48 protein-coding genes and 2 tRNA genes are annotated in these 53241 nt (G+C 65.3%); 13 read left to right on the top strand and 37 right to left on the bottom strand.

Going from position 1 to position 53241, the window contains the following annotated elements; genetic code table 11:
* The 4 genes from ACT6S0_RS06610 to ACT6S0_RS06625 all read left to right on the top strand — a co-directional run.
* Positions 1–141, top strand: a 141-nt coding sequence (locus ACT6S0_RS06610; RefSeq protein ID WP_444763142.1) for an integrase core domain-containing protein, incomplete at its 5' end; no start/stop codon positions are given.
* A 195-nt stretch (positions 142–336) separates the two neighbouring features.
* On the top strand, positions 337–1890 hold the full coding sequence (locus ACT6S0_RS06615; RefSeq protein ID WP_444763098.1) for an ArnT family glycosyltransferase: 1554 nt from the start codon (positions 337–339) through the stop codon (positions 1888–1890).
* A 10-nt stretch (positions 1891–1900) separates the two neighbouring features.
* Entirely contained in the window at positions 1901–2875 is a 975-nt protein-coding gene (locus ACT6S0_RS06620) for a glycosyltransferase family 2 protein (protein ID WP_444763099.1), read from the top strand.
* A 7-nt stretch (positions 2876–2882) separates the two neighbouring features.
* The gene (locus ACT6S0_RS06625; protein ID WP_444763100.1) at positions 2883–3272 is read left to right on the top strand and encodes a GtrA family protein; all 390 of its coding nucleotides are present in this window, start codon (positions 2883–2885) and stop codon (positions 3270–3272) included.
* On the opposite strand, the gene ACT6S0_RS06630 is transcribed toward ACT6S0_RS06625, so the two are convergent.
* From ACT6S0_RS06630 to ACT6S0_RS06685, 12 genes are all read right to left on the bottom strand, one after another.
* Positions 3230–4375, bottom strand: a complete 1146-nt coding sequence (locus tag ACT6S0_RS06630; RefSeq protein WP_444763101.1) for a TIGR03088 family PEP-CTERM/XrtA system glycosyltransferase — start codon at positions 4373–4375, stop codon at positions 3230–3232. The genes ACT6S0_RS06625 and ACT6S0_RS06630 overlap by 43 nt on opposite strands.
* A 5-nt stretch (positions 4376–4380) precedes the next feature.
* Positions 4381–5661: a nucleotide sugar dehydrogenase gene (locus ACT6S0_RS06635; RefSeq protein ID WP_444763102.1), complete on the bottom strand. Its 1281-nt coding sequence runs from the start codon at positions 5659–5661 to the stop codon at positions 4381–4383.
* Positions 5662–5705: 44 nt separating this feature from the next.
* The gene (gene xrtA / locus ACT6S0_RS06640) at positions 5706–7262 is read right to left on the bottom strand and encodes an exosortase A (RefSeq protein WP_444763103.1); all 1557 of its coding nucleotides are present in this window, start codon (positions 7260–7262) and stop codon (positions 5706–5708) included.
* Positions 7259–8452: a TIGR03087 family PEP-CTERM/XrtA system glycosyltransferase gene (locus ACT6S0_RS06645; protein WP_444763104.1), complete on the bottom strand. Its 1194-nt coding sequence runs from the start codon at positions 8450–8452 to the stop codon at positions 7259–7261. Before ACT6S0_RS06645 ends, xrtA begins: the two co-directional genes overlap by 4 nt.
* A 7-nt stretch (positions 8453–8459) precedes the next feature.
* A complete protein-coding gene (locus tag ACT6S0_RS06650) occupies positions 8460–9509 on the bottom strand; it encodes a FemAB family XrtA/PEP-CTERM system-associated protein (protein ID WP_444763105.1) in 1050 nt (349 codons plus the stop codon).
* Positions 9510–10397 (bottom strand): XrtA system polysaccharide deacetylase, encoded by an 888-nt coding sequence (locus ACT6S0_RS06655; RefSeq protein ID WP_444763106.1) that lies wholly within the window; start codon positions 10395–10397, stop codon positions 9510–9512.
* A 19-nt stretch (positions 10398–10416) separates the two neighbouring features.
* Positions 10417–11514: an XrtA/PEP-CTERM system-associated ATPase gene (locus tag ACT6S0_RS06660; protein WP_444763143.1), complete on the bottom strand. Its 1098-nt coding sequence runs from the start codon at positions 11512–11514 to the stop codon at positions 10417–10419.
* An 84-nt stretch (positions 11515–11598) separates the two neighbouring features.
* Positions 11599–13149, bottom strand: a complete 1551-nt coding sequence (locus ACT6S0_RS06665) for a TIGR03016 family PEP-CTERM system-associated outer membrane protein (protein ID WP_444763107.1) — start codon at positions 13147–13149, stop codon at positions 11599–11601.
* On the bottom strand, positions 13130–14113 hold the full coding sequence (locus ACT6S0_RS06670) for an XrtA-associated tyrosine autokinase (protein WP_444763108.1): 984 nt from the start codon (positions 14111–14113) through the stop codon (positions 13130–13132). Before ACT6S0_RS06670 ends, ACT6S0_RS06665 begins: the two co-directional genes overlap by 20 nt.
* A gap of 1 nt (position 14114) precedes the next feature.
* Positions 14115–15704, bottom strand: coding sequence for an XrtA system polysaccharide chain length determinant (locus ACT6S0_RS06675; protein ID WP_444763109.1), 1590 nt, complete (start codon positions 15702–15704; stop codon positions 14115–14117).
* 63 nt (positions 15705–15767) lie between these two features.
* On the bottom strand, positions 15768–16343 hold the full coding sequence (locus ACT6S0_RS06680) for an XrtA/PEP-CTERM system exopolysaccharide export protein (RefSeq protein ID WP_444763144.1): 576 nt from the start codon (positions 16341–16343) through the stop codon (positions 15768–15770).
* A 269-nt stretch (positions 16344–16612) separates the two neighbouring features.
* A complete protein-coding gene (locus ACT6S0_RS06685; RefSeq protein WP_444763110.1) occupies positions 16613–18190 on the bottom strand; it encodes an FAD-binding oxidoreductase in 1578 nt (525 codons plus the stop codon).
* Between the two features lie 205 nt (positions 18191–18395).
* Between ACT6S0_RS06685 and ACT6S0_RS06690 the strand changes: the two genes are divergently transcribed.
* Positions 18396–19169 (top strand): PEP-CTERM sorting domain-containing protein, encoded by a 774-nt coding sequence (locus tag ACT6S0_RS06690; protein WP_444763111.1) that lies wholly within the window; start codon positions 18396–18398, stop codon positions 19167–19169.
* Between the two features lie 181 nt (positions 19170–19350).
* Here the strand turns inward: ACT6S0_RS06690 and ACT6S0_RS06695 are convergent, their stop codons facing one another.
* The 9 genes from ACT6S0_RS06695 to ACT6S0_RS06735 form a co-directional block, all read right to left on the bottom strand.
* Entirely contained in the window at positions 19351–20124 is a 774-nt protein-coding gene (locus ACT6S0_RS06695; protein ID WP_444763112.1) for a S1C family serine protease, read from the bottom strand.
* Entirely contained in the window at positions 20121–21404 is a 1284-nt protein-coding gene (locus tag ACT6S0_RS06700; RefSeq protein WP_444763113.1) for a GNAT family N-acetyltransferase, read from the bottom strand. Before ACT6S0_RS06700 ends, ACT6S0_RS06695 begins: the two co-directional genes overlap by 4 nt.
* Before the next feature lie 47 nt (positions 21405–21451).
* Positions 21452–24241 carry an XrtA/PEP-CTERM system TPR-repeat protein PrsT gene (prsT, locus tag ACT6S0_RS06705; RefSeq protein WP_444763114.1) on the bottom strand — a complete coding sequence of 930 codons (2790 nt, stop codon included), beginning with the start codon at positions 24239–24241 and terminating at the stop codon, positions 21452–21454.
* Complete coding sequence (gene prsR / locus ACT6S0_RS06710) at positions 24238–25599, bottom strand: PEP-CTERM-box response regulator transcription factor (protein ID WP_444763115.1); 1362 nt, start codon at positions 25597–25599, stop codon at positions 24238–24240. Before prsR ends, prsT begins: the two co-directional genes overlap by 4 nt.
* Positions 25596–27749, bottom strand: a complete 2154-nt coding sequence (gene prsK / locus ACT6S0_RS06715; protein ID WP_444763116.1) for an XrtA/PEP-CTERM system histidine kinase PrsK — start codon at positions 27747–27749, stop codon at positions 25596–25598. Before prsK ends, prsR begins: the two co-directional genes overlap by 4 nt.
* A gap of 60 nt (positions 27750–27809) precedes the next feature.
* Positions 27810–29192, bottom strand: a complete 1383-nt coding sequence (locus tag ACT6S0_RS06720; protein ID WP_444763117.1) for a TIGR03013 family XrtA/PEP-CTERM system glycosyltransferase — start codon at positions 29190–29192, stop codon at positions 27810–27812.
* Positions 29193–29827: 635 nt separating this feature from the next.
* Complete coding sequence (locus ACT6S0_RS06725; protein ID WP_444763118.1) at positions 29828–30970, bottom strand: branched-chain amino acid ABC transporter substrate-binding protein; 1143 nt, start codon at positions 30968–30970, stop codon at positions 29828–29830.
* Between the two features lie 119 nt (positions 30971–31089).
* Positions 31090–31512 carry a DNA polymerase III subunit chi gene (locus tag ACT6S0_RS06730; protein ID WP_444763119.1) on the bottom strand — a complete coding sequence of 141 codons (423 nt, stop codon included), beginning with the start codon at positions 31510–31512 and terminating at the stop codon, positions 31090–31092.
* The gene (locus ACT6S0_RS06735) at positions 31512–32975 is read right to left on the bottom strand and encodes a leucyl aminopeptidase (RefSeq protein WP_444763120.1); all 1464 of its coding nucleotides are present in this window, start codon (positions 32973–32975) and stop codon (positions 31512–31514) included. Before ACT6S0_RS06735 ends, ACT6S0_RS06730 begins: the two co-directional genes overlap by 1 nt.
* 29 nt (positions 32976–33004) lie before the next feature.
* On the opposite strand from ACT6S0_RS06735, the gene lptF reads away from it, so the two are divergent.
* The 4 genes from lptF (at position 33005) to ACT6S0_RS06755 (ending at position 36617) form a co-directional block, all read left to right on the top strand.
* Positions 33005–34102 carry an LPS export ABC transporter permease LptF gene (gene lptF / locus ACT6S0_RS06740; RefSeq protein ID WP_444763121.1) on the top strand — a complete coding sequence of 366 codons (1098 nt, stop codon included), beginning with the start codon at positions 33005–33007 and terminating at the stop codon, positions 34100–34102.
* The gene (gene lptG, locus ACT6S0_RS06745) at positions 34099–35226 is read left to right on the top strand and encodes an LPS export ABC transporter permease LptG (RefSeq protein ID WP_444763122.1); all 1128 of its coding nucleotides are present in this window, start codon (positions 34099–34101) and stop codon (positions 35224–35226) included. The genes lptF and lptG overlap by 4 nt, the downstream gene beginning before the upstream one ends.
* Positions 35223–35594: a sirohydrochlorin chelatase gene (locus tag ACT6S0_RS06750; protein WP_444763123.1), complete on the top strand. Its 372-nt coding sequence runs from the start codon at positions 35223–35225 to the stop codon at positions 35592–35594. The genes lptG and ACT6S0_RS06750 overlap by 4 nt, the downstream gene beginning before the upstream one ends.
* A gap of 78 nt (positions 35595–35672) precedes the next feature.
* A complete protein-coding gene (locus tag ACT6S0_RS06755) occupies positions 35673–36617 on the top strand; it encodes a CysB family HTH-type transcriptional regulator (RefSeq protein WP_444763124.1) in 945 nt (314 codons plus the stop codon).
* 48 nt (positions 36618–36665) lie between these two features.
* Here the strand turns inward: ACT6S0_RS06755 and ACT6S0_RS06760 are convergent, their stop codons facing one another.
* The gene (locus ACT6S0_RS06760) at positions 36666–38333 is read right to left on the bottom strand and encodes a FimV/HubP-related protein (RefSeq protein WP_444763125.1); all 1668 of its coding nucleotides are present in this window, start codon (positions 38331–38333) and stop codon (positions 36666–36668) included.
* 135 nt (positions 38334–38468) lie between these two features.
* Between ACT6S0_RS06760 and ACT6S0_RS06765 the strand changes: the two genes are divergently transcribed.
* Together ACT6S0_RS06765 and ACT6S0_RS06770 are read left to right on the top strand one after the other, a co-directional pair.
* Complete coding sequence (locus tag ACT6S0_RS06765) at positions 38469–39173, top strand: Crp/Fnr family transcriptional regulator (RefSeq protein ID WP_444763126.1); 705 nt, start codon at positions 38469–38471, stop codon at positions 39171–39173.
* Positions 39174–39295: 122 nt separating this feature from the next.
* A complete protein-coding gene (locus ACT6S0_RS06770) occupies positions 39296–40378 on the top strand; it encodes a phosphotransferase (RefSeq protein ID WP_444763145.1) in 1083 nt (360 codons plus the stop codon).
* Positions 40379–40382: 4 nt separating this feature from the next.
* On the opposite strand, the gene ACT6S0_RS06775 is transcribed toward ACT6S0_RS06770, so the two are convergent.
* The gene (locus tag ACT6S0_RS06775; protein WP_444763127.1) at positions 40383–41120 is read right to left on the bottom strand and encodes a hypothetical protein; all 738 of its coding nucleotides are present in this window, start codon (positions 41118–41120) and stop codon (positions 40383–40385) included.
* A gap of 58 nt (positions 41121–41178) precedes the next feature.
* On the opposite strand from ACT6S0_RS06775, the gene ACT6S0_RS06780 reads away from it, so the two are divergent.
* Positions 41179–41871 carry a glutathione S-transferase C-terminal domain-containing protein gene (locus tag ACT6S0_RS06780; RefSeq protein ID WP_444763128.1) on the top strand — a complete coding sequence of 231 codons (693 nt, stop codon included), beginning with the start codon at positions 41179–41181 and terminating at the stop codon, positions 41869–41871.
* Between the two features lie 7 nt (positions 41872–41878).
* Here ACT6S0_RS06780 and ACT6S0_RS06785 read toward each other — a convergent pair whose 3' ends face one another.
* The 8 genes from ACT6S0_RS06785 to ACT6S0_RS06820 all read right to left on the bottom strand — a co-directional run bounded on the left by ACT6S0_RS06785 (position 41879) and on the right by ACT6S0_RS06820 (position 48729).
* On the bottom strand, positions 41879–43726 hold the full coding sequence (locus ACT6S0_RS06785; protein ID WP_444763129.1) for a phage tail sheath family protein: 1848 nt from the start codon (positions 43724–43726) through the stop codon (positions 41879–41881).
* Positions 43727–43755: 29 nt separating this feature from the next.
* Complete coding sequence (soxA, locus tag ACT6S0_RS06790; RefSeq protein WP_444763130.1) at positions 43756–44487, bottom strand: sulfur oxidation c-type cytochrome SoxA; 732 nt, start codon at positions 44485–44487, stop codon at positions 43756–43758.
* Positions 44484–44807: a thiosulfate oxidation carrier complex protein SoxZ gene (locus ACT6S0_RS06795; protein ID WP_444763131.1), complete on the bottom strand. Its 324-nt coding sequence runs from the start codon at positions 44805–44807 to the stop codon at positions 44484–44486. Before ACT6S0_RS06795 ends, soxA begins: the two co-directional genes overlap by 4 nt.
* On the bottom strand, positions 44804–45217 hold the full coding sequence (locus ACT6S0_RS06800; protein ID WP_444763132.1) for a thiosulfate oxidation carrier protein SoxY: 414 nt from the start codon (positions 45215–45217) through the stop codon (positions 44804–44806). The genes ACT6S0_RS06795 and ACT6S0_RS06800 overlap by 4 nt, the downstream gene beginning before the upstream one ends.
* Positions 45214–45591, bottom strand: a complete 378-nt coding sequence (gene soxX, locus ACT6S0_RS06805) for a sulfur oxidation c-type cytochrome SoxX (RefSeq protein WP_444763133.1) — start codon at positions 45589–45591, stop codon at positions 45214–45216. Before soxX ends, ACT6S0_RS06800 begins: the two co-directional genes overlap by 4 nt.
* A 161-nt stretch (positions 45592–45752) precedes the next feature.
* Positions 45753–47912 carry a molybdopterin cofactor-binding domain-containing protein gene (locus ACT6S0_RS06810; RefSeq protein ID WP_444763134.1) on the bottom strand — a complete coding sequence of 720 codons (2160 nt, stop codon included), beginning with the start codon at positions 47910–47912 and terminating at the stop codon, positions 45753–45755.
* Positions 47909–48403, bottom strand: a complete 495-nt coding sequence (locus ACT6S0_RS06815) for a (2Fe-2S)-binding protein (protein ID WP_444763135.1) — start codon at positions 48401–48403, stop codon at positions 47909–47911. Before ACT6S0_RS06815 ends, ACT6S0_RS06810 begins: the two co-directional genes overlap by 4 nt.
* Before the next feature lie 119 nt (positions 48404–48522).
* On the bottom strand, positions 48523–48729 hold the full coding sequence (locus tag ACT6S0_RS06820) for a hypothetical protein (RefSeq protein ID WP_444763136.1): 207 nt from the start codon (positions 48727–48729) through the stop codon (positions 48523–48525).
* Positions 48730–49102: 373 nt separating this feature from the next.
* Here ACT6S0_RS06820 and ACT6S0_RS06825 point away from each other — a divergent pair, with 373 nt between their 5' ends.
* Positions 49103–49792 carry an N-acyl amino acid synthase FeeM domain-containing protein gene (locus ACT6S0_RS06825; RefSeq protein ID WP_444763137.1) on the top strand — a complete coding sequence of 230 codons (690 nt, stop codon included), beginning with the start codon at positions 49103–49105 and terminating at the stop codon, positions 49790–49792.
* 13 nt (positions 49793–49805) lie between these two features.
* On the opposite strand, the gene ACT6S0_RS06830 is transcribed toward ACT6S0_RS06825, so the two are convergent.
* The 6 genes from ACT6S0_RS06830 to ACT6S0_RS06855 all read right to left on the bottom strand — a co-directional run.
* The gene (locus ACT6S0_RS06830) at positions 49806–50036 is read right to left on the bottom strand and encodes a hypothetical protein (protein ID WP_444763138.1); all 231 of its coding nucleotides are present in this window, start codon (positions 50034–50036) and stop codon (positions 49806–49808) included.
* Entirely contained in the window at positions 50033–50221 is a 189-nt protein-coding gene (locus tag ACT6S0_RS06835) for a hypothetical protein (RefSeq protein WP_444763139.1), read from the bottom strand. The genes ACT6S0_RS06830 and ACT6S0_RS06835 overlap by 4 nt, the downstream gene beginning before the upstream one ends.
* A gap of 216 nt (positions 50222–50437) precedes the next feature.
* Positions 50438–50514 (bottom strand) — tRNA-Arg (locus ACT6S0_RS06840).
* 10 nt (positions 50515–50524) lie between these two features.
* On the bottom strand, positions 50525–52510 hold the full coding sequence (locus ACT6S0_RS06845) for an OPT family oligopeptide transporter (protein ID WP_444763140.1): 1986 nt from the start codon (positions 52508–52510) through the stop codon (positions 50525–50527).
* A 177-nt stretch (positions 52511–52687) separates the two neighbouring features.
* Positions 52688–52764 (bottom strand) — tRNA-Pro (locus tag ACT6S0_RS06850).
* A gap of 15 nt (positions 52765–52779) precedes the next feature.
* A partial coding sequence (locus tag ACT6S0_RS06855) for a PD-(D/E)XK nuclease family protein (protein ID WP_444763141.1) occupies positions 52780–53241 on the bottom strand: 462 nt, incomplete at its 5' end.

Here is a 53241-nt window from a genome sequence, read left to right on the forward strand (position 1 = left end):
AGCTCCGACGTCCGCGCCGCTGAGCTTGCGCCCTGGATGCAGCACTACAACTTCCATCGCCCTCACTCCGCCACCGGCCACAAACCTCCCGCCTCACGGCTGGGGTTTGAGGTGAACAACGTCCTGAGAAACTACATCTAGCGCACCCCCAGATCACGGGGGGCGCCGCGTTCCGGTGACAACGTCGCGCCGGTGAATGATGCCCAATGCACCTGGCGCCACAGCGCCGCAAGTCGACTGACTCGGCGCAGCGTACCCGGCTCTTTCTGTCCGGCGGAAGTCTCCGACGCCCCGGCACGCATCGCAAGCGTCGCACCACCCGCACGCATGAATCCAATGCCATCGCACACCGTCGTTTCAGCCAAAGCCGCGGCGGTCTTCAGTCTTATGTTGGCTGCCCTGTTGCTGCTCCAGAGCCTGGTATTCGTCGGCTTCCAGGCCAGCGACGACGCCAACTACCTAAGCGGTGCCTTCGGCTGGCTCAAGCACACGTTCTATATCGGCAACAGCCACTGGACGTTGCGTCACACGCTGACGCTGCCGACCGCGCTGAGCGTGAGCAGTTTAGGACTGACGCCGCTCAGCGTCAGTCTGCCTGCCCTGCTCTATTTCATCGGTTTCCTGGCTGTCCAGGTCTGGGCTCTGCATCGCTATTTCGGGCTTGCGGTGGCAGCGGCGTTCGGGATGCTGGTCATTTTCATGCCCGGCATGGTCGTCAACTCGACCTATCTCGCGCCGGACGTGTCGGAGCTGTTTTTCGTCGGCTCGACGTTCTGGCTGGTCGTGAGTCTGTGCGAGAAGGCAGCTTCGGGCGGACGCACACTGCGTTGGGGTTGGCTGGCGGTGGGCCTCCTCGCAGGCCTTGCATGGCTCAACCGCCAGACCTCCATCGCGCCAGTGCTGGCTTGCGCACTGTTTGCGTGGTCAACCAGCCGCGGTCGCAGTCGGGCCGGGGTGGCGTGGGCCTTGCTCGGATTCTTGGCGGTGGTGGGCGGCGAATGGGCCTACCTGACGGCGATGACGGGCGAGCCGCTGTACCGGTTGCGCACCGACTTCCACCATGACCCGGTGGACCGGTTTGCCGAAGTGTCCCGACTGCGCCAGATGGGCGGCTGGATCGACAAGGAGGGCAACCTCAGCGTCAATGTCTTCGTCGACCCGATTCTCGCTTTGGTCATTTCGCAGAAGTACGGCCTGATTTTCTGGACGGCGGTGGCCGCCTCCTGGCGACTGCTGCGCGTGGGCGCCGGTGCACATGGCAAGCTGCTGAAAGGGCTACTGTTGCTGGGCGCGCTGTCGTATGTGTTCGTGGCCGCCAACCCTAAGCTCTACCTCGTCCCTCGCTACTTGATCGTCGCGGCATGGGTGGCGGCAGCCCTGACGGCCTGGTGGATCGTCGAGTTGTGGCGCCAGGGTCGCACGCGGGTCGCGGCAGTCGTGGTGGCAGTGCTGCTGCTCGCGCAGTGGGCTGGGTTGGCGCTAGAGAACACCCGCCCGCGCGCTGTCGAGCAAGCCCTCGTCGAGTGGGTTCGGACTCATCACAACCAGACCGTCTACACCGATATCGAAACGGCGGCACGCGCCAGCTACTTCTTCGCGTTTGCCGGCGTATCGAACGACAAGGTGATGAGCGAAGCGCCACCACCTGGCGCCCTGTTCTTTCACAGCGCTGACCGGGTGGAGCAATGCGCGCGTCAGCCGCGGTGCCGCGCGCAGGCGGCTGCCTTTCGTCCCACGCCGGCCTGGGCGGCGATCGAGCGGATCGAAGGGCCGCTCAAGCCTCTGGGTCATCTGCTGGAACGGCTGCCCATCAGCGGATGGGCGCCGCCCGACATCCATCGCAGGATGGTTTCACCGTCGTTTGTTGTGACTGTCTACCGAGTCAATTGAGGAAGCCCCGATGAACAACGCCACGCCGGCGACGGCCACCGCCGCAAAAGCTTTCGCACTCTCCGGCCTGCGCGTCGCCGTCCTCGTCCCTTGCTACAACGAGGAAGCAGCGATCTCCCAGGTAATCGCTGATTTCCGCTCGGCGCTGCCGCAAGCTCGCATCTATGTCTACGACAACAATTCAAAAGACGGCACCCAAGCCGTGGCGGCGCAGGCGGGCGCCAACGTACGGGTCGAACGGCGGCAGGGCAAGGGCAATGTCGTGCGCCGCATGTTTGCCGACATCGAGGCGGACGCCTACATCCTCGTCGACGGTGACGCCACCTACGACGCCGCCAGCGCGCCCCGCATGCTGCAAACACTGCTCGACGAAGAGCTCGACATGGTGGTTGGCTGCCGCGTACACAGCCAGACGGAGGCGTATCGCCCAGGACATGTCTTCGGCAACGCCATGCTGACCGGCTTCGTGGCCAAGCTCTTTGGCCGCAGCTTCACCGACATCCTGTCGGGCTACCGGGTGTTCTCGCGTCGCTTCGTCAAGACCTTCCCGGCGCTGTCGGCGGGCTTCGAAACCGAAACCGAACTCACCGTGCACGCGCTTGAGTTGCGCATGCCGGTCACCGAAATTTCCACGCCGTACGGCGCCCGCCCGGAGGGCTCGGTGAGCAAACTGTCAACTTATCGAGACGGCTGGCGCATCCTGCGCCTGATCCTGCAGCTCTACAAACACGAAAGACCGCTGGCGTTCTTCTCGGCACTGGCGGGAATGCTGGCATTGCTCTCGATGTTGTTGGCCATCCCTGTGGTGCTGGACTGGCTGGCCACAGGTCTGGTGCCGCGTTTCCCGACGGCGATCCTGTCTACTGGCATCATGATCCTCGCGTCGCTCTTTCTGGTTGCCGGCTTCATTCTGCAAACAGTGACGCGCGGCCGCCAAGAGACCAAGCGGCTGCTTTATTTGCAGATTCCGCGCTGGGGCGCTTGAGACTCACATGAGCGCCGGACCGCAGTTCTTCCGCTTTTGCCTCACTGGCGCGCTGGGCTTCGTGACCGATGCGGGCGTGACGCTGGCGTTGACGAGCTGGGCCGGCCTTCACGTCGCGCCGGCACGCATCCTGGCATTCCTGATCGCCGGCACGGTGACCTGGTGGCTCAACCACCATTTCACCTTCCGCACAAGCGGCGGGTCAGGCAACTGGCTGCAATACCTGCTGACCACCGCCTTGGGCGCCGGCATCAATTTCGTGATCTATCTCGGCGTCATCCGCCTGCTGGGCTCAAGCCCGCTCCAACTGCTCGCCGCCGTGGCTGCCGGCTCCGCCTTCGCCTTGTTCTTCAACTACTTCGTGTCGCGGCGCTGGATATTCCGCGCTTCTGCATAGAGCGAGCCATAGGCCGTGACCATCCCGGCTAGGCTGAACTCCGCCCTCGCCCGGGCGAGGGAGCGCTGCGCCAGCTTGTTTCGCAGCGACACATCCGAGACGGCCCGGGACAGCGCGAGCGCCAAAGCCGCACTGTCGCGCGAGGGCACGAGTAAGCCGTTGACGCCGTCCTCTACTAACTCCGGATTGCCGCCCACAGCGGTGGCAACCGGTGCGCAGCAACAGGCCATGGCTTCGAGCAAGGTGTTGCTGATGCCTTCGGCCTGGGAGGGCAGCGCGAAGATGTCGAAATGCGGCAGCAGTTCGGCAACGTCGCTCCGGTCACCCGGCAGCCATGATTGGGAGGCCGCGCCCGCCTCGATGAGACGCTCGCGCGCAGCGTCCAGCAGCGGGCCGCCGCCCAGCATGGTCAGGCGCAGCCGAGGCCAGTCGGCTGGGCAGAGCTCGCGCAAGCCCAGGAAGGCGTCTACAAGATTCAGCGGGTCCTTGACGGCTTGCATGCGGCCCACCGCGCCGATGACCAGGTGCTCGCCGCGGCGAAAGGGCCACGCCTCGGGCGCACTTGAAGCCGGCGCAAAGCGCTGCGTGTCGACGCCATTGCAGATGCGCTGCACGCGTGCCGGTGCCAAGCCGACCGGCCCCGTCAGATAGGTCTCGATGGCCTTGGACAGGGCCACGAAGCGATGCGTGCCCATGCCATAGAAACGCCGCAGACGCTGATTGGCGCGACTGACGCCGCCGAGGTCATTGGTGTCCCAGCCATGCTCGCTATGCACACGCAAGGGTACGCGCGCCGCCCAGGCGGGAAGCTGGAATTCCATCGCGCCAAGGTTGCGCGTGTGGACGACGGCCGGGCGCAGCTGGCGCAGCAGCCTGTAGACACGCGGATAGAGCCAGAAACCCTGCCCCGGCGGCTTGTTCAGCGCGATGAACTGCGTGCCTGGCGCCTTGACGCGGTCCTTGAAAGCGGTGATCTCGGTCACCGCGACCACCGCATGCCGGAAGGCCGGCAGGTGGTTGATCAGGTTGACGACCCCATTCTCCAGCCCGCCGGTGTCGAAGCGGTGCAGCAGGTGGACGACCAGCGGGCGCGGGTCGGTCACAGCGATCAGAGGCGCCAGAGGCGGAAGCCCGCGTCGACCAGCACCTTGGCGTCAAAGGCCGCCTTGACGTCGATGAAAGCGCCACCCTTGACGAGCTTCTTGCCGATGTCGGCCGTGCTGAGGCTGGCGTACTCGCGGTGCGACACGGCGGCCACGATGGCGTCCGCCTGCGGCAGGTCATCGAAAGCCATTAGGCGCACGCCGTATTCGTGCATCGCTTCTTCGGCCTCGGCCTGCGCATCGGTCACGAAGATCTCGACCCCGTAGGTCTGGAGTTCCTTGATGATGTCGATGACCTTGGAGTTGCGCAGGTCGCCGCAGTTCTCCTTGAAGGTCAACCCCAGCACGTTGACCTTGGCGCCCTTGATCGGGCTGCCGCTGGCGATCATTTGCTTGATGGTCTGCTCGGCGATGAACTTGCCCATGCCGTCGTTGATGCGACGGCCCGCCAGGATGACCTGCGGGTGGTAGCCCAGCATGTCGGCCTTGTGGGTCAGGTAGTAGGGGTCGACGCCGATGCAGTGGCCGCCCACCAGGCCCGGCTTGAACTTCAGGAAGTTCCATTTCGTGCCGGCGGCCTCCAGCACCTCGGAGGTGTCGATGCCCATCTTGTCGAAGATGATGGACAGCTCGTTCATCAGCGCGATGTTGAGGTCGCGCTGGGTGTTCTCGATGACCTTGGCAGCCTCGGCGGCCTTGATGCTGGAGGCGCGGTGCACGCCCGGCTCGACGATCATTTCGTAGACCTTGGCGACCGTGTCGAGCGTCTCGGGCGTGTCGCCGGAAACGATCTTCAGGATCTTGGTCAGCGTGTGTTCCTTGTCGCCCGGGTTGATGCGCTCGGGGCTGTAGCCGACGAAGAAGTCCTGCTTCCACTTCATGCCGGACTCGCGCTCCAGCACGGGGATGCAGACCTCTTCGGTCGCGCCGGGATAGACGGTGCTCTCGTAGACGACGATGGCGCCCTTCTTCATGTGGCGGCCGACGCTGGTGGACGAGCCGATCAGCGGGCGGAAGTCGGGAATATGGGCATCGTCCACCGGCGTGGGCACCGCGACGATGATGACGTCGGCCTCCGCCAGCATGCTGGGGTCGTCGGTGTAGACGGCGTGCCTGGCGGCCCGAACTTCCTCGTCGGTCAGCTCGCGGCTGGGGTCGGAGCCCCGCTGGCAGGCTTCGACCTTGTGCTTGGCGATGTCAAACCCGATGGTGCGAACCTGCTTGCCAAACTCCACCACCAGAGGCAGGCCGACGTAACCGAGGCCGATGACTGCGAGCGTATTCATGGGTCGTTTCTCGTTGCTTTGAGGTCTTGGAAGGCGCGTGATTGTCACCGCTGAAGGGCTGCATCCCGGTCGCGGACGCCCCGCAAAGTGGTGTCCAGCGTCGCCCAATGCTTGTGAACAAAGTCGCGCAGCAGCGCATCGTCGGCACCGGCGCCGGCCTTGTCGGCATAGACGATGACGACGGCGGCGTCGTCGCCCTGCCCGAGCAGGCTCTGCCAGGCGCCGTAGAGCTTGGCCTGCCAGTCGCGGGTGAAGGGACGGCCATTGATCCAGTAGGTCTGCCAGACGCGCAGCCGCGGTGCCTGGCTGCCGCCGCCGCTGACCTGATTGAGTGCCTGGCCGCGCAGCTCCGCGCTGCGCCATGGCAGGGCGCCCACGTCGGCCCGGCCGGCGGCGGTGCGGGACCATTCCTTGTGGTCATCGTTGACCAGCACGTTGACCGATGTCACCAGTTGGCGGCCATAGCGCTGGTCGCGGTAGTAGCCGACGTAGAGGCCGACCGGCGCGCCACCCGCCACGGGCTCGTAGCGACCATGCAAAGTGCCAGCCGAATTCTTGAAGTCGGGCTGCCAGCTGCTGAGCGGCTCGGCCACCCAGGTCAACCCCGGCAGGGCCGGCGCGGTCAGCTGCGGCTGACTATGGACCGCAGTGCGCGCTGCCTGCGCGCGCAAGCCGATAGGCAAGGCAACAAGCAGCAGTGATGCCAACAGCACGGTGGCAAAACGGCTCGACGAGGGCGGGGCGGCGGCGTCCTGGGGTGACGCCAGCACCGGTTCCGCGTCGGGCTCGGCCCAGCGCGCCCCGATCATGAACATCGCCAGCATGATGACGCCGAAGAACACCCAGCCGTAGATGAGGTGGTCGACGCCGACCGCCAAGGTGTTGCCGGACAGATGCCCGACGATGACGATCATGTAGGCGCGCAGCCAGTTGGCCACCAGCGGCGTGACGATGGCCACACCGACGAAGGCCCAGCGCTTGCCGTTGCCACGGTAGTTCAGGTACGCGAACAGCGTGCCGACCATGACGGAGGCCATCAGGTAGCGAATGCCGCTGCAGGCCTCCACCACCGACCATGAACCGGAGGGGATGACGAACTGCAGCGCCTCGCGGAACACCGGGATGCCGGTGGCGCGCAGCGCGATGACGGTGAAGTCGGCCGTGCGCTCCATCAGCCAGGGCGTCATGAAGTCGCCGAAAGGCACGGCAAAGAACAGGAAGCCCAACGGGAAGGCAATGCGCGCCGCAGCCGCGGTGCCGATCAGGGCCGGCACGAGGACCACGCCCATGCCCAGCAGGGCGAACTGCGTCGCCGCATTCGCAGCGGCCAGGTCGCCCATCAGCCACAGCAGTCCCAGCGGCAGCAGCAGCAGCAGCCACAGCGGCGCCGGGCGCGGCGTCATCGACGCCAGCTCGGCACGGCGCCGCCAGATCAGCCAGGCCGAGATCGGCGGCACTACCCAGGCGTGGGCGAAGGTCTCCGAGCGGTTCCAGATCTCGACCATGGCCGCGCCGGTCGCGTAGTACAGCGCGATGAGCAGCGCCAGAGCCAGCGTCAGGCCGAGCAGAGGCAGTCGCCAGGGTTTGGGCAGATGGCTCACGCGGCCTCCAGGTGATGGTCAAGGCCGGCGAGATGAGCCTCCCAGCTGTAGGCGCCCAGCACGAAGTCGCGCGCGCTGCGCCCGGCGGCATCGGCCGCGTCGCGGTCAGCCAGCAGTGCGCTCAGCCCTTCGACATAGGCAGCCACGTCCTCGGCCGGTTGCAGGCCGGCCTGCGCGGTCGCGGTGATCGCCCGCACGCAGCTGCCGGCAGCAACGACCGGCCTGGCCATGGCCATCGCTTCGAGCACCTTGTTCTGGATGCCACGTGCAAGACGCAGGGGCGCGACGACCGCCGCGGCATGCTGCAGATAGGGGCGCACATCCGGCACGGTACCGGTCACGTTGATGTGCTCGCCGGCCAGTGCCAGCACGGCCGGCGCCGGGCTGCGGCCGACGATGTGAAAGCGCAGCGCCGGCAAGCGCTCGCGCAGCGCGGGCAGGATGTCGCTGGCGAACCAGGTTACCGCGTCGACGTTGGGCCAATAGTCCATCGCGCCAGTGAACACCAGCGGCAGCTCATCCACCGCAAAGGGACTGACCCGGGCCGGGTCCGGCGTGAAGAAGTCGGCATCGACACCGTTGCCCAGAGCCGCCAGGCGCAGGTCGCGGCCCGGGCTGAGTTCGCGGAACAAGGCCACCTCGTTGTCCGTCACGAAGAAGCTGCAGGCAGCGCCATCGGCGACACGCTGCTCGAAGCCAAGCAGCTTGGCGAACTCGCGGCGGTAGAGCCAGGACATCGGCCAGGCATGCTCGGGCGCGTAGTCGCGCCACTTGGCGGAGTCGACGTCGACGAAATCGACCAGCGTCTTCACGCCCTTGAGGCCGCGGGTGTACTGCGCCATGACACCGCTGAAGACGACGACGGCATCAAAGCCGACGCGCGCAGCCGTCCGGTCCACCCAGGCCTGCAGGCCGGCGTCGCGGTAATAGGGCAGGCTCAGCGCCTCGCCGCGCAGGAGACCACGCAAGCTGAGCAGCTTGGCGGACCGCGGGTTCAGGCGTGCGATGTGCAAGCTGGCGCAGAGCTCCCGCACGCGCGGCAGATGTTGCTCGTCGTCCGCGTCGTCCAGGAAGCTGCCGAGGTGGACCTCGTGCCGCGCCGCCAGATGCTTGAGCAAATGGTAGGAGCGGACCTTGTCGCCCTTGTTGGGCGGGTAAGGCAGGCGGTGGACGAGGTAGAGGACCTTCATGGCCGCACTACCCGAGGTTCTTCACGATGAAGGGCCCGAGCCAGTTCGCCACGCCGATGGGCAGCTTGCGCCAGGCCTTGATCATCAGCTGGTACTTGGGGTTGTTCGGGTTGTTCTGGGGGATCGCGTCGCGCTTGAAGAGGCGGTACTCATAGCTCAGCGGCTGCGGCTCGAAACCCCAGTTCTTCTTGAAGGCATAGGGCCCGGTGCCCTGCTTGCTGCGGCCGTAGTCGAAGACCTTGAGCCCGCGCGCGCAGGCGCGCCGCATCAGCTCCCAGTACTTGAAGTCATTGGCCGCCAGGTCGCGCGCCGCTTCGTCGTCGCCAGCGTAGTAGGGCAGCACCTCGTCGCGGAAGTAGAAGCTCAGCACGGTGGACAGCGGCTTGCCGCCCGGCGCCGTGACGGTCAGCACCTCGGCGTCGGCGCCGAACTCGTCGAGCAGTGCCTGGAAGTATTTCTTCGGCATCGCCGGCGTGCCGTGGCGGTGCACGTTGTCGGCGTAGAGGTCGAAGAAGCGGTCGACGTTGGCGTCGATCTCGGCACGGAGTTCGTTCTTGATGCCCTTGCGCACCATCGCTCGCTGCTTGCGCGGAATGGCGAGCAGGTTCGCCTCCTCGTCGGGCAGGATCTCCTTGCGAAAGGTCACATAGAGGTCCTGGCGCGGCCAATCGGCATGGCGGGTAGGCCCGAGGTGGCGGTATTCAAGGTGCTCAGCGCCCTGCCCTCTGGCAATCTTCTCGGCCTCGGCCTCAAGCGCCGCGGCGGCCTCGTCGTTCAGCGCCGCGACGCCGCCGTAGACGGCAAAGGGCAGGCTGGTGACCGCATGGCCGAAAAGCCGGCTCTTGACCTCGGCCAGCGGCAGCACGCCTTCGATGACACCGCCGCGCTCGGCGTAGAGGAAAAAGCCGCGATGGCCGAACACCGACTCGATGACTTGCAGCCAGCCGCTGCGGTGGAAGAAAGTGGCCTGCGGGTGGGCGAAGACGAAGGCGTCCCAGCGCGCAGACAAGGGCTTGTCCTGCGCGGCGAGCCGCGCAATGCGGAGGGGCGCGTTCATTCAGGCGGGGCTCAGCGAGGGCGCCGGCGTGCGCGGGCTGGCCTCACGGCCCAAGAAGATCTCGTCCATCCGACCCCAGCGGAAATCGCCCAACAGGCGGGCGATGCGGTCATGGGTGCGGGGGATGTTGACGTAGTGGCGGAAGCGCGTCTTGGCGTTGATGCCGGCAACGCGCGGCTGCTCGCTGTCGATCTCCCAAGGATGGAAATAGAAGACCGCTGGCTCGCCGTCGATCTCGTTGACACGGCGGATCATCCAGCGCGACAGCGCATAGGGCAGCAGGCGGAAATAGCCGCCACCACTGCTGGGCAGATTGCGCGAGCCCATGCGCAGCGTCGTCACCGGGATCTCTTGCAGGCCGTCGCGCACCGGGTAGGCAAAGCGCGGCGAGTCAGGCATGCCGTAATGGTCGTGGGCGATCGGGTAGACGCTGCTGGAGTAGCGGTAGCCCGCGTCGCGCAGCACGTCGAAGGCCCAGAGATTGGACTTGCCAATGGAGAAGCTCGGTGCCCGGTAGCCGACGACGGGCACGCCACCCAGGTCTTCGAGCAACTTCTTCGCGCTGGTGATGTCTTCGAGAAAGGCGGCCGGGCTCAGGTCGCTGGCACGCTCATGGCCATACCCGTGGCTGGCCAGCTCATGGCCGCCGGCGACGATGGACTTGACGACCTGCGGGTAGCGTTCGGCGATCCAGCCCAGCGTGAAGAAGGTGGCGTGCACCTGCTTGTGGGCCAGCAGAGCCAGAATGCGCTCGATGTTGCGCTCGACGCGGCACTCCAGGCCATTCCAGTCCTCGCGGCGGATATAGGGCGCAAAGGCCGAGACCTGGAAGTAGTCCTCCACGTCGATGCTCATCGCATTGCGCAGGGCCGGGGTCGGGGTGGGCATCAGCATGATCCTGACTCCGTCAGTGCTGCTTCACGGCATCGACCAGCTTCTGCAGCAGGGCCAACGTTTGCAGGTTGATGCGCTCCAGCCGCATCATGCTGCGCTCCAAGCGCTGCAGGCGGTCGGCGTGATGGTCGGCGCTGAGTGCGGCGATCTCGCTGGACAGGCCTTCGACTTCGGCCGCGCTCATCTTCAGTCGATTGATGTCCAGAGCGCCAGGCGCACTGTCGAAGGCGCCGGGGCGGCTGTCCGGCAGCTTGGACGGCCTGCTGTCGAGCGGGCTGGCGTCGCTGTTACGCGGCACTTCGCTTTCCTGAGCGATGTCTCGTAGCACCTCCTTCACATCGCCCAGCGTCAGGTGGCTGCGACCCTGCATGAAGCCCAGCAGCAGCAGGCGATCACACAGGCGATTGATGCGTCGCGGGATGCCATTGCTGGCCTTGTGGATGGCCGGGAAGGCATCGTGGTCGAAGGTCGGCTTTCCCGAGGACCCCGCGCACTTCAGACGGTGCTCCATGTAGCGTTGGGTCTCGTCCTCATCCATCGGGCCGATGTGACAGGTGGCCGCAACCCGCTGACGGAACTGCTCCATCTCGGGCTTTTGCAGGATGCCGCGGAACTCAGGCTGGCCGACGAGGAAGGTCTGCAGCAGCGACTGGTTGCTGAACTGGAAGTTGGACAGCATGCGCAACTCCTCGACCGCGCGGGCGGTGAGGTTCTGCGCCTCGTCGACGATCAGCAGGCAGCGCTTGCCCTGGGTGACCTGGTTGACGAAGAAGGCCTCCAGCGTCATCAGGAGTTCGGACTTGGGCGCGTCTTTCACGCGCACACCGAAGGCGGCACCCACCATGCGCAGCGTGTCTTCGGCATCGAGCTGGGTCGTGACGACATTGCCGATGACGACATTGCTGCGATTCAGGCTGTCCAGCAGCCCCCGCAGCAGCGTGGTCTTGCCAGCGCCGATCTCGCCCGTGATGACGATGAAGCCGTCATTGCGGAGCACACCATAGTCCAGGTAAGCCTTCGCCCGGCGATGCTGCTTGCTGCCGTAATAGAAGTTCGGATCCGGGCTGAGCTGGAATGGCTTGCTGCTCAGGCCATAGAAGGCTTCATACATGTCAGTGGTGCCCGGCCGCACGACGCCGCTGCCGCCGGCCATCGGGGGGCAGTGCGGACCGCGGACTCGCGTGCAGTTTCATCTTTAGAACTGTTGGGTCAAGTTGGCGTACACCGCATTCTCGGAATAGGGCGTGACACCTTCGAAACGGCTGTGGCGGGCACCGAGATGCACGCTGAGTCGCGAGCCCAGGCGGCTGTTCCAGTTCGCCATCAGGCTGGTCAACTGCGTGCGGCGACTGCTCGACTCGCCGATGGATTCCTGCCGCGCAGCAGTCAGCGAAAGGCCGGATACGGGGGTGAGCTGGTAGCTGGCCGACAGCGAATAGGAGCGCTGTTCGATGCGCGCGTCATTGGCCAGGTCACCCCGGTTCAAGTTGTCGCCCAACCGGCTGGTGATGGACCGGCTGACGCTGGCCGTGACGTTGCTGCGCACGCCTTGCAGCGTGAAGCTGAACATCTGGTTGCGCAGCTCGCTGGGCCCATCGGACAGGAAGCCCACGGCCGCTTGAGCGTCGGGCGACAAGCCCAGCGCCAGCAGTTCGGCACGCACCAGCGTGTCGCGCCTGACCGGATCGGGTTCACGCGATGCGTACAGCAGGAAGAACAGGTCGTAATAGGTGCGCACGCCACCTGACGCCCCGGCATTGCCCAGCGTGGCGGTGCGTGAGTCCGACAGGCGCCAGACCGAGTTCCGCATGCGGTGCTCGAAGCTCAGGCCGTGGCTGTCGCCGTAGCCATGGCGCTGCCAGTTGCCGTTGACGCGCGTGCGCGGCGTCGGCGTCCAGTCGGCGGTCAGCCCCCCCGTGAAGCCGTCTTCGTCGCTGCCACTGCGGCTGAGGTAGTCGTTGCGCTCCTGGCCCACGTTGGCGCTGAGCAACCAGTCCGGGTTGGGGCGATAGTTCAGGCCGACCGTTGCCGAGCTGTTGCGGTTGGACGACGCACCCTTGGACCGGAGCTGCTGTGTGTTGGCTTGCATGTACCAGCCCAACACGCCCGCGTTCAGCTGCGTGATGCGCAACGATCCGCCGTTGCCGCGGCTGTCACCCAGCCCACTGCCTCGCACCTCGGTGATCGACAAATTGCCGCGCAGGTCAACGCTGGCCAGACCGCCAACTTGGCCGCGCAGCAGCGGCGAAACGGTCAGCGAGCCGGTCTCGCGACGGTTGGGGTTGTCGAGCGCGGCCACCGCGCCTTGCGAACCCAGCGTTGGTGCCGCCTGCAGGCCGAAAGCCGATGCGTTCTGCTGGCCGATACTGGCCTGCGCGTCGATGAGGAAAGTGCGTGGAACGACCTCGGCCTGCAGGTTCGCCGACAACGCGTTCTGCAGTTGGGAGCCGTAGCCGGTCTTCAGGTAGGTGATGCCGTTGAGCGAGTAGTCCAGGCTGCCACGGACCGCGCCGGTGTTGCGCACGATGCTGATGCCGGGCGATACCGTCGTGATCAGCGCGGCATCCTTGTCACGGTCGCTCAGGCGCAGGTTGTCGGTCCAACTCTGCGACAGGCCGATGCGTGGGCGGAAGGTACCGCCGCCGCTGCCGGCACCGGCCGCATCGCCTTGCTGGGCATGGGCCGCTATCGCACAAAGGGCGAGGGCCAGGGGCAGATGGCGCGACTCAGGTCGGAGCCGAGTCATTGCTGCCATAGCCGTAGCCGTACCCATATCCGTAGCCGTAGCCGTACCCGTAGCCATAGCCGCCCGCAGCATTCGGGCTGGCCTGGTTGAGCAGCATCATCTTGACCGGACAGGTCTCGATGGCGGCCAGGGCCTGCTGGACGGCGCTCTGCGCGGTCTTCTCGGCGTGGACGACGATGATGATCTGGCCCATGTGCGAGGCCAACACGCGGGATTCCGTCGTCAGCAGCAACGGCGGCGAATCGAAAATGATGATGCGGTCAGGATAGCGCTTGGCCATGTGGTCCAGCAGCTGGCTCATCGCATCGCTGGCAAGCAGCTCGGTCGCGCGCGGATGCGGTGTGCCGCTCGGCAGGATGGTCAGCTTCTCGACGTTGGTGCGCAGCAGCACCTCGGACATGTCAACGCGTTCTTCCAGCACATCGAGCAGGCCCGGGCCTTGCGGCAGGCCCAGCATGCGCAGCACCGACGGCCGTGCGACGTCGGCGTCGACCAGCATGACGGTGTTGTCCAGTTCAGCAGCGATGCTTAGCGCGAGGTTGATAGACGTGAAGCTCTTGCCCTCGCCTGCCAGCGCACTGGTCACCATCAGCAGATTGGCGTGATTGATCGTCGCCGCACCCTTGCCCATCGCGTTCTTGATCAAGGGGCGCTTGATGACTCGGTACTGATCGCCCGTCTGTGAGCGCGGCGTGTGCGGCATCAGAAAGCCTTGCGCCGCCAACGCCACGACATCGAGTTCAACCCGTTTGGACGATGGGTGATGACCATCGTCGAGGATGGAGATACCGACATGAGGCGCGGGCGCCGTCAGCGCCGGAGAAACGGCGGGCGAGGCTGGCGCAGCGACCGGCGCAAAACCGGGTTCAACTGCAGGCTGGGCTTGGTCGTCTCCCGGCAGCACGACACCGGCTTGGCGAAGTTGCTCGAGCCGCTGGGCGGCTTGTTCTATCAGGCTCGTCATGTCAAACCACCTGCCGGCTCAGTTGTATCGCCAGGACCGTCAAGGCGACGGCAAACATCACCAGCAAACCTCCAGCTCCTGCGGAGAAACGGACCAGATCGACGCGCTGGCGTGCGCGATCTGCATCGGTAACAAGCCGCGTGACCACACCCAGGATCGGCAATTCCACGCGGGCCCGCAGGTCGTTTGCGTCATGAAAGACCGGGCGCAACTGGCTGGCGGCAAATGCCGTAAACACTCCAATGCCGAGGGCGGCCGCCATTGCACCGGCCAGCAGCAGTAGACGATTGGGCGCGACGGGCTTGGGGTTGGCCCGCGGGGGATCGATGACCCGGAAGTCGGCGACGCCTGATGCGACATCGAGTTCCCCGGAAATGGACGCTTGCTCGCGACGCTGCACCAAGTCCTCGTAATTGCGCTTGTGGATCGCATAGTCACGATTCAATTGAGCCGCCTCGGCCTCGACCTGAGGTGCCGTCTTCATGGCCGTGAGCGCCTGGGCATAGCGACCGGAATATTCGTCGACCCGGGCGCGCAGCGAGGCGACCTGGACTTCCGTCGTGGCAAGGATCCGCACCATTTCCTGCGCAGCGAGGCTGCCACTGGACTGGCCCACCGACGCCGTCGGCATATTCATTGCCGCCTTGCGCAACTCGGCAATCTCACGCTTGCGTTGCTCCTCGAGATCCTTGATGAGCTTACGGGTGGCAATGATGTCGGGGTGCTGATCGGTATAGCGCTGCAGCAGCGCGTCAAGGCTGCGGCGGTGATCGGCCAGGCGGGAATCCAGCTCTGGCGTGCTGATGTTGGCGTTGGACTCCTGCAGCAGGCTCTGCGCCGTCGTCTGCGCCCCCCCCCGAGCCCTCTCGGCTTCGAGCTGCGCTCGGGCGGCATCGCGTGCGTTCGTCGCCTCGCGCAACTCAAGACGGGCACGTTCCAACTGGGCGCTGAGTTCGGAGAGCTGAGTCGCCGCGTCCTTGCCGTCGCCCGACATGCTCGACAGATTTTTCAGACGGAACTCCTTCAATCGAGTTTCAGCCTCTTCCAGCTTGGCCTCATAGGACTTGATCTGCTCGTTGATGAAGGTGGTCGCCGTTGACGTACCTTGTCGCGTCTGGCCCAGGCTGGATTCGACGAATATCGACACGAGCGCCTGAACGACACGCTTGGCGGTGTCGGGGTCGCTGTCACGGTAGCCCAGGATGTACAGGTTGTCGCGGCCGATGCTTTGGATGGACAGATTGGTAGTGACCGCTTCGATCGTCGCTTCCTGTTGGGCCTTGGACTGGTTCTTCAAATCCAGATCGGCCATGCGCACCAGCTTTTCGACGTTTGGCCGACTGATCAGGGTTCGGCTCAACATCGTCACCTGTTGTTCGACGTTAGGCTGTACCGCCAGGCCCGACATCAACGGCTTCAAGATGGACTGCGTGTCGACATAGATGCGCGCGCTGGCCTCGTAACGATCCGGCAGCACGAACACCACCACGGCGCCGACCATGCCCGTCACCCAGGCCACGACCAGGCCCACCCAGCGGTATTTCCACATCCGCCGGACGATGATCAGCAGCTGGGCAATCAGCAATTCCATCAGGAAAAATCTCGGTTAAATCGACAGCGGGAGGCGCAACGCCGAGCTTGCGCGCCTAAATCGTCAGAACAAGCTTTGCGGAATGATCAGGATGTCGCCCGGACGCATCTCGACGTTGGCGGACACGTCGCCACTCTTGATCAGGTCCTTTAAGCGCACCGAATACTGCTTGTTGCCTTCGGCCGTGCGAAGGATGGTGGCACTGTTGCCGGAGGCAAAGTCGGTCAGACCGCCGACTGCGATCATCACATCCAGCACCGTCATCTTTTGCTTGTAGGGCAGAAACTGCGGCTTCGCCGCTTCGCCGACCACACGGATCTGCTCGCTGTAAGGACCGACGAAGCTCGTGACGATGACGGTCACGACTGGGTCGCGGACATATTTGCCAAGTTGCTTCTCGACCTCGCGCGCCACTTGGACCGACGTCTTGCCCTGCACGACCATTTCATCGACCAACGGCGCTGCAATCTTGCCGTCCGGGCGAACCGGCACGGCCATCGACAGCTCGGGATTGCGCCAGACCTGGATGCTGAGACTGTCGCCGGCACCGATGATGTAGCTGTAGTCGTCGTTGGCGACGGACGCCGGCGCCGGAGGATGGCTGGTGCTCGCGCAACCGGACAGCAATACAAACGCCATACCGGCAACTGCCTGACCCAACCAGACGCGCACGGCAGTCCCAGACGTCAATTGCTCACAGCGGTTTTTCGAAGCGTGAAGGGTGTTCAAGGCGAGTCCTCTGTGGGTCTGTTCATCGAAAGCCCCGAATCAGGGCGGCACCGCCCCGCATGGCGAGGACCAAAGCCGCGGAATGATGCCATAGCCCTCCAGTGTTGCCGGCAACCTGAATCGGGGGCAGCGCCATTGGCGCGCGGACTTTCGCACAGCAAAGCGCCGTGAGGACCAGCCTAGGCTTGGGGGGCCCGCGGCAGGTTGTAGCGGCCTGGCGCAATCACGTTATCCGGGTCAAACACCGACTTCAATTCCCAGACCGTGCGCCAAAAAGGGTCGGCGGGGTCAACCAGCTCCTCCATCATGTCGGCCCGCGCCCGATACACCTCGAGGCCTTGCGACCGTAAATAGTGCCAAAGCGCGCGCGCGCAGGCATGCGCACCCTTGACGGCCGCCTCATCGCTGCGATCAAACAGCAAATTGGCAACCGCCACAAATGACGTGGTGGTTTCAATGTTCAGCGTGACATAGAGATCGTGACCGAACTCAGCGGCCATCGATGTCATGCGGGCCATGATGGTCACGACGGCTTCACCGTCCATCGGCAAGGCCGGGTTGATGAATACCAATCCGCAGTTGGATGCATCCAGGTTTCTAGCGGCCGCCTGCGGCTGGCCGTACCGCCACAACAGATTCGTGATCGCCGCATCGGTGGGGCGTCCATCAGCCAGACCTTGAAGAGGCTGGATGGCCGCAATGGCCGCGGCATTGGCGCGAGCCCATGGCCAAATCTTGCGCATCGGATGCAGGAGGCGAAAGCCAAGCGCCAGCTTTTCGTCGTCCACGACCGTCACCCGCGCAATGCGGCCCAGCACGCGCCTGACCTCCGCGACCGCCGCCTTCACCTGCCCCGAACTACCCGCCAGACCGCCCAGGCTGGTCCATTCAAAAGGCGCCACCGTGGCCAAAGCTCGCTCCGCCTCTGCGGCGAGGTCCGAGGCGCCGATTCCGCAGGATGCCTGCAGGTATTCGCTGATGCCTGACATCATGCTGGCTTGGGTGCGCGCCTGATTGCCCACATGCGTGACGCCAGCCATCACGCCCAGCCGCTTCAACGCTGCCAAACCGTCAAGGAACTCTGCAAGGCGTGTTGAATCGCGCAAGGCGAGCGATACAGCGACGGACCGTTGCGGTCGCGGCACCAGCTTGAGACAGGCACTGGTCACGATACCGAAATTGCTCTGAAAAAATAGGCCGTCCAGCATCGGTCCCAATCCATAGGGATGGGTGTGTGCAAGGGGAGACCGCTCGCCGAGCCGGCGAAAACCTGTTCGCAGCACATCGCCCCGCCCCGTGACGATCTCCAGTCCGAATACGTCTTCGCGACGCGGACCCAGATAACCCACACCTCGGTCCAAGGCGTTGCCGAGAATGCTGGTGTCGACAGAAGACCCGGTCACGTTGAAGCTCAAGCCAGGATGCGACTCTCGCAAAAACTCGTGGAGTTGACGCTGTGTCACGCCGGGCTCGATGACGGCCACAGGCTGCCGCTGGGAAATCTGCGCAGCGTTGCGAATCCGGTTCATGCCGCTCAAGTCGAGCAACACTGAGTCCAAGTTGGGCGGCGCCGCCGAGCCATAGCCCCAATTGAAGCCGGTAGAGACGGGGTACAGGGCTATGGACTCCCGACGGGCGCGCTCGACACATGCCCTCACCTCATCGGTGGTTGTCGGTTGCCAGCATTCCAGATCACCACCGCCCCAACCGGTCACATTCGTCGTGTTTCGACTTTCCGACGATTTCAGCACGCCCACCCCCTGAGTTCCCTACTGTCGGCGGACTTTACAGCTCAGCCCCCTAAACCACTGAACCAGCGGCGCTCCCCCTTGCGAGCATTGGCTAAGGCCTTGATGCAGCAAGGAAACTCCAAGCTCGAAGAGCAGTTGGCACGCTCCCTGCTTGATACCCACCGTCCGGGGCCGCGCCCCAACTTCTAGCAAGTGAATCAAGGAGATTCAAATGAGCAAGACCCTGAAGACGCTGGTTGCCGCAGCGGCCCTCGCAGCGACGAGCTTCGCTTCCGCAACGCCCATTGTCGGCATTAACAACCTGACGTTCGGCCAAGTGCAGATTTCGTTGGGCAATATCGACTGGAACAACGACCCGCTGAACCTGAACCCCCCGCCGAACGGCGCAGCCACGACCATGGGTTCTTTCGTGTCGCAAAACCTGCGCACGGGTTCCTTCCTGGGCGTTCCTGTCGGCAGCGCCGGCACGATCCGTGACATGGCAGACCCGACGATTCTGCCCGGCGAAACCGGCAATGCCTTCGTGATGGGCGCGCCGACTTTTGTCAGCAAGTTCCTGACCTTCGCTGCCCAGCCCAACTGGATCTTTGACGCGAACTTCCTGGTGGCTGGCACGACCGTGGTTGGCATCCCCACCCCGTTCCTGCTGGGTCAGAACGGCGCCAACGTTTCGGCCACGATGACGGTCAACGGCATGGCTTGCGATGACCTGAACCTGAACGGCGTCTGCGATCCGGGCGACGACATCACGAAGTGGACCGGCATCTTCTCTGCCCAGTTCACCAACACGACGATCGCTGGCCTGGCTGCCACGCTGGTTGGCGCTGATGGCATCCCGTTCACGGCCGACGACGGTGCACTGGACAACAACACTTGGTCCGGCACCATCGAAGCCACCCGTCTGCCTGAGCCCGCTTCGCTGGGCCTGGTGGGTCTGGCGCTCGCCGGTCTGGGTTTCGCCAGCCGTCGCCGCCAAGCTAAGTAATGTGAGTCAAGCGGCGTCGCTTGACGCCGCGTCGACAAACCCCGCCACGGCGGGGTTTTTTATTGGTCGACCTGTCACGGTCGGCGTTCAGCCGAACGGTGGTAGCCGGTGAGCCGTCTTGACCAAGCACTCGCGCAGCATGGGCCACTGGTTGACGAAGCAGCCTGCGCTGAGCCGCTCACTACCGCGTTCCGACGCTTCCCAGCATGTTGGACGCATTCCGAACCGGAATCGCATAGCTGATTCCGCTGGGTGCGCTGAGCGCGGCTTCACGGGTTCCCTTGACCAGCACCATGTTGACAACACCGACTACCTCGCCGGTTTCGACGTCCAGCACCGGGCCGCCGCTATTGCCGGGATAGGCCGTCGCATCGAGTTGCATAACTTCGAAGGCGCCCTGGCGCAATTGGTTCACAGCTCGCTCGCTAAGCCCTGGGGCGCCGGTGGCCGGCGGCGCGATGGCAGTCCTCGCCGAAACAATGCCGCGGTGGGTCACGTGGGAATAGCCCAGCGCTCCGCCGAGCGGGAAGCCAATCAGTGCAATGGCCGTGCCCTCGCGCGCCTCCTCCCGCGCAAGTCGCAGCGCCGGCACGGCTGGCGCTTCAATCTGAAGCAGCGCAAGATCGTGCCGCACATCCGTGCCGACCAGCCTGGCACTACGCATCACCCATTGAGACTCTGGCGTCCAGACTTGGATGGCAATGCTGCGGTCGATCCGACCTGGAATTTCAGGTGGCAGCACATGGGCATTGGTCAAAACATGAAGCCCGTCACCGACAACAAAACCGGTGCCCCTGAAGCCGAAGCGAGGACTGTCCAACAGCCCGTAACTGCCGACAAGAACGACAGAACGTTTGGCCTTCGCCACCAGCTCCGGCAGTTGCGCGTGCGCCCCGACACAGCCGCAAGCCAAAACGGCCATTGCCGCAAGCAGGCGGCGACGATCAGCGTTCATAGGTCGCCCGCGACATGCTCGGTCTCGAGCGCGCTGACAGCGCGCCGCCAGACATCGTCTGATTCTTCGAGCCTGAAGCCGTAGAACTCACCGGTTTCTCCGTGGTGATGACGTATGACCTTAACGTCGAGCATTGCCTTGTCTTGAGTACCAAGTTCGACCCATGCCGATCCCTCGGCGCCGACCGGGATGCTCAGCTTGGATTGGGCCTGAAAGCCCGAAAGCGAGATCTCGATCACCGTGATCACGATGGCGCACTCGCTGCCCCCGACCCGCAGACGCAACTCGGCAGGGCAGCGCAGCGAGAAGCGATGGTGTCGGCGCATGGGGTGAAACCCCGTCGCGGAACCGCTGAGCATCGGTAGCACGGCGCGAAATTCCGGCTGGTCATAGATGGACCACAGCAGCGCCTTGCGCCTATCGTCAAGCTCCGCGAACACCGCGCTTCGCTTGTTGAAGAAGTGGTCCAAGATGGCCGGCGTCAGCACCGGATCGTTGGTCGTGAAATAACGTCGCTTTGGCAGCTTGATGTTGGGCAGGCGGAGCTGAACAAAGTACTGGTAGAGGTTCTTGCGTTCCTTGCGCCTGCCATAGACGCGACGGAATATTTCCTTAGCCACGGGCAGATCAAGCGTCGCGCCCACGGCCGGCGCACCATTCGCGAAGTCGTACTTGTCGACGACGTTCTCTTGCAACCGCTCGAAGAACAGCAGTGACTCGTAAAGTTCGATTTTTTCAGGATTGACGGCGATGACGAGGTGGCGCGTATCAAAGTACTCCGTGCAGTACTCGTACATGAACTTCATCAAGGGAAACAGGATCGCCCCGCCCGTCTTGCGAAAATCTGGGTGCACGGCGAGTGCTGAGATTTCGGCGATCTGCCCTTGCTTAGCCCGTACCTCGCTGAGGTCAAAAACAGCTTGCAGTGGAAAGCCGAACACACCTTCACGGATCATCGACATGGTGCCGACGACGCGGCCGTCGTATTTCGCGCAGAGCGTCGTCGTCGTCGGTAGCGCGTGATAGATCGTGACGCGCAAGCCCGAGGGTGACGGCTTCATGAAGCCGCTGGCGACGTATGCGTCATGAAGAATGCGGAAGCAGTCTTCCAATTCTTCGGCGGTTTCGGCGACCTTGAGTTCCAGTCGCGGATCCGGCGCAGGATCGCAATCAATCATGCCGCGGTAGATGGCGTGGCGTGTGTCGCGAGGTACCCGCGCAAAGACCCACCGCATCAACTGGTGTATTCGCTTGCGAAGGCTCGCCTGCTTGATTTGCATTGCAGCTTATGAACCGTAGGTGCGTGCCGGTGGTCGTGACTTCTAGCTCAAAGCGAGGCGATGAGTTTCTGCACCTCGTCCTGCCCTGCAAAGGCGCTGCCCAACTGGGCAAGTCGCTGTAGTTCCACGCGGGCTTCGGCCTTCTGGTTGTTTTTCAACAAGTACTGCGCCAGATGCAGCCGATGCGTCGGTTGCTCGGGATCAAGCTCTACCGCGCGCTTCTGCAACGCCAATGCCTTGCTGAGTTGCCCGGCGCTCGCGTGAATTTCGGCCGCTGTATCCATGAAGGCCGTTGCGTTTGGGGCCAAGGCCAAGGCTTTCTCGGCAGCCTCCAGGGCCCCCGGCTTGCCGGCGCGTTGCAGCAACCAGGCGAGATTGTTCAAAGCAACAGGATGCCTCGGGTCGGCAGCGATCACTTTGAGATATTGCTGTTCGGCGCGCTCGAAGTCCTTGCGGCCCATCGCTAGGTCACCAAGATAGAAATTGAACCTGGGATCGTTCGGTTGCTTCGCCAACCAGTCGAACGCCAACTTGTCGGCATCAGCCGTCTGATTCGCGGCCAGCAGCGCTCGGTGGAGCTTCATGGCAGTCTCAACCACCGGCGCTTTCGTGAAACTGGTGCGCAATGCAGCAACCGCCGCGGGCTTGTTGCCTTTGGACGCCTGCAGGTCACCCTCATACGTCCAACCGTAAGCCTCGTTGGGCAGCAAGGTTTGAACGGCCTTGGCCTGGGCCAAGGCTTCTTCCATCTTGCCGGTCCGCGAAAGCAATGTCATCAGGCTGGCCTGCGCCTGCATGTAGTCCGGTTTTATCGCAATCACTTTGCGCAACTGGGCGATGGCAGCCGGTACGTCCTTGCGAGCGAGATGCACTTCGGAAACTCGCATGAGAGGCTCCACGGCATTCGGCTGGAGTGAGGCCATCTTGTTGAAGGCCTGCAACGCCTGGTTGTAGTTGCCGGACTTCAGCTCGGCCAGACCGACCATTTCGTGGAGCTTGCCGTTATCCGAGAAGCGCGTTACGCCTTCCACAGCAACTTGGAGAGCAGCCTTGGCCTCGCCTTCCTCAAGCAATGCGGTAGCCAGGGCGACCCTCGGTTCGTCAGCGTCCGGGAAGCGCTTGACGGCGGCCTCGAGTCGACTCTTGAGTTCCTCCGGCTTTGCTCCCGCACGTGCGCGCATCGACACCAGCCCCAAAGCCGCCGGAACGGACTGGGGATCAGCAGCGACGAGTTTCTCGTAACGAGCAACGGCAGCGTCGATCTTGCCGTCGTTTTGATCCATCAAGGCCAGCGCTGCGACAGCAGGGAGATAAGACGGTTGCCGCGATACCGCCAACTCAAACTGCTCCCTGGCCTTCACCGCATTTCCAAGCCGCTGTTCAATCTGGCCGCGGAAAAACGGAGCGACTGGCTTGGTCGGGTACTTGCGGTCTATCGAATCGATCACGCCCTGCGCATCGTCGAAGCGGTTGCCGCGAATATGCGCAACCACCATGACGACCTCGGCCTCCCCGGCACCCTCACCGGCGGCGATGGCCTTCAGCTCAGTCATAGCGCGCTCTGTGCGGCCTGCGGTCAACTCCGCCAGGGCCAGCGCGGTTCGACCACGCGAGTCCTGGGGGTTCACCTGGACCGTCTTCGCGAACATCTTCTTGGCTGCGTCGGCGTTGCCCATCTGGAGGTGAGAGTCCGCTGCAACGGAATAGACCTCAGCCGGCATGAGGGTGTCGGTGTCCAGCAACGGTTGCACAAATGACAGCGCCTTGCGAGGATCGCCCGCCCGCAGTTGTGCGCGTGCCAGCAGCACACGAACAGCGACAGGGTTCTGCGAATTCGGCAGCGCCTTGCCGAGGTGCGCGATGGCCTGCAGATAAGCACCGCGCTCATATTCGATCGCGCCGGCCAGATGCAGGAAGCGCGAATTTGACGGTAGGGCCTTCAACAACTGCTGCGACGTCTCGTGGGCCGCCTTCAAGTCCTTGCGCTCCATGGCCAAAAGCGCCGAGAAGTACCGTACCTGCAAGTTGTTGGGCTGCGCCTTGTCCAGCTCTGCGAGTTGTTTTTGCACGCTGTCAAAGTCGCGCTGCTGCATCAGCAGACCAATGATGCCCAGATGGGCGGCATTGCTGGCCTTGTCCCGTTTCAGAGCCTCGCGGTAGGTCGAAATGACGTCTGCTGGGTCTGCACCGCTGGCCTGAAGAATCTCGGCCTTCATGATCAGCGGGCGGGCCGACTGGGGGTCGGCTTTCAGCGCGCGCTCCACCTGCTCGAGCGCCGCGTTCTTGTCGCCGGCGATGTGCAGCAACTGCGCCACCGCAAGCTGGGCGACGATGTTGCCGGGATCGGCCTGCAAGGCCGCGTCGGCGGCGGCGCGAGCTTGAACATACTTGCCCCGCGAACCGTAGGCCGTGGCCAAAGCAGCTTTCAACTCCGCCTGACGCTTGGGACTGCTGAGCTGAACATCACCGTACTCCGCGATGAACTTGTCGGTCTCACCACGCAGGATCAGCGTGGCCGCCATCACCGGCACCAATTCGTCATTGCTGTAGGCGGCGTCACGGGCTTTCGACAATTCCAGCCAGGCCCCTTGCACATCGCCGCTTTCAAGCAGGGCCTTGCCCAACAAGAAGCGCGCTTCGACCAACGAACCGTCCTTCTGCAAGGCATTCTTGAACTCGATGGCAGCGGCTTTGTAGTCCTTCTTTTCCATCCGCGCCTTGCCGGAGTCGACGAGTTGCTTGGCGGACGGCTCCCAGCAACCCGTCAACATTGCCGAGGCTGCCATGACCGCAGCGGCGAGACACGCGGTGGCACGACGCTTTTTGCTGTGCTTCATTTGATCTGCAACCGGTTCATCATGTCGTAAAGAGTCGGGCGGCTGATGCCGAGCAGCTCGGACGCACGCACGATGTTGCCATCGGTGCGCGCCAATGCCGTGATAAGTGCCTGGCGCTCGGCGTTCTCGCGCACGGTGCGCAAGTCGAGCATTGAACTGTCGTCACCAGACGAAGGATCGGCACGCAAGCCGAGATCGAGCGCAGTGATGCGATCGTCCTCAGCCATGATGACGGCGCGTTTGAGCATGTTCTGCAGCTCGCGTACGTTGCCCGGCCAGCGATGCACCTCCAATGCACGGACGGCGTCGTCGGCCAGTGTGGGCACAGGGCGGCGCATCTCGGTGGCGAAACGGCGCACGAAAGCATGCGCAAGCAGCACCGGGTCGCCCATACGTTCACGCAGCGGCGGGATGTCAACGACGATTTCAGCCAAGCGGTAGTACAGGTCCTCCCGGAACCGGCCGTCGGCGATGCGTGATTTCAGATCCTGGTGAGTGGCGCCGACGACGCGCGCGTCGATCGGTATCTCCTGGCGGCCACCCACGCGCTCGATGACGCGCTCCTGCAAGAATCGCAGCAGCTTGGCCTGCAGGGACATGGGCAGGTCGCCGATCTCGTCGAGCATCAACGTGCCGCCGTTGGCAGTCTCAATCTTGCCGAGCGTCGACTTGGTCGCACCGGTGAAGGCGCCCTTCTCGTAGCCGAAAAGTTCGCTCTCGAGCAGCGTCTCGGGAATGGCGGCGCAGTTGATGGCAACGAAGCGCCCCTTGCGCTTGGATGCGTCGTGAAGGCCTTGAGCAAGGACCTCCTTGCCGGTACCGCTCTCCCCGAGCAGCAGTACGGTGGCGTCGCTTGGCGCAACCTTCTCGATCATGCGGCACACGCGCTGCATGCCGGGGTCACGCGTGATCAGGCCGGAGAAGACATCGCTGCTCTGCTGCATCTGCAAGCGGCGGTTCTCTTGCTGCAGTTCGTACAGTCGGTAGGCCCGCTCGACGGTGAGGCTCAGCACATCCGGGTCGACAGGTTTGGCCAGGAAGTCGTAGGCGCCCATTCGAATGGCGCGCAGCGCGTTGTGCTGGTCGTTCTGGCCGGTCAGCACGATGACCTTGGCGCCCGGGTCGAGTTCAAGCAACTTCTCAAGGCACTTGAACCCTTCAGACACGGCATCACGATCAGGCGGCAGGCCGAGGTCCATCGTGACAACGGCAGGACTATGGCGACGGAACTGCAGCACGGCGCTGGCAACATCATCGGCCGTCACCGACTCGAAGCGGTCCAGCGACCACTTGAGCTGCTTCTGCAAAGCCAGATCGTCCTCCACGATCAACAGCGGCGCGTGGCGGGGCGTGCTCATTGGACGTCGAGCGCCGCCAGAGGCGCGTCGGCCTGCGCATGGAACAAGGGGAGCAACAGGGTTACGGTCGTCCCCCGGTTCAATTCACTCTGCACGCTGATATTGCCTCCCAGTTCCTGCACGTATTGATAGCTCTCGTGGGCGCCAATGCCCATGCCGCTGGCCTTGGTGGTCTGGAACGGCTTGAAGAGGCGATTCTGTATGAAATCCTCGCTCATGCCGCAGCCACTGTCCTCCACTCGAACCCGGGCCTGGCTACCTTGAGCATCCAGGGTCAGGCAGACACGACCTGTGGCGGGTGTTGCATCGAACGCGTTCTGAACAACATGGCCCAGCACGCGTTCGACGCGCTCGGCGTGGCCACGGGTGCTAACACTGCCTTGCAGCGTCAACTCCAGCACCCTGCCCTTGCTCGATGCTGCCGCTGCCAGGCGCTTGGCGATCTGCTCCAGGTCAACGCCGCTGGTCACGCCATGCGGCTTGTCACCATCGCGCAACTGCAGCATCAGCTGCCGCATCTTCTCAAGTGAGTTCTCGACGGTGTCCAGCATGTCCTGCTGGAACTCCGGGTTGTCGCGCAGGCGCTTGGCATTCTTCATCATCAACGACAGCTGGGTGACGATGTTCTTCAGGTCATGGACGACAAAGGCTGACATGCGGTTGAAGGCGTCGAACTTGCGTGCCTCCAACAGGGCCTCGGTGGCTTGCGCCTGGTCAAGATAGCCCGATGCCTGGCTGGCGGCGGTTCGCAGCAGATCCCGCACTTCCCAGTTGAGTTCGACCATCGCGCGCGGTCGCCCAAGCACGACGAAGCCAATGAGCGCTTCGCGGACCAGCAGCGGCACCACCAACCAGCAGCGCGGCTCATCCGTCAGCCAGGCTGGCAATTCGAGGCCGGGATAGGCACCGCGCCGCGCGCGCCACTCGTCCACGTCGATGATCCAGGCACGCTCGCTCCAGAACTTCGCGAGCGCGCCGTCGCGCGCTTCGACACCGCTTTGGGCAGGCAAATTCCAACGCGCGGTCTGCATGAAGTCGCCGTTGGCAGCTCGCTGCATCCACAACATGCCGCTGGGACTTTCAACCAGATTGGCCAGTGCCCGCACCACCGTCTCAGCGGTGTGCTGCGGCTCCGCACTGCCAGACAACAGCTGCGTGAAGCGCAACCACTCTTCGCGGTAGTCGTAGCGGTAGCTGAAGAAGTTCTTGCTGATGTAGACCCGCAGGCGCGAGCGCATCGAACCGGACGCCACGAGCAAGGCCAAAGCGACCATCGCAACAAAAACCAGGGCGAGGGACAACGCGCGCCCCCAATGACCGCCGGTGTAGCGCACGTAATAACCGACGCCGGCCACGATCAGCAGATAGGCACCCACGAGCAGCAACGTCGCCGAGTGGAAGACAGCTGCACGCGATACATGCAACTTGCCCAGCCAATCGGCATGCCGCCGGGAAGCCACATACAGCAAGGGCACGGCTGCCGCATGAACCAGCGAGCGCACGCTGATCGCGTCACCGTCGAAGCGTTGGAACAGGGCCGCCTGCGAGCCGATGAACAGGTCGAAGATGAAGATGGCACCCAGCCCCAGGCAGACCGGCTTGGCATTCCAGCGCGCATCGCCCGTCGCGTTGCGCAACATCTGCTCGACGAGAACCAGCCCCAAGACCGCAACGCCAAGCGCCGCAAACGCACGGGGTCGGGCCAGAGCTTCCAGCGGCAGGCTCTCACCCAAGAGGATCAGCCCGAGCTGAACCACAAGCACAAGGCCAGTGGTCGGTCGCACCCACCCCAAACCACCGCCGCGCCGCGGCTTTGGCAGCAACATCAGCATGAAAGCGAACCACAAGCTGAAGCGCAGCAGATCCAGCGACGGGGCCAGCCAGGTCGGGAGCGGGTTGGACCAATGCCGGAAACCTCCCACCAGCCCAGCGCCTGCCCAGAAAGCACTGGCAGCCAATGCGGCAAGAAAGACCAACGCCAGCACGCTGACGGGCACGCCGCCGCGACGCAGCCGTTGCGCGAAGTAAAGCGCGAACAGCCCATAGGCCGCACAGCAGATCAGATCGCCAAGGCCGCTCAGCGAAAAGAACGAGAGGAACGCTTCGATCACGACGCCTGGGGCAGAGTCCAATTCAGCGGCGATAGGCATGCCTGATTCAAGCATGCCCCATGGCGGCAGGCATCGGCGCTTACGCCGAGGAAGCGGTGGTCAGCGCGCGCCCTTGCCGGTCAGCACCACGGCCACCGTCTCCAACATGATCAGCAGATCAAGGAAGAGTGAGTGGTTCTTGACGTAGTAGAGGTCGTACTGAAGCTTCTCTACCGAATCCTCGATCGTCGAGCCGTACTCGTAGCGCACCTGTGCCCATCCGGTGACGCCCGGCTTCACGCTGTGGCGGACGGCGTAGTAGGGAATCTTGGCGACCAGCTCATCGACGAAGAACTGGCGCTCCGGGCGTGGGCCGACCATGCTCATTTCGCCCCACAGCACGTTGAAGAGCTGCGGCAGTTCGTCGATACGGACCTTGCGGATGAAGCGGCCGACGCGTGTCACGCGATCATCGTTCTTGGTCGCCCAACGCGGCTTGCCATCTTTCTCAGCGTCTGTGCGCATGCTGCGGAACTTGATGACACTGAACGGCACGCCGTTCAGGCCGACGCGCTCCTGGCGATAGAGCATGGGACCGCGCGATTCGAAGCGGATGGCCAGCGCCGTGATCAACATGATCGGCCAGGTCACAGCCAGGATCAGCGTTGCGAAGACGATGTCGCAAACCCGCTTGATCGCAGCGCGCAACATGCCCTGGCTGAAGCCGTCTCCAAAAACCAGCCACCCTGCGTTGACGTGCTTGATGTTGATCTGGGCCAGCGTCTTCTCAAAATGAGTCGCTATGTCCACCACGCGCACGCCAGACAACTTGCAGTCCAGCAACTGGCGCAACGGCATGCTGCCGCCGCGGCGTTCGCTCAGCGCAACGACGATCTCGTCCACGTTGTGCTTCAGCGCGGCTTCGGTCAGATTGGCGCCGTCGTTGATGATCTCGGCGCTCGGCACCTCGGGCTGGTCCTCATTGGGTCCAGCGTAAAAGCCCACGATCTGAGCATGCGGATCTGAGGCACGCAGCGTGTTACCAACGGTTCGCGCCGCGATGCCCGTGCCGAATATCAGGATGCGGCTACGCAGGCGGGCCTGAGTACCCGAGTGGGCGGCATAGACGCGGTGAACCATCACCGCTGCCACGGCGACCATGGCCACCAGGGTCAGCAGGTCACGATGGCTTGTGGTCGAAGGCACCAAGCTGAAAATGACATAGGCCAGCGGCAAGCCAAACAGGAGACCAAACAGCGCGCGGGCGCAGGACTCGGTGACTGAGCGATTGTGTACGTGCTGATAAAAGCCCGTCGCTGAGTTGATGACGAACATGCAACCTGCGAGTGACAGGCTGTGTGACGCTGCAAAAGGCAGGACCGTCTGAGCAGACTCGCCCTGGCTGAGGACGACGGCGATGACGGCGAAAACAATCAGGCCAAGATCGAAAAAAACCTGGAGCAAGGTCTGCTTATGCAGGTAATGGCTGAATATTCGAATCATTTGCTTCCCCGATCTTTACTACCAGGCATTCTGCGTTCGCAATTCGATCAATGAAACTCGAATCAACCATCGATATTCATTCATCGCGCAAAAGCCAGCTGTCGCATCACTGCCGTTTGGCAAACCCGACAGCCGACCATTTCGAAGACCGCCCGACTGGCTCGGGATGTCCCGGGCTTGACGCCGCAATGGACATGTCCGACCAACCCTTGATCGCGCCGGCATCATGCCTCCGGCACCTATGCTTGAAAGCCCCCCGTTTAGAGGGGGCTTGACCCTTGAATCCGTGTCGTGTCGAAGTGGTCCGGTGGCATGCCGCAGCCGCTTCTACGACGCGCGGCAGTAGAACCGAAAGCGGGCGACAACACCATGACGACACTGGCGCGCCAGGGTCAAAGCGTGCGAAACGCACAGGCGACCTGCCGAAAGGTGAACCAGATCGATCCGGGTGCCACCCCAGGTTTAGGCAAATACCCGTGCGAAGTGCGATTGGCAGTATTCACGGCATATCCGTGACCAATTTAAACTAATGAGCATTGGCGGCGTCCGCTGCGATGCCAAATGAAAAGCCCGCGCACGGCGGGCCTTGGCAAGAAAAAACGCCCGCCAGGGCGGGCGTTCGTAGCGGCCGATGTTCAGCGAACGACAGCCAGCTGTTGGCGCGCGCCCCCCTTGTAGGTGTAGAGCGTCAGTGCGCCGTTCTTGATATCGCCCTTGTCGTCGAAGGCGATAGTGCCGGTCACACCCTTGTAGCCGGTGGTCTTGGCAAGCACCGGCAGGTATTTGGCCGGATCGGCCGAGCCGGCCTTGGCCATCGCAGCGGCCATCACGTTGACGGCGTCGTAGACGTAAGGCGCATAAATCTGCACGTCGACATTGAACTTGGACTTGAATTTGGCCTTGAAGTCGTCCATCGACTTCTTGGCTTCGCCCTCGACGCCGCCAGCTTCGGCGCACACGACCTGACCATCGCCCATGGTGCCCGCAGCTAGCTTGGGCAGCTCGCCGGAGCAGATGCCGTCGCCGCCCATGAACTTGGCTTCGATGCCCAATTGCTTCATCTGGCGCAGCATCGGGCCGGCCACAGCATCCATGCCGCCGAAGAAGACGATGTCGGGCTTCTTGCCCTTCAGGGAGGTCAGGATCGCGGTGAAGTCCGTCGCCTTGTCGTTCGTGAACTCGCGACCGACGACCTTGCCACCCGCACCCTTGACACCCTTCTCGAACTCGTCCGCAACACCCTGGCCGTAGGCCGTCCGGTCATCGATGACGGCGATGGACTTGCCCTTCAAGTCCTTCGCAGCGTAGCGGCCCAGCGTGCCGCCCAGGTGCACGTCATCGGCGACAACGCGGAAGGTGGTTTTGTAGCCATTGCGCGTGAACTTGGGGTTCGTGGCCGACGGCGAAATCTGCGGAATGCCCGCGTCGCTGTAGACCTTGGAAGCCGGGATGGAAGTACCGGAGTTCAAGTGACCCACGACGCCATTGACCTTGGAATCAACCAGCTTCTGCGCGGCGGCCGTGCCCTGCTTCGGGTCGCCGGCGTCGTCTTCGGCCAGCAGCTCAAACTTGGCCTTCTTGCCGCCAATCATGACGCCCTTGGCGTTCAGCTCTTCGATGGCCAGGCGCGCACCCAATTCGTTGTCCTTGCCCAGGTGGGCGATGGCGCCGCTGGTCGGGGCCACGTGACCGATCTTGACGACCAGGTCCTGCGACATTGCAGCGCCGCTCAGGAGTGCCGCCACTGCTCCCACCACGATATTCAGCTTGATTTGCATGGATCAACTCCAGTTTGAAAGAGAGAGAGGAACAAACAGAGAACCGTTGATTTTTCAACTAAATGAACATACCCCAAATCCGGGGGGCACTCATTCGGGAAAGCGTGGACGCAGCGCCGTCAACCTGCCGCTGAAAAGTGGTCCAGCTGGGCACCCGACTGCTGGTAGACGCGATAACGCGCACGCCCAGCTTGAACGCGCGCCGGGTCGGTTCCGATGACCTCCAGTACGCGTTCGAAACCAAGCGCGTCGCCTGGCATCTCGTCACCCAGATTCAGCAGCAGCCCGCGGTGCGGCAAACGAGCCGCATCTTCAACCAGCAACACTTCGCCCAGAGCAGGCGTCGTAGCCCCGTCCCAACGACGGTGAGGGATGAAATCGGTTGCGTCAAAGCTCCACAACAGCTCGTCCAGACGCGCGGCCACAGGCGCTGGCACGCAGACGCCGACGGGCTTGCCCGACGCCAGTGCGCGGCGAATCAAACGGCAGGCGTATTGAAGTGGCTCAGCCGCGTCACTGTAGAAGCTGACCTGAACGGCCACTACTTCGCCTGGCTCAGGACGAAGTGCGTCAACAGCCCCACCGGCCGGCCGGTTGCGCCCTTGACGGCCCCGCCCTTCCAGGCCGTCCCCGCGATGTCGAGATGGCCCCAGCGATATTTGCCGGCAAAGCGCTGCAGAAACTTGGCCGCCGTGATCGAGCCGCCTGCCCGGCCGGCGATGTTAGGGACGTCGGCAAAGTTGCTCTTCAGGCCTTCAGCGTACTCATCGTCAAGCGGCATGCGCCAGCAGGGGTCGAGGACTGCGTCGCCCGCAGCCGTCAGCGCGGCAGCCAGCTCGTCGTCGCTTGCGTACATGCCGCTGCGCACGCCGCCCAACGCAATGACGCAAGCGCCGGTCAGCGTCGCCACGTCAACGACGACCGCCGGCTTGAAGCGCTCCGCATAGGTCAGCGCATCACACAGGATGAGCCGACCTTCGGCGTCGGTGTTCAGGATCTCGATGGTCTGACCCGACATCGAAGTGACGACATCGCCCGGTTTGATGGCGCGGCCGCTGGGCATGTTCTCGCAGGCGGCGACGATCATCACCAGATTGAGTCTGGGCTTGAGTTCGGCCACCGCCCGCAGCGTGCCAATGACGCTGGCAGCGCCGCCCATGTCGAACTTCATCTCGTCCATCTCGGCACCCGGCTTCAGCGAGATGCCGCCAGTGTCGAAGGTGATGCCCTTGCCGACCAGCACGACCGGCGCCACCGTCTTGGCGGCGCCCTCGTAGCGGGCGACGATGAAGCGCAGCGGCTCGTCAGAACCTTGTGCCACGGCCAGGAAGCTGCCCATGCCCAGCTTCTCGACGGCCTTGCGATCCAGCACCTCGACCTTGAGACCATGCGTCTTGCCGAGGCTCTGTACCACCTCGCCCAGATAGGTCGGCGTCGCATGGTTGCCCGGGCGGTTTGCACACTCGCGCGCCAGCTCAACGCCGGCGGCGATGGCCTGGCCACGTGCCAGCCCCGCCTTCGCTGCCTTGGCGGCGGCCTTACTCACCACCAGGACGAGCTTGGCGAGCTTGGATGCTGGCGCCGCACTCGGCTTGGTGTGGCGGTAGACATAGACGGCCTCGGACCCGGCAAGCGCCGTCTGCTCGGCCAGCGACTCGGCGAGTCCGGCATCGAAGCCGACAAACGCCACAGCTGCGCTGACAGCGCCGCGCGACTTGATCTGCGCCAGGCCGGCGGCGAGCGCAGCACGCGCGGCGGTCAACGACGTCTTGCCACTCGCTGCCAGCACGAGACGCGGCGCCTTGACACCGTCCGTCTGCATCAGCGTCAGCGCCTGGCCGGCCTTCAGCGCGAAGTCACCGAGCTTGATCGCCGCTTGCGCATGCCTGGCCACCACTGTATCGAGACCGGGCGCCAGCACCTCACCGCCGAAGACGACAACGAGGGCATCAGCCGTGATTCTCGCGAGCGCATCCAACTCGGCGGTTTGAATCTTGAAGTCCATAATGACCAGAAGTAGATTGAAGTAATTTCATGTTATTCGATTCATCGACGCGCTCAGAGCTGGCCAAGAGCTTCGGCGTCACCTTGGTGGTCATCCTGACCATCATGCTGACGTCAACCTTGATCCGTACGCTGGGCCAGGCGGCCGGCGGCAATGTCGCGCCACAGGACGTCGTGCTACTGATGGGCTACGCGACCATCGCCCACCTCGCGACGATGCTCATCCTGTCACTTTTCATCGCGGTCGTCCTGACGCTGGGCCGCATCTATCGCGAGTCGGAAATGACGATCTGGTTCGCCAGCGGCGTCCCGCTGTCGCGGTTCGTGCGGCCGGTGCTGCGCATGGCCTGGCCGATCCTGCTGGCAGTGATCGTGCTCGAGTTGGTCGTCTGGCCTTGGGGCAACCAGAACAGTACAGAGCTCAAGGAGCGCTATCAAAAGCGCAGCGACTTGTCACGCGTCGCACCTGGCCAGTTCCAGACCTCGCGTGACGGCAGCCGCGTTTTCTTCATCGAGCGCGATGGCGACGATGCCGCGACCGGGCGCAATGTCTTCATACTGGCCAGCAAGAACGAGCGTGAATCGGTGACGACGTCGGCACGCGGCCGGTTGGAAATGGAGGGCGATGACCGCCTGCTCGTACTCGACCATGGCCAGCGCAACGAGACCCAGCTCAAGACCGGCGAGAAGAGCCTGGCTCGCTTCGAGCAGTACAAGGTCATGACCGACACGCAGGTGCTGACCAACGCCAACCAACTGCCGCCCAAGGCCATGGCAACGCTCGACCTCTTGCGCGTGCCAACGGCCAAGAACCAGGGCGAGCTGGCATGGCGCCTGGGCATGATCCTGGGGGCCATCAACATGGCCTTGCTGGGGGTGGGCCTGGCCGCCTCCAACCCACGCCGCGCCAGCAACTGGAACCTGCTGTTCGCGCTGCTTGCCTTCATCGTCTATTTCAATCTGATCAACCTGTCGCAGTCCTGGGTTGGCAACGGTCGCGCAGGCCTGCCGCAGGCGCTCGCCGCCGTGCATGGCAGCGCCTTCTGCCTGGCGCTCGCCGTCATCTGGCTGCGGGACAACGGCAACCGCTTCTGCCTGCGCCGCCGCGTGAAGGTGGCCGTCACATGAAGACCGTTCGCCGCCTGCTCTACAAGGACATCGTCGGCTCGGTCGTGCTGGTCGCGATGGCCTTTTTGTCGCTCTTCTTCTTCATCGATTTCGTCGACGAGCTCGACCGCATGGCTCGCATCGGCGTGGGTGGCGGCAAGGCCGCGCTGCTCGCCGCGATGGAGCTGCCGCGTCATTTCTACGAACTCTTTCCCATCGCCGTGCTGATCGGCGCCATCGTCGCGCTGGCGCGTCTGGCCCAGAGCAGTGAGTTCACGATCCTGCGCACCGGCGGCCTCGGCCCCGCGCGCGCGCTGGCGCTGCTGGCCGGCCTGGCCACCGTGTTCGCGGTGCTGACCTTCGTCATCGGCGACTACGTCGCGCCGCAGTTCGACCGCCAGGGCGAAGACCTGCGCGCCGGCTTCAGCCGCGGCGCCACGCAGACCAAGCGTGGGGTCTGGCTGAAGGATCACCAGAAGGTCGACGGCCAGGACCGCAGCTACTCGATCAACGTCGGTCGTGTCGGCAGCAGCGGGGCGCTGGAAGATGTGCGCATCTTCGAATTCGACGCCCAGGGCCGGCTGATTTCGCGCACCGAGGCCGACAAGGTCGATGTCGACGGCCGAGGACTCTGGCGCTTGCAGGCGGTCAGGCGCAGCATCTGGAATCCCGGCACCTCGGCGGCCGCCAGCCCGGTTGGCGACGTCGTCGTCAGCGAGCAGTCGATGGACGAACTGGATTGGCAAAGCTCATTGCACGCCGGCGTCATCGCGTCGGCCGTGCTGCCCGCCAAGACCATGTCCACGCTGGAGCTCTACCGCTACACCGAACATCTGTCTGCCCAGGAACAGTCGGCGCAGGCCCACAACATCCAGTTCTGGCGCAAGGCCTTCTACCCATTCGCCTGCTTCGTCATGGTGGCACTGGCCCTGCCCTTCGCCTACCTTCACGGCCGCTCGGGCGGCATCAGCATCAAGGTCTTCGGCGGCATCATGCTGGGCATCAGCTTCGTGCTGCTGAATAACGTGGCCGGCCATCTCGGCTTGCTGAAGAACTGGACGCCCTGGGCCGTGGCAGCGACGCCGAGCCTGATCTATTTCGGGCTGTCGATGGCCGCCTTCACCTGGCTGGTGAAGTACCGATGACCGAAGGCCTGCTGTTGTTCGCCCACGGCGCGCGCGACCCCGCCTGGGCCCGCCCTTTCGAGATCGTCGCCGAACGCCTGCGCATGGCGCGGCCCGGCACGCCGCTCGTGCTGGCCTACCTCGAGTTCATGGCGCCCGACATGGAGGGAGCTGCGGAGCAACTCGTGGCGGCCGGCTGCACGCGCGTGCATGTCCTGCCCCTCTTTCTCGGCACCGGTGGCCATGTGCGGCGCGACGTGCCGCCGCTGCTGGAGCGCCTGCGCGAGCACCATGGCGGCACCGTCGAATGGCGGCTGCACGCGCCGCTTGGCGAGCAGGAGGCCGTGCTCAACGCGATCAGCCTCGCCTGCCTCGGCGTCCTCGAATGAACCAGCCTCACACTCGCCCCGCTTGTTGCCCCCCGAGGGGGCGCTTCAGTGGCTCCGGAGCAGTCGAGCGCCCCTGACATGAACCTGCATCAATTCCGCTTCGTCCAGGAAGCCGCCCGACGCAACCTCAACCTGACCGAGACAGCCAAGGCGCTGTTCACGTCGCAACCCGGCGTCTCCAAGGCCATCCTAGAGCTGGAGGAGGAGCTGGGCGTCGACATCTTTTCGCGCCACGGCAAGCGCCTGCGGCGCATCACCGAGCCGGGCCAGCAGGTGCTCGCCTGCATCGAGATCATCCTGCGCGAAGTCGGCAACCTCAAGCGCATCGGCGAGGAGTATTCGCGCCAGGACAGCGGCACCTTCTCCATCGCCACGACCCACACCCAGGCCCGCTACGTGCTGCCCGCGCCGGTGGCCCAGCTGCGCAAGAGCCTGCCGCAACTGCGCATCAGCCTGCACCAGGGTAGCCCGGACCAGGTCGCCAGGATGCTGCTGGACGAGACCGCGGACCTCGGCCTCGCCACCGAATCCCTGGCCCAGTACCCCGAGCTGGTGACTTTGCCCTGCTATGAGTGGCAGCACGTGATGGTGGTGCCGCGCGACCACCCGCTGGCGGGCGTCGAGCGCATCAACCTCGAACAACTGGCCGCCGAGCCCCTGGTGTCGTACCACCCCAGCTTCACGGGCCGCACTCGCATCGACAAGGCCTTTGCAGCGCGTCACCTGACGCCCAATGTCGTGCTGGAGGCCATCGACTCCGACGTCATCAAGACCTATGTGCGCCTGGGGATGGGCGTGGGCATCGTTGCCGAGATGGCGATGCGCGAAGAACCCGCCAACAGCGACCTCGTCGCGCGGCCATTGGGCGCCATGCTGGGCAGCAACGTCACGCGCATCGCCTTCAAGCGCGGCGCCTATCTGCGCAACTATGTCTACGCGTTTGCCGAGCTGCTGTCGGAGCGACTGTCACGCAAGCTGATTGAGAAGGCCATGAACGGCGACTCGGCCGACTTCGGTATCTAGGGAAGCGCTGAACAAGTCCCTCACACGCGGCGACTTCTTTAGCGCCACCTAGCGCGCGTCGCTGCCGAAGCTTGAATCGATTGGCAGCATCAGGTCCACCTCGTCCCCCCGCAGCCCGGCCTCGAAGAGATCGCGCGCAATGCTGTAGAGCATCAACAGGTCGCGGTAGGCCGGCAGGTCGAACCGGACCGCCCCGGGCCCGCCGCCTTGCGCGAGCAGTTCCTGCAGCATCTTCATTGCAGCGGCCGGGTCGGCCCAGACCGTCTGCAGATGTGCGACGACGCTGGCACTGGCATCCAGGCTGCGTCCACGCGACAGGCTTTGCGACCACTGCGGCGCCGATGCGCCAAAGCGCTGCTCAAACTGCTTGACCAACTCGGCGAACACCTCGGGCTCGCCGCGCTGCTGGCAAAGCTCCATCAGCAACAGATAGGGCATGGCGCCCGCATGGCCGCGCGTCAGCCGCGTGGCCAGCAGGTCGGCGGCAGCGTCCTGCTGGCCAAGCAACTGCAGGAACTCGACCTGCTGCTGCAAGTCCAGCAGTTCATCTGCAATGGTCAGCTCACTGGAAAGTACCGGCGCTGCGGCGGCCTGCACCGGCAGAGGCTGAGTGGCCTGCATGCGTGGCACGGGGGCGGCCGTCGCGGGCGCCGAAGGTGCCGGCGCCCAGGGCATCGGCCGGGGCTGCGGCCGCGTGATTTGGTGCTGGCCCTCATCGGGCAAAGCGGCGGCCACGCCGACGACCGGCGGCGCGATGCCGGGCGAAGGCGCAGCCAGCGGCAGACCAGCCCCTTCGGCCGCATGCAGGGCCCGCCAATAGGCCAGTTCGCGACGCGCGCGTTGGTCACGCCAGCGGCTGAAATAGAAGGCGGCCGAGCCTGCAAGCAGGCTCAAGGCCAGCGTCAGCATCCAGGTCATCGGGTCGCGATAGGGCGCCGCCCGTGCGCTTTGGATGGGCGCAGGCACGGTCACCGATGCGGCAGGCCGTGCGGCCGGGATGGCCGCGGCGGCCGCCTGTGCCTCGGCCTGCTGGCGTGCCAGCAGCTCGGCGCGCAGCTGCGCCACCGTTTGCTCCAGCTGCACGATCTGCGCTTCAAGCTCGGGCGTCAACTCCATCTCGGGCGCGCTGGCCGCCGGCTGGACGGGCCGAGGTGCCTGGGCGACCAACACCTCCGGCCGCTCCAGCAACAAGCGCGGGCCGCTGGCGCGCGGCTTGGGCCGCGGGCGCTGCCGTACAACCGCCGCTGGCGCAGGGGGCACCTCGGCCCGCAAACGCGCCACCGGCTCGACAAGGGCTGGTGGCGCCGGCGGCACTACCAGCGGCAGGGGTGCGGCGGCCGCGCTGGCCGGAGGATCGACAAAGGCATTGAACTCGCGCGTCAGCCGCAGGGGGCAACCCAGGGCCAGCGTAATGCGCAGCGCCGGCTCCTCGATGCCCACCTGGCTTTGCAGGCGGACGCGTTGCTGGCCGGGCTCGCCTTCGATGCGCAGCTGCAGCAGCCCCGCCGGCACGCGCGCATCGCCCGCGGAGACCTCGGCACGCAGGCAGGAGTCGCTCAATCGTTCGCCTTCTGCCAGCGTCAGCGGGATGCTCGCATCCAGCGGCCTTCCCAGCGTGGAATGGATCAGCGGCTGGCCCAGCCCCAGCGCCTGCGCCTGTTGGGGCGCCACGCCTAGCAGCAGTGTCAAAGCGGGTGTGAGGGCACCCAGCAACATCGGGCGCAAGGCCGTGAGGGGCATTGACTGCGGGCGGCTACAAGCGGTTGAGAGAGGGTAGAGACAACGCGAATGACTCTAGCATGGGCCCAGCCGCCAACGAGGTCGCAGCGGGCCGGCACAATGGCCCAAGCCATGAACGCACTCAGCCTCACCCCCGCCGAACGCCAGCAGATCGACCAGGGCCCCTGGTTCTCGAAGTTGTCCGAGCCGCTGCGCAATGACATCCTGCAACGGGCCTTCGTGCGCCGCCTGCCCGACGAGACCATGCTGTCCCACCGCGGCGAGCCCGCTGAGGAATGGTCGGCCGTCGCCAAGGGTGCCGTGCGCGTCAGCTCGGTATCGCTGGCCGGCAAGCAGATCTCGCTGACTTATGTCGAGCCCGGCATCTGGTTCGGCGACATCGCCCTGTTCGACGGCCTGCCGCGCACCCACGACGCCTATGCCCATGGCGAGACGACGCTGCTGTGCGTGCGCAAGTCCGACTTCCGCGCGCTGCTGCAGGCCCACTCCGAGCTCTACGACGCGCTGCTGCGGCTGAACTGCCGCCGGCTGCGGCTGATGTTCGACATGATCGAAGACCTCAACACCCGTCCACTGGCCGCGCGCCTGGCCAAGCAGGTGCTGCTGCTGGCGCGCTCCTATGGCGTGCAGGAGGGCGACGAGATCCGCATCGGCCTGCAACTCGCGCAGGAAGACCTGGCCCAGCTGCTCGGCGCCTCGCGCCAGCGCGTCAATCAGGAACTCAAGGCCTTCGAGCGTGAAGGTGCCGTACGCGTCGAGCCGACCCGCCTGGTCGTGCTGAGCCGCGAGAAGCTGCTGGCCGCCGCGGCGCGCTGAGTCGGGACCGAGGGCAGTCCTGCGCACTGCTCGACGCCTGACGAAGGACTGCCGACATGCAGGTCGGCAGGCATGAGTCGCTGCCACGCACGGGACAGGCGCCGGCGGGAACGCCGCGCACAATCGCCGGCATGGAAGCATTCACCGGCACCCGTCCCCTCGCCCAGGCCCTGGACACTGCGGCATTGGAAGCCTGGCTGGCCACGCATGTCGACGGCTTTGCCGGGCCGCTGGCCATCGAACAGTTCAAGGGCGGCCAGTCCAACCCGACGTATCTACTCAAGACGCCCGGCGTGCAGTATGTGATGCGCAGCAAGCCGGCGCCGGTGGCCAAGCTGCTGCCGTCGGCGCACGCCATCGAGCGCGAGTTCCAGGTGATGGGCGCGCTGGCAGGCACCGACGTGCCCGTGCCGGCCATGCATGCGCTGTGCGAGGACGAGGCCGTCATTGGCCGCGCTTTCTACGTCATGTCCTTCATTGCAGGCCGCGTGCTGTGGGACCAGAGCCTGCCCGGCATGGCCAATGCCGAGCGAGCCGCCCACTACGACGAGATGAACCGGGTCATCGCCGCCCTGCACCAGGTCGACTTCAAGGCCGTGGGCCTCTCGGCATATGGCAAGCCGGGCAACTACTTCGAGCGTCAGATCGGCCGCTGGAGCAAGCAATACCTGGCCTCGGTGACTGAAGCCAATCCGGCGATGGACGCTTTGCTGGCCTGGTTGCCGGCCCATATCCCGGCCTCGGCGCGGGACGAGAGCGAGGTCGGCATCGTGCATGGCGACTACCGCATGGACAACCTGGTCTTCCACCCCACCGAGCCGCGCGTCATCGCCGTGCTGGACTGGGAGCTGTCCACCCTCGGCCATCCGCTGGCCGACTTCAGCTACCACTGCATGAGCTGGCACATCAAGACCTCAGGCGCGGCGCGCGGCCTGGGCGGCAAGGACCTGTTCGAGCTGGGCATCCCCAGTGAGCGCGAGTATGTGCAGCGCTATTGCGAGCGCACCGGTCGCACGGACGTCGACGCCGTCATGGCCGACTGGAACTTCTACATGGCCTACAACATGTTCCGCATCGCGGCCATCGTGCAGGGCATTGCCAAGCGGGTGGTCGACGGTACTGCGTCAAGTGCTCAAGCCAGGGAGACGGCGGCGAGTGCCCGGCCGCTGGCCGAGCTGGCATGGAGCTTCGCGCAGAAAGCCTGAGGGCTTAGGTCACATCGCCAGGGCGTGTCGACGGCGTGAAGGCGATGGACGTCGTTGTTGGCCAGGCGCCGGTGTCGGACAGCCTGCCGTTGACGCGCAGCGCCTCGCGCGCGGCGCATTCGAGCAGGCGCACGAAAGCCTGCACCTTGGGCAGGTCCGGCTCGCTCATCTCGGTGCGCAGATAGAGGTTGCCGCGCATGCTCATCAGCACGAAGGGGTGGCCTTCCGGCAGCAGGTCCTGGCTGGCCTGCACCAGCGTCTCGCTGAGCTCACCGTCCAGCCAGGCGCCCGTCAGGTCCTTGGTCACGCCGACAAGTCCGTAGCGCTGGCGCAGTAGCTGCGAACTCGCGTTGTTGAACTTTGGAAACATCACCAGCCAGCGCATTTCCTCGGGCGTGTCGGTGTCGACGCGCGTCTTCAGCGTGTCGGTGTAGGCCTCGAAGACAGCTCGCTCCAGGTTCTCCATCAGCGTGCGGCACAACACCATCAACTGCAGGTCGTGGTGCAGCTTCATCTCGCAGCGCATGCGCAGCTCGGAGCCCGGCAGATAGCTGCGCTGCGACACGCCCCACTCGATGCGCAACGGCCCGGGTGCAGCCGTGGGCTGCTCGATGAGGAAGCCCTGGCCGTCACGCGTCTGAGAGAAATCGGCGCCGCGCGCCTCGGCCCACTCCTCGATCGGACGCCAGCGCGCTGCGTTGGCACGCGTCACCAGCCAGTGCTTGACTTGCTTTACCACCATGAGTCGTGCGGAAGTCTGAGAATGGGGCCGCTTGCTAGGACACCGCAGGAGGCGACGAATGATCGAAGTGTATTCATGGGCCACGCCCAACGGCCACAAGGTGCACATCATGCTGGAGGAGTGCCGCCTCGAGTACCGGGTCCATCCCGTGGACATCGGTGCGGGTGAACAGTTCGCGCCGGACTTCCTGGCCATCAGTCCCAACAACAAGATCCCCGCGATCACCGATCCCGACGGTCCGGATGGCCGCACGCTCTCGCTGTTCGAGAGCGGCGCCATCTTGCTCTACCTTGCGGGCAAGACGGGCAAGTTCCTACCGAACGATGTGCGCGGCAAATACGAGGTGCTGCAGTGGCTGATGTTCCAGATGGGCGGCGTGGGTCCCATGCTGGGCCAGGCCCACCACTTCCGCGTCTATGCGCCCGAGAAGCTGCCGTATGCCATCGAACGCTATACCAACGAGGCCAGGCGGCTCTACACCGTCATCAACAAGCGGCTGGCGCATGCCACCTACATCGGCGGGGCGGAGTACAGCATTGCCGACATCGCCGTCTTCCCCTGGCTGCGCTCCTGGAAGAACCAGGGCGTCGAGATGAACGACTACCCGCACCTCAAGGGCTGGTTCGATGAGGTCGCCAAGCGCCCGGCCGTGCAGCGCGGCGTGGAGGTGCTGGCCGGCGCGCGCAGGCCGCTGACGGACGACAAGGCGCGCGAGGCGCTGTTCGGCAGGCGCCAGGTCGAACAGCGCTGATCCCTGTTCAGGCGCGTCGGTCAGCGGTCCACTGGCCGATGCGCAGGATGACGAACTCCGCTGGCTTCAAGGGCGCCACTCCGATCAGGCAGACGAGCCGCCCGTTGTCCAGGTCGCTCTGCGTCATCGTCGAGCGGTCGCAGCGGACGAAGAACGCGTTCTCGGGTTTGTCGCCCAGCAGCCCGCCCCGGCGCCACTCCCTGAACAGGAAGTCGCTGACCGCCGCGCGCATCTGCACCCACAGCGCCTCGCCATGCGGCTCGAACACCACCCATTGCGTGCCCTTGTCGATGCTGTGCTCGAGGTAGGCGAAGTAACGCCTCAGGTTGACGTACTTCCACGCCGGGTCGCTGCTGAGGGTGCGGGCCCCCCATAGCCGGTGGCCGCGCCCCGCAAACGAGCGCAAGCAGTTGATGCCCTCGGGGTTGAGCACCTCCTGCTCCGCGGCGTTGATCCCTGTCTCGAAGCCGATGGCAGTGCGCACCACCTCGTTGGCTGGCGCCTTGAAGACCGCGCGCTCCACATCGTTGCGGGCAAAGATGCCGGCGACGAAGCCGGACGGCGGCAGGTTCAGCGACTGGTCCGAGGCCGGGTCCTTGACCGTCACCCAGGGGTAGTAGAGCGCTGCGCGGCTGCTGTCCAGCCCTGATCTGAATACTCGCACGTCGGCGACGCTCAGGCCCCCGGGCGGGTCGAGCAGGGCGATGCGGTAGCGCATCTGCTCGGCGTGGGTGATCAGCAGCTTGTTGATGGCGGCGGGATCGGTGGCGCCGGGGGCGGCGACGATGGCAATGTCGTCGATGGTCTCGAACTGCTTGAGCCCCGTGGCCTGGGCGGGCGCCGGGTCGGGCTGCCCCTCGTAGTCGCCAGCGGCGGGCAGCACGCCGTCGTTGCCGCCGGTCAGACGGACCGTGGCCTGCAGGCCGCGTTCAAGCTTGCGGCCCAGGGCGGCCAGATCGTTCCGGCCGGCTGCTTCGCGTTCTGCGCGGGTGATCTTCAGGTTCAGGCCCTCAGGCAGCACGGCCAATGCCTGCAGCAGGTCAATGCCATGGTCGAGGACATCGATGCCTGCCGAGCTGCCGTTGAGCAGCACGATGGGAGCCTCACGATCCATGCCGAACAGTTCAAAGACGCCGTCCGGCCGCAGGGGAAGCCCCTGCCAGGCGCCAAGCACGCGGCCCCCCGCGGTCAGCGCTTCGACGTCCAGCGTGAGAGCGCAAATGGCGCTGGCACCTTCTACCGATAGATCGGCCCCGCTGCCGCTGAAACGCCAGCTTCCGTCGTCCCCCTGGGCAGCGATGTACACCGGCAGGTCTGCGAAACGACGCACCGTCCTAGGCCGTCCTGCCGCTGACACCCACACCACATCGCCAGCGCCGAGTCCGGCCAGCGTCGGTATCAGGTTGGGACCGAGCCTGACGGTGAAGCGGACCTGCAGATTGCCCATTGCGCCGGGATGGCGTGCGACGACGCGGAACACATGCGGTGCAGTGCCGGCCGAGGCGCGGCCATGGCCGTCGTCATGGGCTGAACCGAGGCCCGGCGCCGTGGAAAGCGCACGGAACACGCGGCTGACGTACAGCCGCTTGCCGCCCTCGCCGAAGAAGCTGCGCGCGGCATTCCAGAGATAGTTCACACGCCGCGTCGCATCGCCTGAACCAAAGGCGAGCTGGCCGCCATCGCCATACAGGCGCTCATATTCAGCCAGGCTGGCGATGATGACCGGCGCGCCGGACACAGGACCAAAGCGGCACGGGCCGATGAAACCCGCGCTGGAAGTGCCCACGCCTTCGATGACCCTGGGCCGGAGGGGCAGCTCTTCGACATAGACACCGGGCGCTAGGTAGTCGGGCATGGCAGCCTCCGGCGTCTACGGGTGGGGCGTCAGGGTCGCACACCCGGCGGCTGCATGGCCATGCCGGCCGAGCGGCGCGCGAGATATACCTCCAGCGCCAGCAATTCGGCGCTGTCCCAGTCCCACATCGTCGCGCGCACGCCGCTGAGGCAACCCCGCAGGCGGCGTTGCAGGCTGCCCAGCGACTGCCACTCGAGCCGGAACACCGGGTAGTCGTCGACATGGCCCTGCGGGATCATGCTGCCGCCCAGGCGCTGCCCCGCGCGCTCGTCATGGCATTGGGCGCAGGACAGGTTGAGGGCGCCGATGCGGCTCATGTAGAGGCGCTGGCCTTGGCTCGCCGCCTGGTCCAGCTCCGCGCCTTGCGGCGGCTTGAGCGGCAGGCCGCGCGACTGCTGGGCCACCAGCGCGGCCAGCGCCAGCAGGGGCTCGGCCTCGCGCTGCCAGGCGGGCTGCTGCTGGTGGCGCACGCGGCAGCGCTGGATGCGCCCGGGCAGGTCGACCAGCCCCTGGTCCCAGGCCGGGTAGCGAGTGGCGGCGCCGCGCAACTTGTCGGGCTCGCCATGGCAACTGGCACAGGACTTGGAGCCTTGTGCCCACAACTCGCGGCCCAGCGCCAGCGCGAGCTGGGCAGGGTGCTGGGCATCGTCTGCCTGCAGCGTGCGCAGGGCCGAGCTCATCGTGTCGCGGCCGGAGCGACGCTCATCGGCCCCGGCCGCGAGCGCGACGAAAACCAGCGGCAGCAGCAGCGCGGCTTTCATGCAACGGCCAAAGGGCGCGTCTCGCGGTGCTCGAAGTCCCGGTCGCCGCGCCAGACGAATGTCAGCTCGCCGGACTTGCTGGCCCGCACCCAGAAGGCCAGATACGGATTGGCCGAGATGGCCGCGAACAGGTCGGCGGCGAAGACCAGCTCACCGTCGAGGCGGCATTCAAAGCGCCGGACGATGTCGCGCGGCAGGCGGGCGCCTTCGTCGCTGGTCCGGTAGCCGGTCTCCATGGCATGCGCCACCGTCGCGCGCACCTCGAAAGGCTCGCCAGCCTTGACCGCGGCAGGAAGCGTGATGACAGCGCGCGTGGTCATCCGGGTTCCACGCAGGCGGCCAGCGTCACGATGACATCCATGCCCGTCTGCCAGCAGCGCCCGTCGGCCGCCTTGGCCACGGCGACGATGCGCTGGCTGCGCGCCAGGCGCATGCGGGTGCCGAACTCCGGCTTGCCGCTGTTGGCGCCCAGGCTGATCTGCACGACCTGCGGCTCAGGATTCAGCGGCGTGAACAAGGCCAGACCCGTGACGGGCTCGTTGGCAACGACGCGCACCGGCACCGCATTGCCGTTCTCCACCAGTTCGGCAATCTCGATCTTCAACGCCCCCGCCACGGGGTCGCGGCCCGCCCAGGCACGGATGGCTGCTTGCATCGCCTCGTCGCTGGCCTGCGCCTGCGGCAGCAGCGCCAGCGCCGCGGTGGTCATGACGAACTCGCGCCGCTTCATGGCCTGGCCAGCGTCCCGAGGTAGGCCACGATGTCGTCGAGCTGCTGCTCGGTCAGCGCCGGCTTGCCCTGCCAGGCGGGCGCCACATCGCGCAGCCCCTCGGTCGACCTGAAAGGCGGCATCACGGTGGCGGGGTTGAAGCGCCGCATGTCGGCAATGCGGTCGCGCATGCCTTGGGCATCCAGCCGCGCCGCGCTGGCCTCCAGCGGCGGCGCCAGATTGCCCTGGTTGGCGTCGCCCGCGCCGTGCAGCGCATGGCAGAGCAGGCACAGGCTCTGCGTGCGGTCGGCCACCAGCGCGCGGCCGCGCTGCACGTCACCGGGCCCGGCCTGCGCAGCGGCCGTCACGAGCAGCAGGGCCAACAGGGCGTGCATCAGAAGCTGCGAACGCTCTCCGCGCGGCCGAACAGACCGTCGCGGGTTCGCCAATCAAGGCGCAAAGCGCAACCGCAGCTGCGGCTACGGCGAGCATTTGCAACGCCGAGTGGCGGCGCTGCGGCGGGATGAGCGGGCGTGAGGGCGGCGTTCACAGCTTCTCAGACCAGGGACTGGTTCTTCAGCGGCAGGTCGCGCACCCGCTTGCCCGTCGCCGCAAAGATCGCGTTCAGCACCGCCGGCGCGGCGACCGCGATCGTCGGCTCGCCCACCCCGCCCCAGAATCCGCCCGAAGGCATGCAGATGGTCTCGACGGCCGGCATGTGCTCCATCCGCATGACCGGGTAGGTGTCGAAGTTCTGCTGCTCCACGCGCCCGTCCTTGACCGTGATCTCGCCGAACAGCGCCGCCGACAAGCCGTAGACGAAGCTGCCCTCGACCTGCGCGGCGATCTGCTGCGGGTTGACGGCGTGGCCGGGGTCGGTGGCGGCGACGATGCGGTGGATCTTGAGCTCACCCTTCTTGCTGACCGACACCTCGGCGCAGGCCGCGACATAGCTGCCGAAGCCCATGATCTGCGCCAGGCCCAGTGCACGGCCCTTGGCCCGCGGCCTGCCCCAACCGGCCTTGGCCGCCACCGCGTTCAGCACGGCCAGATGCTTGGGCGAACTGGCCAGCAACTCGCGCCGCAACTCCAGCGGGTCGCGCTTAGCGGCATGCGCCACTTCGTCGAGGAAGCACTCCAGGTAGACCGCGTTCTGGTTGAGGTTGACGCCGCGCCAGAAGCCCGGCGGTACCGTCGGGTTGCGCATCGCATGGTCGATGAGCAGATGGGGCACCGCGTAGCCCAGCGCACCTTCCGCGCCGCCGGCGCTCAGGCCCTGGAAGACCACCGGGTCTTTGCCGTCCTTGATGTTCTGCGGAAAGATGCCCGCCAGGATGCTCTGGCCCGAGATGCGCATGTGCAGGGCCGTCAGCTTGCCCGCGTCGTCCAGCCCGGCCGTCAGCTTGCACTGCGTGACCGGGTGGAAGCGACCATGCAGCATGTCCTCCTCGCGGCTCCAGATCAGCTTGACCGGCGTGCCGGGCAGCTCCTTGGCGATGGCCACGGCCTGGCGCACCCAGTCGTGCACGGCGCCGCGCCGGCCGAAGCCGCCGCCCAGATGCAGCTTGTAGACCTCGCAGGCCGAGGGCGGCAGGCCCGAGGCCTCGGCGGTGGCGGCCAGCGCCGCCTCGCCGTTCTGCGTCGGTGTCCAGACCTCGCAGCGCTCCGACGTCCACTTGGCAGTCGCGTTCATGACCTCCATGCAGGCGTGGTTCTGATGCGGGTAGCTGTAGACCGCCTCGACCTTGCGTGCCGCAGCGGACAGCGCGGCCTTGACATCGCCCTGGCTGCTGCCGACGGCGGCCTCGGGGGCGTCCAGGCCGGCCTTCAGGACGGCGGCGGTGTCGGCGCTGTTCTGCGTGACGTTGGGGCCCTCGTCCCAGACGATGGGCAGCACGTCCAGCGCAGTCTTGGCCCGCCACCAGGTGTCGGCCACAACGGCAACCGCAGAGTCGCTGACCCGCACAATCTTCTTGACGCCGGGCCGGCCCTCGATGGCCGCTGCGTCATAACTCTTCAACTTGCCGCCGAACACCGGGCAGTCCTTGATGGCCGCGTTCAGCATGCCGGGCAGTTGCAGGTCCATGCCGTAGACGAGCGAGCCGTCCAGCTTGGCCCTGGTGTCCAGGCGCTTCATGGGGCGGCCGGCCAGCTTCCAGTCCTTGGCCTCCTTCAGCTGGATGTCGGCAGGCGCGGCCAGCTTGGCGGCCTCGGCGGCGAGCTGGCCGTAGCTGAGCTTCTTGCCCGCGTGGGTGACCCACCCTGAGCTTGTGGCGCACTCCACGACGGCCACATTCCACTGGTTGGCCGCCGCCTGGATCAGCAGCGCGCGCGCCAGTGCACCGCCCTTGCGCACGTACTCGTGCGACTCGCGCACGCCACGACTGCCGCCAGTGCTCATGCTGCCCCAGGCGCGGTTGCGCGCCAGGTTCTGGCCGGGCGTCGGGTACTCGGTCTTGACCTTGCTCCAGTCGCATTCCAGCTCCTCGGCGACGAGCTGGGCCAGGCCGGTCAGCGTGCCCTGACCCATCTCGGACCGCGCAATGCGGATGACGACGCTCTCGTCCGGCAGGATCTGCACCCAGGCGTTCAGCTCCGGCGTGACGGTCGGCGCGGAGGGCTGGGCAAGACCTGGCACATGGAAACCCACCATCAGGCCGCCGGCAGCGGCAGTCGTCGCGCTGAGGAAGCCGCGTCGATCCAGAACGGCGCTCATGCCTGGCCCCCTTCGATGACGATGGGGATCTGCCTGCGCTGCACCTGACCGGCGGCCAGGTGGATGGCCGCACGCACGCGGTTGTAGGTGCCACAGCGGCAGATGTTGGTCATTGCCGCGTCGATGTCGGCATCGGTCGGCTTGGGCTTGGCCTTCAGCAACGCGGCGGCGGCCATCAGCATGCCGCTCTGGCAAAAGCCGCACTGCGGCACGTCCAGCATGTCCCAGGCCTTCTGCAGCGGGTGCGAGGCATTAGGCGCCAGGCCCTCGATGGTGGTGACTTTCTGCGCCGCCGTCAGCGCCGAAGCCGGCATCACGCAACTGCGCACCGGCGCGCCGTCAATGTGCACCGTGCAGGCGCCGCACTGGGCCACACCGCAGCCGTACTTGGTGCCCGTCAGGCTCAGCTGCTCGCGCAGCACCCAGAGCAGCGGCGTATCGCCTTCCGCCTCGTACTGCATCCGCTTGCCATTGACCGTCAATTCCGCCATGCCGCTGCTCCTGTACGCCACTCTTGGCCGCGGCAGCCTAGCAGGGTCGGCGCCGCGCTGTCATCCGGTCGGCAATCCGACCCAGCGCCGCGCTCGGTTGAAGCGCTGGCGGGCCCTCGCTAGCGCCGCGTCGACACCCCCTTCGCGACCGCCGCCCACAGCACCAGCTTGAAGCTCTGCAGCCCGTGCGGCAGGTGGTCGTCCTGCGCGACGGCGCTGCCCGGCGCGGCCTGTTCCTGGCGCCAGACGTCGCGCTTGTCTTCGCCGACGAAGAGGGCCTGTTGACGCTCTTCTACCGGGCCGAGGTGGACCGTGTGCACGCCCATGTGGCGTTGTACTTTGGGCCCGTGTGGCCACAGTCGCGACGCGACGCGCAGGCGCGGGGAAAAAGAAACCCCGGCACGAGGCCGGGGCTGAAAACCGCCTTCCGCTGTCACGGTTGGCGCCTGCTCAGGGAGGAACAGCAGGGGGCCGAAGCCCGGGGCCAATGTAGACCGCGCGCTGACGCCGGTTTGTAGGACAACCGGCTGATCATGCCGATTGCGCCGTTGCGCAGCATCGCGCCCGCAGCAGGCCCGTACTCGTGAGAAATGGCATGAACGCGATGTGACCCATGTATCGGTCTGTGAGATGAGGCCTCCGGGCGGCGATGCCTCCATAGACTGCGCCGCTTGCCAATGGACGCCGAGGATGCAGCCGATGTTCCACGTTTCTCAGACGACGCCACGGGCGTCGATGCCGAACAAGTTCGCAAACCCGGCGCTCGCCTTGAACAGCGGTTTCGGTGCGCTGGACGGCGAAGCGCGGGACCTCGTTGAGCGGCGTTACGGCGACCGCGGCCTCCTGACCTCGCGCGAGCGGTACAGCAGCCGTAGCGAGGACGGCGACATCGTCTGCACCGCACGCGACGGGGACGCGATCGTCGGCACGCTGTCCGTGCGTTTCGACGGCGCGGGCGGCCTGCATGCCGACCTGCTGTTCAGCGCCGAGCTGAACGAATGGCGGGCCGAGGGCGTCAAGCTTTGCGAGTTCGGCGGCCTGGCGGTGGACAAGCATTCACACGAACCCAAGCGCGTGCTGGCGCAGATCTTCCACCTGGGCTATCTGCACGCCCACCGGCGCGCTGGCTGCGAACGCCTGGTCGTCGAGGTCAACCCGCGCCACGTGCCCTTCTACCGCCGTTGCCTGGGTCTCGTGCCCTGCACCAAAGCCCGGCACAACCCGCGGGTGGAGGCACCCGCCGTGCTGATGAGCATTGCCTTTGCCGACATCCGCGAGCAGATCGCGCTCTGGGGCGGTCTGCCGGATCGTCTGGCCTCGGCGCGCAGCCTCTACCCCTTGGCCTGGGACGAGGCGACCGAGGCCACGATGCTGGCCAGCCTGCCGTAGTGGGTCATCTGGATCAGCCGTGGAAGCGGCGCACGTCAAAGCTGGTGTCCTCCCAATCCGTCCAGCCTGAGCGGCTGTCATCGGCGCCGGCCGGAAACGCCTGTTCATCGCCGTCGTGAGCAGCCGCAGCATGGGCCACCGTCAGGCGGCGGATGGCATCGCGCAATTGCTGAACCGAGGCCTGGGCCAAGCTGGCGAACTGAACGCGCCGGGCCGGCTTTGATGTCGATGGGGCGAGCTTCACAGCACCGTCCGGCGAAAGTCCAGCTCCGTGCCTTCCCACGCCTGCTCATCGGCCTCAGGCAGCGTCACGCCATTCCGGGCGACTTCCAGCTCCCATTCGCGCAGTTGCCTGATGGTGAAGCGCAGCGCCGCAGCGCTTGCCCATCGTGCGTCATCGGCGCTGGGTGTGTCGGATTGAGATTGCATCGGGGCTCCTGTATCGATGGAGCCAGTCTCGGAGCCCGGCAGCGCCGCGGGAATCGCCCTTAAGTGGGGTTGGCGGGGGATGGCCGGGTAGATATCCCCCGCCGTCTCCCTCTTAAGGGGGATGGACGCCGGCCGATGCGGCGTGCAGCCCCGCGCCGGTTTGCCATGAAAAAAGCGCCCAGGTCCTTGAGGACGCTGGGCGCTGTGATCCGATGGTGGCCTGCCCGGAGGGACTCGAACCCCCGACCTGCTGCTTAGAAGGCAGCTGCTCTATCCAGTTGAGCTACGGGCAGACGATGCGGATTAGATCAGCACGTTGATGATGGCGTTGCCGATGCCCATCAGCGCGGCGCCCGAGATCAGGCCGGCGCAGATCGGCTCCATGCCTTCCACCCAGACGCGGTGGCCCTGGGTGCCCGGCGTCTTGTGCTTGCGCTTCATAGCGAAGAAGAGCACCGCGCCGACGAACATGGCCAGTACCGCCTCGGGCGGCAGCACCACGCCCAGGCCGGTGGCAACGGCCGAGAGCTGGAAGCGGCCCTTGGTCTTGATACGCGCCACTTCCATCGCCACGGCGGCCAGGGCGGCCACGGCCATGGAGATCAGCGCCGACGTCGGCAGGCCCTTCAGGCCCTTGGCGATGATGTCGGCCACGCCCTTCCACTGCAGGGCCGCCGGCATGGCGAACTGGTCGGACACCAGCGTCGTCACGCTGCGCACGCCGTTGGCGTCGGGCGTCAGGAACAGCAGGAAGAACAGCGGCACGCAGAAAACCACACCGGCCAGGTTGCCAATGATGTGGCCGATGGCCTGGTGCCGCGGCTTGCCGCCGAGCATGTAGCCCGGCTTGATGTCGGACAGCAGATTGGCCGCGTTGGAGGCGATCTCGGCCGTCATGCCGGCAGGCAGCAGGTTGGAGCCGGGGTTGGTGCGGTCGAGCGCGCCCATCGTGAACTGCGTGATCTTCGACAGCGCCCCCGTCGGCGTCCACGAGGTCAGCGCCATCGAGTTGGTGCAGATGATGGTCAGCACGAAGATCAGCGGCAATGACACCAGGGCCAGCCAGAAGGGCACGTTGAAGAAGACGTGGGTGACATAACTGCCCAGCAAGCTGAAGATCGGCACGCCGACGTAGCTGATCCACAGCGGCACCTCGATGTCCTTGAGCGGGTCGCCGTTGCTGCCGGCGTTGACCACCGGCGCCACCTTGCGTTTGAAGATGCTCTTGAAGATCTCCGGCTTGGCCAGCAGGCCGACCAGCGCGCCGACGACCATCATCGTCACGCCCCACCACAGCGACCACTGGTTGACGATCTCGGCGCGGTTCAGCGGGATCAGCGTGCCATCGGCGGCCAGGCGCGGCGCGATGTCGCCGGCCTGGATCATCAGCGGCGCCAGCACGACGAAGTTGATGAAGGAGCCGAGGAAGCAGCTCGTTGCCACCGCAATGCCCATCAGGCCCCCCACGCCCAGCATGGCGGCGTCCAGCGTCAGGCGCAGGCCGAGCTGGCGGATGTCCGTGCCCATGATGGTCGGAATCAGCGCGGTCGTCTTGCCGGCCCAGGCGTAGTAGTAGTGATCCAGGCGGTCATGCAGGTACCAGGGTTCGGTCAGGCCGGCCCACTTGTCCAGCATCAGGAGTTTGAACTGCACCAGCTTCATCCAGCCGTCGCTGACGATGGCTTGGTAGAGTGCCGTGAAGCCAGCCACCACACCCAGCAGCTTGGCCTTGAACATGCCCTCGCCACCGGCGCCGTGGTACAGCGAATCCAGCACCACACCGCAAGCACGGCCCTCCGGGAAAGGGGCCTGGTCTTCGTTGATGAAGCGGCGCTTGAGCGGGAAGGCCAGCAACACGCCGATCATCGCGACGACGAAGATCCACACCATCAACTGCCACCACGCCGGGATGACGCCGGTGATCAGCATGTAGGCCGCCAGGCTGGAGAACAAGGGCGTGATGACATAGCCGGCCGCCGTGGCGACGGACTGGGTGCAGTTGTTCTCCAGGATGGTGTAGTCCTGCGCGAAGCCGCTGGCATGCAGTGCGCGGAACAATGCGAAGGCGAGGATGACCGAGGTCAGCCCCACGCCAATGGCGATGCCGGTCTTGGCACCGATGTAAAGGCCGGTGGCTGAGAGGATGCCGCCGAGCAGGAAGCCGGTCAGACCCGAGCGCAGAGTCAACTGGGCCATGTCGCCGCGGAAGACGTTCTTGAACCACCACTCGTCCTTTTGGGCGCGTGTCCAGGTGGCGATTTGCTCGTCGGTCAGGTGTTGGAGTGCCATGGAATCTCGGGCGGCGCTTGTGGCCCCGCCAGGGTTGAAGCAAAGCCGGGCATTGTCCTGGCCGACCGCTTGGTCGGACTTCGGGGGATGCCCTTGGACGAAGCCCCGGGATGCGGGGGCCTCAAAAAAACAAACCCGCCGCTGGCACAAGGCCAACGGCGGGTTGCTGAAAAGGTTTGGTCGGGGCGGCGGGATTCGAACTCGCGACCCTCTGCTCCCAAAGCAGATGCGCTACCAGGCTGCGCTACGCCCCGAACAAGCTGCGCATTCTAGCTGACAGGAATGAAGCGCCCGGTTCCGCTGATCAAGGCGGCGCGAATCGGCTCACCCGGCTGCAGGTTCTGCACGGCCGCGACATAGCTGCGCATCTGTTCCAGATAGGCCGGCTCGCGCTCCGGGGTGGCGCCGAGCTTGTAGTCCAGCACCCACCACTGGCCGTCGTCGAGCTGCACCAGCCGGTCGATGCGCTGATCCTCGCCGCCTGTGCCGACGGCGACCTCGTTGCCCGCCCAGCGCAGCCGTGCCGGGTCGAAGAAGGGGCGGCAGCCGGGGCTGGCGAGAATCGCCTGGGCCGCCTGCGCAAGCTGCTCACGCGCCTTCACGTCCAGGCCGAAGGCCTGCGACGCCGAGGCCATCAGCACGGACAGCGGCTGGGTCTGGCCTGGTGCCGAGGCCCACTCCAGCACGCGGTGCAGGGCCTCGCCGACCCGCGCCTGGCGATCGTCGCGGGC

Origin of the sequence: Roseateles sp., from assembly GCF_052436255.1 — a bacterium.
In the GTDB taxonomy this organism is placed as follows: domain Bacteria; phylum Pseudomonadota; class Gammaproteobacteria; order Burkholderiales; family Burkholderiaceae_C; genus Pelomonas.

Bases quoted from the DNA above. Each gene is read 5' to 3' on its own strand.
- ACT6S0_RS06615 (WP_444763098.1), top strand. From the start codon at position 337: ATGCCATCGCACACCGTCGTTTCAGCCAAAGCCGCGGCGGTCTTCAGT.
- ACT6S0_RS06690 (WP_444763111.1), top strand. From the start codon at position 18,396: ATGAGCAAGACCCTGAAGACGCTGGTTGCCGCAGCGGCCCTCGCAGCG.
- ACT6S0_RS06735 (WP_444763120.1), bottom strand. From the start codon at position 32,975: ATGGACTTCAAGATTCAAACCGCCGAGTTGGATGCGCTCGCGAGAATC.
- ACT6S0_RS06620 (WP_444763099.1), top strand. From the start codon at position 1,901: ATGAACAACGCCACGCCGGCGACGGCCACCGCCGCAAAAGCTTTCGCA.
- prsK (WP_444763116.1), bottom strand. From the start codon at position 27,749: ATGCCTATCGCCGCTGAATTGGACTCTGCCCCAGGCGTCGTGATCGAA.
- ACT6S0_RS06725 (WP_444763118.1), bottom strand. From the start codon at position 30,970: ATGCAAATCAAGCTGAATATCGTGGTGGGAGCAGTGGCGGCACTCCTG.
- ACT6S0_RS06695 (WP_444763112.1), bottom strand. From the start codon at position 20,124: ATGAACGCTGATCGTCGCCGCCTGCTTGCGGCAATGGCCGTTTTGGCT.
- lptG (WP_444763122.1), top strand. From the start codon at position 34,099: ATGAAGACCGTTCGCCGCCTGCTCTACAAGGACATCGTCGGCTCGGTC.
- ACT6S0_RS06775 (WP_444763127.1), bottom strand. From the start codon at position 41,120: ATGGTGGTAAAGCAAGTCAAGCACTGGCTGGTGACGCGTGCCAACGCA.
- ACT6S0_RS06720 (WP_444763117.1), bottom strand. From the start codon at position 29,192: ATGATTCGAATATTCAGCCATTACCTGCATAAGCAGACCTTGCTCCAG.
- ACT6S0_RS06825 (WP_444763137.1), top strand. From the start codon at position 49,103: ATGTTCCACGTTTCTCAGACGACGCCACGGGCGTCGATGCCGAACAAG.
- lptF (WP_444763121.1), top strand. From the start codon at position 33,005: ATGTTATTCGATTCATCGACGCGCTCAGAGCTGGCCAAGAGCTTCGGC.
- ACT6S0_RS06810 (WP_444763134.1), bottom strand. From the start codon at position 47,912: ATGAGCGCCGTTCTGGATCGACGCGGCTTCCTCAGCGCGACGACTGCC.
- ACT6S0_RS06655 (WP_444763106.1), bottom strand. From the start codon at position 10,397: ATGCCCACCCCGACCCCGGCCCTGCGCAATGCGATGAGCATCGACGTG.
- ACT6S0_RS06700 (WP_444763113.1), bottom strand. From the start codon at position 21,404: ATGCAAATCAAGCAGGCGAGCCTTCGCAAGCGAATACACCAGTTGATG.
- prsR (WP_444763115.1), bottom strand. From the start codon at position 25,599: ATGAGCACGCCCCGCCACGCGCCGCTGTTGATCGTGGAGGACGATCTG.
- ACT6S0_RS06845 (WP_444763140.1), bottom strand. From the start codon at position 52,510: ATGGCACTCCAACACCTGACCGACGAGCAAATCGCCACCTGGACACGC.
- ACT6S0_RS06625 (WP_444763100.1), top strand. From the start codon at position 2,883: ATGAGCGCCGGACCGCAGTTCTTCCGCTTTTGCCTCACTGGCGCGCTG.
- ACT6S0_RS06835 (WP_444763139.1), bottom strand. From the start codon at position 50,221: ATGCAATCTCAATCCGACACACCCAGCGCCGATGACGCACGATGGGCA.
- ACT6S0_RS06795 (WP_444763131.1), bottom strand. From the start codon at position 44,807: ATGACCACGCGCGCTGTCATCACGCTTCCTGCCGCGGTCAAGGCTGGC.
- prsT (WP_444763114.1), bottom strand. From the start codon at position 24,241: ATGAAGCACAGCAAAAAGCGTCGTGCCACCGCGTGTCTCGCCGCTGCG.
- ACT6S0_RS06670 (WP_444763108.1), bottom strand. From the start codon at position 14,113: ATGACGAGCCTGATAGAACAAGCCGCCCAGCGGCTCGAGCAACTTCGC.
- ACT6S0_RS06765 (WP_444763126.1), top strand. From the start codon at position 38,469: ATGAACGCACTCAGCCTCACCCCCGCCGAACGCCAGCAGATCGACCAG.
- ACT6S0_RS06820 (WP_444763136.1), bottom strand. From the start codon at position 48,729: ATGGGCGTGCACACGGTCCACCTCGGCCCGGTAGAAGAGCGTCAACAG.
- ACT6S0_RS06780 (WP_444763128.1), top strand. From the start codon at position 41,179: ATGATCGAAGTGTATTCATGGGCCACGCCCAACGGCCACAAGGTGCAC.
- ACT6S0_RS06680 (WP_444763144.1), bottom strand. From the start codon at position 16,343: ATGGCGTTTGTATTGCTGTCCGGTTGCGCGAGCACCAGCCATCCTCCG.
- ACT6S0_RS06755 (WP_444763124.1), top strand. From the start codon at position 35,673: ATGAACCTGCATCAATTCCGCTTCGTCCAGGAAGCCGCCCGACGCAAC.
- ACT6S0_RS06650 (WP_444763105.1), bottom strand. From the start codon at position 9,509: ATGAACGCGCCCCTCCGCATTGCGCGGCTCGCCGCGCAGGACAAGCCC.
- ACT6S0_RS06665 (WP_444763107.1), bottom strand. From the start codon at position 13,149: ATGACTCGGCTCCGACCTGAGTCGCGCCATCTGCCCCTGGCCCTCGCC.
- ACT6S0_RS06800 (WP_444763132.1), bottom strand. From the start codon at position 45,217: ATGAAGCGGCGCGAGTTCGTCATGACCACCGCGGCGCTGGCGCTGCTG.
- ACT6S0_RS06760 (WP_444763125.1), bottom strand. From the start codon at position 38,333: ATGTTGCTGGGTGCCCTCACACCCGCTTTGACACTGCTGCTAGGCGTG.
- ACT6S0_RS06645 (WP_444763104.1), bottom strand. From the start codon at position 8,452: ATGAAGGTCCTCTACCTCGTCCACCGCCTGCCTTACCCGCCCAACAAG.
- ACT6S0_RS06750 (WP_444763123.1), top strand. From the start codon at position 35,223: ATGACCGAAGGCCTGCTGTTGTTCGCCCACGGCGCGCGCGACCCCGCC.
- ACT6S0_RS06675 (WP_444763109.1), bottom strand. From the start codon at position 15,704: ATGGAATTGCTGATTGCCCAGCTGCTGATCATCGTCCGGCGGATGTGG.
- ACT6S0_RS06635 (WP_444763102.1), bottom strand. From the start codon at position 5,661: ATGAATACGCTCGCAGTCATCGGCCTCGGTTACGTCGGCCTGCCTCTG.
- ACT6S0_RS06660 (WP_444763143.1), bottom strand. From the start codon at position 11,514: ATGTATGAAGCCTTCTATGGCCTGAGCAGCAAGCCATTCCAGCTCAGC.
- ACT6S0_RS06815 (WP_444763135.1), bottom strand. From the start codon at position 48,403: ATGGCGGAATTGACGGTCAATGGCAAGCGGATGCAGTACGAGGCGGAA.
- ACT6S0_RS06785 (WP_444763129.1), bottom strand. From the start codon at position 43,726: ATGCCCGACTACCTAGCGCCCGGTGTCTATGTCGAAGAGCTGCCCCTC.
- soxX (WP_444763133.1), bottom strand. From the start codon at position 45,591: ATGCACGCCCTGTTGGCCCTGCTGCTCGTGACGGCCGCTGCGCAGGCC.
- soxA (WP_444763130.1), bottom strand. From the start codon at position 44,487: ATGAAAGCCGCGCTGCTGCTGCCGCTGGTTTTCGTCGCGCTCGCGGCC.